This is a genomic window from Salinicola salarius, assembly GCF_003206135.1.
Classification (GTDB): Bacteria; Pseudomonadota; Gammaproteobacteria; order Pseudomonadales; family Halomonadaceae; genus Salinicola; species Salinicola salarius.
Map to the genome: position 1 here is coordinate 115,344 of NZ_PZJT01000001.1, position 43,459 is coordinate 158,802.

The 43,459-nt window shown below is 60.2% G+C and carries 36 protein-coding genes and 3 pseudogenes (1 of these 39 running past the window's edge); 13 read left to right on the forward strand and 26 right to left on the reverse strand.

Annotated elements, in window-relative coordinates; translation table 11 throughout:
• Nucleotides 1-297, forward strand: partial view of an MFS transporter gene (locus DOM32_RS00500; RefSeq protein ID WP_110630255.1) — the end only. The gene continues 918 nt to the left of window position 1, outside the view; the window shows 297 of its 1,215 coding nt (coding positions 919-1,215); the start codon falls outside the window, past its left edge; the stop codon is at nucleotides 295-297.
• A gap of 87 nt (nucleotides 298-384) precedes the next feature.
• On the opposite strand, the gene DOM32_RS00505 is transcribed toward DOM32_RS00500, so the two are convergent.
• A complete protein-coding gene (locus tag DOM32_RS00505; protein ID WP_110630257.1) occupies nucleotides 385-1,125 on the reverse strand; it encodes an SDR family oxidoreductase in 741 nt (246 codons plus the stop codon).
• A 167-nt stretch (nucleotides 1,126-1,292) separates the two neighbouring features.
• On the opposite strand from DOM32_RS00505, the gene DOM32_RS00510 reads away from it, so the two are divergent.
• Complete coding sequence (locus DOM32_RS00510) at nucleotides 1,293-2,213, forward strand: LysR family transcriptional regulator (RefSeq protein ID WP_110630259.1); 921 nt, start codon at nucleotides 1,293-1,295, stop codon at nucleotides 2,211-2,213.
• A gap of 3 nt (nucleotides 2,214-2,216) precedes the next feature.
• Here the strand turns inward: DOM32_RS00510 and DOM32_RS00515 are convergent, their stop codons facing one another.
• Nucleotides 2,217-3,164, reverse strand: coding sequence for a LysR family transcriptional regulator (locus tag DOM32_RS00515; RefSeq protein WP_110630261.1), 948 nt, complete (start codon nucleotides 3,162-3,164; stop codon nucleotides 2,217-2,219).
• A gap of 252 nt (nucleotides 3,165-3,416) precedes the next feature.
• Here DOM32_RS00515 and DOM32_RS00520 point away from each other — a divergent pair, with 252 nt between their 5' ends.
• Together DOM32_RS00520 and DOM32_RS00525 are read left to right on the forward strand one after the other, a co-directional pair.
• On the forward strand, nucleotides 3,417-4,916 hold the full coding sequence (locus DOM32_RS00520) for a CoA-acylating methylmalonate-semialdehyde dehydrogenase (protein ID WP_071229866.1): 1,500 nt from the start codon (nucleotides 3,417-3,419) through the stop codon (nucleotides 4,914-4,916).
• Between the two features lie 48 nt (nucleotides 4,917-4,964).
• Complete coding sequence (locus tag DOM32_RS00525; RefSeq protein WP_244179746.1) at nucleotides 4,965-6,254, forward strand: aspartate aminotransferase family protein; 1,290 nt, start codon at nucleotides 4,965-4,967, stop codon at nucleotides 6,252-6,254.
• Here the strand turns inward: DOM32_RS00525 and tmpT are convergent.
• The 3 genes from tmpT to DOM32_RS00540 all read right to left on the reverse strand — a co-directional run bounded on the left by tmpT (nucleotide 6,229) and on the right by DOM32_RS00540 (nucleotide 9,634).
• Complete coding sequence (tmpT, locus tag DOM32_RS00530; RefSeq protein WP_110630264.1) at nucleotides 6,229-6,927, reverse strand: thiopurine S-methyltransferase; 699 nt, start codon at nucleotides 6,925-6,927, stop codon at nucleotides 6,229-6,231. The two genes, DOM32_RS00525 and tmpT, sit on opposite strands and share 26 nt — an antisense overlap.
• A 243-nt stretch (nucleotides 6,928-7,170) precedes the next feature.
• Nucleotides 7,171-7,641: a hypothetical protein gene (locus tag DOM32_RS00535; protein WP_071229869.1), complete on the reverse strand. Its 471-nt coding sequence runs from the start codon at nucleotides 7,639-7,641 to the stop codon at nucleotides 7,171-7,173.
• Between the two features lie 289 nt (nucleotides 7,642-7,930).
• Nucleotides 7,931-9,634, reverse strand: a complete 1,704-nt coding sequence (locus tag DOM32_RS00540) for a mechanosensitive ion channel family protein (protein ID WP_110630266.1) — start codon at nucleotides 9,632-9,634, stop codon at nucleotides 7,931-7,933.
• Between the two features lie 460 nt (nucleotides 9,635-10,094).
• Here DOM32_RS00540 and DOM32_RS00545 point away from each other — a divergent pair, with 460 nt between their 5' ends.
• From DOM32_RS00545 to DOM32_RS18420, 3 genes and pseudogenes are all read left to right on the forward strand, one after another.
• Entirely contained in the window at nucleotides 10,095-10,529 is a 435-nt protein-coding gene (locus DOM32_RS00545) for a DUF2231 domain-containing protein (RefSeq protein ID WP_110630268.1), read from the forward strand.
• Nucleotides 10,526-11,824 (forward strand): annotated as a pseudogene (locus tag DOM32_RS00550) (PQQ-dependent sugar dehydrogenase); the annotation flags it as partial. The gene DOM32_RS00545 and the pseudogene DOM32_RS00550, both read left to right, overlap by 4 nt.
• Before the next feature lie 479 nt (nucleotides 11,825-12,303).
• Nucleotides 12,304-12,783: a con-10 family general stress protein gene (locus DOM32_RS18420; RefSeq protein ID WP_478012841.1), complete on the forward strand. Its 480-nt coding sequence runs from the start codon at nucleotides 12,304-12,306 to the stop codon at nucleotides 12,781-12,783.
• A 471-nt stretch (nucleotides 12,784-13,254) separates the two neighbouring features.
• Here the strand turns inward: DOM32_RS18420 and DOM32_RS00560 are convergent, their stop codons facing one another.
• From DOM32_RS00560 to DOM32_RS00585, 6 genes are all read right to left on the reverse strand, one after another.
• Complete coding sequence (locus tag DOM32_RS00560) at nucleotides 13,255-14,910, reverse strand: sensor domain-containing diguanylate cyclase (protein ID WP_110630274.1); 1,656 nt, start codon at nucleotides 14,908-14,910, stop codon at nucleotides 13,255-13,257.
• 361 nt (nucleotides 14,911-15,271) lie between these two features.
• Entirely contained in the window at nucleotides 15,272-15,748 is a 477-nt protein-coding gene (locus DOM32_RS00565; RefSeq protein ID WP_110630276.1) for a LabA-like NYN domain-containing protein, read from the reverse strand.
• A gap of 109 nt (nucleotides 15,749-15,857) precedes the next feature.
• Nucleotides 15,858-16,889: a methionine synthase gene (locus DOM32_RS00570; RefSeq protein WP_110630278.1), complete on the reverse strand. Its 1,032-nt coding sequence runs from the start codon at nucleotides 16,887-16,889 to the stop codon at nucleotides 15,858-15,860.
• A 99-nt stretch (nucleotides 16,890-16,988) separates the two neighbouring features.
• A complete protein-coding gene (locus DOM32_RS00575; protein ID WP_110630280.1) occupies nucleotides 16,989-17,972 on the reverse strand; it encodes a DUF1852 domain-containing protein in 984 nt (327 codons plus the stop codon).
• A gap of 276 nt (nucleotides 17,973-18,248) precedes the next feature.
• Nucleotides 18,249-19,253 (reverse strand): virulence RhuM family protein/type II toxin-antitoxin system death-on-curing family toxin, encoded by a 1,005-nt coding sequence (locus tag DOM32_RS00580; protein ID WP_110630282.1) that lies wholly within the window; start codon nucleotides 19,251-19,253, stop codon nucleotides 18,249-18,251.
• Nucleotides 19,254-19,394: 141 nt separating this feature from the next.
• A complete protein-coding gene (locus DOM32_RS00585) occupies nucleotides 19,395-20,204 on the reverse strand; it encodes a sulfite exporter TauE/SafE family protein (RefSeq protein WP_110630284.1) in 810 nt (269 codons plus the stop codon).
• A 106-nt stretch (nucleotides 20,205-20,310) separates the two neighbouring features.
• Here DOM32_RS00585 and DOM32_RS00590 point away from each other — a divergent pair, with 106 nt between their 5' ends.
• Nucleotides 20,311-21,111 carry an AraC family transcriptional regulator gene (locus tag DOM32_RS00590; RefSeq protein ID WP_110630482.1) on the forward strand — a complete coding sequence of 267 codons (801 nt, stop codon included), beginning with the start codon at nucleotides 20,311-20,313 and terminating at the stop codon, nucleotides 21,109-21,111.
• Between the two features lie 50 nt (nucleotides 21,112-21,161).
• On the opposite strand, the pseudogene DOM32_RS17990 reads toward DOM32_RS00590, so the two are convergent.
• A pseudogene (locus tag DOM32_RS17990) lies at nucleotides 21,162-21,284 on the reverse strand (NYN domain-containing protein); the annotation flags it as partial.
• Nucleotides 21,283-22,173 carry a LysR family transcriptional regulator gene (locus DOM32_RS00600; protein WP_110630287.1) on the reverse strand — a complete coding sequence of 297 codons (891 nt, stop codon included), beginning with the start codon at nucleotides 22,171-22,173 and terminating at the stop codon, nucleotides 21,283-21,285. The gene DOM32_RS00600 and the pseudogene DOM32_RS17990, both read right to left, overlap by 2 nt.
• 166 nt (nucleotides 22,174-22,339) lie before the next feature.
• Here DOM32_RS00600 and DOM32_RS00605 point away from each other — a divergent pair.
• Nucleotides 22,340-23,064 (forward strand): annotated as a pseudogene (locus tag DOM32_RS00605) (SDR family oxidoreductase).
• Nucleotides 23,065-23,201: 137 nt separating this feature from the next.
• On the opposite strand, the gene DOM32_RS17890 reads toward DOM32_RS00605, so the two are convergent.
• Nucleotides 23,202-23,573, reverse strand: a complete 372-nt coding sequence (locus tag DOM32_RS17890; protein WP_208625267.1) for a type II toxin-antitoxin system death-on-curing family toxin — start codon at nucleotides 23,571-23,573, stop codon at nucleotides 23,202-23,204.
• Nucleotides 23,536-24,054: a virulence RhuM family protein gene (locus DOM32_RS17895; protein ID WP_208625268.1), complete on the reverse strand. Its 519-nt coding sequence runs from the start codon at nucleotides 24,052-24,054 to the stop codon at nucleotides 23,536-23,538. Before DOM32_RS17895 ends, DOM32_RS17890 begins: the two co-directional genes overlap by 38 nt.
• A 305-nt stretch (nucleotides 24,055-24,359) precedes the next feature.
• On the opposite strand from DOM32_RS17895, the gene DOM32_RS00615 reads away from it, so the two are divergent.
• Both DOM32_RS00615 and DOM32_RS17660 read left to right on the forward strand, forming a co-directional pair.
• Nucleotides 24,360-25,442 carry a ParA family protein gene (locus DOM32_RS00615; RefSeq protein ID WP_110630289.1) on the forward strand — a complete coding sequence of 361 codons (1,083 nt, stop codon included), beginning with the start codon at nucleotides 24,360-24,362 and terminating at the stop codon, nucleotides 25,440-25,442.
• Entirely contained in the window at nucleotides 25,426-26,028 is a 603-nt protein-coding gene (locus DOM32_RS17660; protein ID WP_157956990.1) for a HEPN domain-containing protein, read from the forward strand. The genes DOM32_RS00615 and DOM32_RS17660 overlap by 17 nt, the downstream gene beginning before the upstream one ends.
• A gap of 619 nt (nucleotides 26,029-26,647) precedes the next feature.
• Here the strand turns inward: DOM32_RS17660 and DOM32_RS17665 are convergent.
• The 5 genes from DOM32_RS17665 to guaB all read right to left on the reverse strand — a co-directional run bounded on the left by DOM32_RS17665 (nucleotide 26,648) and on the right by guaB (nucleotide 32,596).
• Nucleotides 26,648-27,520: a DNA methylase gene (locus DOM32_RS17665; protein ID WP_157956991.1), complete on the reverse strand. Its 873-nt coding sequence runs from the start codon at nucleotides 27,518-27,520 to the stop codon at nucleotides 26,648-26,650.
• Between the two features lie 13 nt (nucleotides 27,521-27,533).
• Nucleotides 27,534-27,980, reverse strand: a complete 447-nt coding sequence (locus DOM32_RS00630; protein WP_110630295.1) for an EVE domain-containing protein — start codon at nucleotides 27,978-27,980, stop codon at nucleotides 27,534-27,536.
• Nucleotides 27,965-29,302 (reverse strand): site-specific DNA-methyltransferase, encoded by a 1,338-nt coding sequence (locus DOM32_RS00635; RefSeq protein ID WP_167400633.1) that lies wholly within the window; start codon nucleotides 29,300-29,302, stop codon nucleotides 27,965-27,967. Before DOM32_RS00635 ends, DOM32_RS00630 begins: the two co-directional genes overlap by 16 nt.
• A 4-nt stretch (nucleotides 29,303-29,306) precedes the next feature.
• Nucleotides 29,307-30,881, reverse strand: coding sequence for a glutamine-hydrolyzing GMP synthase (gene guaA / locus DOM32_RS00640; RefSeq protein WP_110630299.1), 1,575 nt, complete (start codon nucleotides 30,879-30,881; stop codon nucleotides 29,307-29,309).
• A 245-nt stretch (nucleotides 30,882-31,126) separates the two neighbouring features.
• Complete coding sequence (gene guaB / locus DOM32_RS00645) at nucleotides 31,127-32,596, reverse strand: IMP dehydrogenase (RefSeq protein WP_110630301.1); 1,470 nt, start codon at nucleotides 32,594-32,596, stop codon at nucleotides 31,127-31,129.
• 292 nt (nucleotides 32,597-32,888) lie between these two features.
• On the opposite strand from guaB, the gene xseA reads away from it, so the two are divergent.
• Complete coding sequence (xseA, locus tag DOM32_RS00650) at nucleotides 32,889-34,271, forward strand: exodeoxyribonuclease VII large subunit (protein ID WP_110630303.1); 1,383 nt, start codon at nucleotides 32,889-32,891, stop codon at nucleotides 34,269-34,271.
• A gap of 128 nt (nucleotides 34,272-34,399) precedes the next feature.
• Here xseA and glrR read toward each other — a convergent pair whose 3' ends face one another.
• The 6 genes from glrR to DOM32_RS00680 all read right to left on the reverse strand — a co-directional run bounded on the left by glrR (nucleotide 34,400) and on the right by DOM32_RS00680 (nucleotide 42,371).
• On the reverse strand, nucleotides 34,400-35,779 hold the full coding sequence (gene glrR, locus DOM32_RS00655) for a two-component system response regulator GlrR (RefSeq protein WP_110630484.1): 1,380 nt from the start codon (nucleotides 35,777-35,779) through the stop codon (nucleotides 34,400-34,402).
• 232 nt (nucleotides 35,780-36,011) lie between these two features.
• A complete protein-coding gene (locus DOM32_RS00660; RefSeq protein ID WP_110630305.1) occupies nucleotides 36,012-36,548 on the reverse strand; it encodes a hypothetical protein in 537 nt (178 codons plus the stop codon).
• Nucleotides 36,533-38,089 (reverse strand): sensor histidine kinase, encoded by a 1,557-nt coding sequence (locus tag DOM32_RS00665; protein WP_244179747.1) that lies wholly within the window; start codon nucleotides 38,087-38,089, stop codon nucleotides 36,533-36,535. Before DOM32_RS00665 ends, DOM32_RS00660 begins: the two co-directional genes overlap by 16 nt.
• Nucleotides 38,090-38,928: 839 nt before the next feature.
• Nucleotides 38,929-40,239, reverse strand: coding sequence for an amino-acid N-acetyltransferase (gene argA / locus DOM32_RS00670; protein ID WP_110630307.1), 1,311 nt, complete (start codon nucleotides 40,237-40,239; stop codon nucleotides 38,929-38,931).
• A gap of 127 nt (nucleotides 40,240-40,366) precedes the next feature.
• Nucleotides 40,367-41,635, reverse strand: coding sequence for an inorganic phosphate transporter (locus tag DOM32_RS00675; RefSeq protein WP_110630309.1), 1,269 nt, complete (start codon nucleotides 41,633-41,635; stop codon nucleotides 40,367-40,369).
• A 55-nt stretch (nucleotides 41,636-41,690) separates the two neighbouring features.
• Entirely contained in the window at nucleotides 41,691-42,371 is a 681-nt protein-coding gene (locus tag DOM32_RS00680) for a TIGR00153 family protein (RefSeq protein ID WP_110630311.1), read from the reverse strand.
• Between the two features lie 188 nt (nucleotides 42,372-42,559).
• Between DOM32_RS00680 and DOM32_RS00685 the strand changes: the two genes are divergently transcribed.
• Nucleotides 42,560-43,450 (forward strand): CYTH domain-containing protein, encoded by an 891-nt coding sequence (locus tag DOM32_RS00685; RefSeq protein WP_157956992.1) that lies wholly within the window; start codon nucleotides 42,560-42,562, stop codon nucleotides 43,448-43,450.
• The last annotated feature ends 9 nt before the right edge of the window (nucleotides 43,451-43,459 follow it).

Here is a 43,459-nt window from a genome sequence, read left to right on the forward strand (position 1 = left end):
CCGCTGGCCCTGGGGCTGATCGTGATCGGCGCGCTGGGGTTCGATTTCGGCATCCAGGCCACGCTCGTCTCCCACCAGACCCTGATCTACGGGCTCGACCCCGCCGCCCGCAGCCGTCTCAACGCGGTGATGTTCACGCTGATCTTCATCGGCATGGCGGCGGGTTCGGCACTGGGAAGCTTGCTGCTCGGCACGTGGGGCTGGCCGGGCGTGATCGCGCTGGCGACCCTGTCGGCGCTGGGCGCGTTCCTGATCCGCCTGCCCGACCGGACGCCGACGCTGGCCGCGCAGCGCTGACGCTCATCACTACACGGCAGCAGGCCACCGGCGCCGCCGGTTTCGTACCGGCGGCGTCTCGGCATCTCCTTTGCCGGGGGCCGGGCGTCACACCATGCCGCCATTGGCGCGCAGGATCTGACCATTGATCCAGCGGCCCTGCGGTCCGGCCAGGAACGAAACGACATCGGCGATCTCCTCCGGCTGGCCCAGGCGTTCGAACGGCGCCAGGTTGGCGATCGACTGGATCTGCTCCTCGCTCTTGCCCTCGAAGAACAGCTCCGTCCCCACCGGGCCGGGCGCCACGCCATTGACGGCGATATTGCGACCCCGAAGCTCGTTGGCGAGCACCTTGACCAGCCCTTCGACGCCCGCCTTGCTGGCGATATAGGCGCCGTAGCCGGGGAAGGACTTGCCCAGCACCGAGGAGGACAACGCGATGATGCGACCGCCTTCGCCCAGGGTCTCGGCGGCTTTCGTCATCACCAGCCAGCTGCCGCGCAGGTTGATCGCGAGCGTCCGGTCGAGAATCCCGACGTTGTCGCTGGTCATCCTCGCCATCTGCATCATGCCGGCGTTGTTGACCACGACATCGAGCCGGCCGAAGGCCGCCAGCGTCTGCTCGAACAGGCGCGCCACGGCGTCGGCATCGGCGATATCGGCCTGGACCGCCAGGGCGCGGCCCCCCTTGGCTTCGACGTCCGCCACGACCTCCTCGGCCAGCGCGGTGTTGCCGGCATAGTTGACCACCACGGCGAAACCGTCGGCGGCCAGTTGCAGAGCGATGGCGCGACCGATGCCGCGAGAGGCACCGGTAACCAGCGCGACTTTCTGTTCGGGACTCGTCATGAGTCGACTCCTTGTCTAGTTCGATGGATCGGCAGGTGCGAAGCGAGTGCCCGGCGAACAATGCCTTGTCGTCGCCTCCACCAGCCCAGCGAGAGGCAGTATTGGCGTTTCCATGAGCTGAATAAATCGACTAATCTGCCAACACTATTCATCCCAGGCGAACAATAATGGACCGGTTCGATTCGATGACGCTCTTCGTGCGGATCGTGGAAAGCGGCAGTTTCACGCGCGCGGCCAATGCGCTGGATATTCCCCGCGCCACGGCGACGCTGGCGATTCAGCAACTGGAAACTCGCCTCGGTGTGAGGCTGCTGGAGCGAACCACACGTCAGGTTCGGCCGACACCGGAGGGCGAAGCCTTTCACGAACGCTGTGTCCACCTGCTGGCGGAACTCGAGGATGCCGAATCCATCCTGCAGCCGGTTGCGGACAACCCACGAGGCGTATTGCGTGTCGAACTGCATGGCACGCACGCCAGTCGAATCGTTCTGCCCCGGCTCGATGCCTTCCATGCGCGCTATCCCGCGCTGGAGCTGATCATCACGACGGGAGATCGACGGGTCGACCTGGTCGGCGAAGGTATCGATTGCGCGTTGCGCAGCGGCGAACCCGAGGATTCCAGCCTGGTCGCACGGCGGCTGGCGACACTCGAGCAGGTCATCTGTGCGAGCCCGGCCTACCTGGAACGCATGGGTATACCGTGCACACCCGACTCGCTCCGCGACCATCACGGCGTTCACTTTGTCTCCGGGTTCAAGGCTCCGGACAGGACTCTCGATCTGATCGTCGATGGCGAAACGCAGGCCTTTACTACCGGTGGCTGGCTGACCGTCAACGATGCCGAAAGCTACGTGGCAGCAGCTCGGGCGGGCTTCGGGCTGATTCAACTCCCCCGCTTCAGCCTGGCGCCCCATCTGGCCAGCGGCGAGCTGGTGGAAATCCTGCCCGGGTGGGCAAAGCCGACGCTCCCGCTCTACGCGGTCTACCCGCAGCGACGCCAGCTTTCGCCAAGGGTGCGCGTCTTTCTGGACTGGATCGCCGGTATCTATTGGGAAGCCTTCGGCACGCCCGAAAATCCGAGCCCGTGAACCTCAGCCAGACGCCGGTCCGGCGCGGCGCCATTCGTCCATCAGGTCATCCAGCTCCTCGAAGAAGCTTTCCAGAACCAGGTTGGGCGGGCGACCCTTGCGGGTGATCAGGCAGTAGCTCGTCTCGTAGCCGAAATCGTCGGGGCAGAGCTGCTTCATCTCGCCCTGTTCTACCCAGCGTTGGGCGAAATGGGTCGGCAGGAAGCCGATGTAGCTCCCCGTCAGCACCAGAAAGGCGACGCCTTCCCGGTCGGTGGCCGACGCCATCGGCTTGAGGCTTTCGTACGCTTTCCGGATCTCCGGCGTCTGGGCGTAGGACGGCACGACGGCGTCGTATTCGGCGATCCGATCGGGCCCGGTGGTTCGATCCCGAAACAAAGGATGCCGGCTGCTGCAGTAGAGTGCCGACCGCTCCTCGTAGAGCGGCACGTAATCGAGGCCGGGGATCGCCTTGAGCCTGGGGACGGCCCCGGTATGCAGGCTGCCTTCGAGAACCGCCATCTCGATATCGCCGGGAGGCGCCATGCGGATGTTGATGTGCACCCTGTCGCCCCTGGCCTTGAGGGCTCTCAATGCTTCAGTGATATGCATGTTGGGCATGGTGACGAGGTTGTCGGTAATGCCGATATTGAGCTCGCCGGTCAATTGGGAATGCAGCCCGTTGACGCGGGTGCGGAAGTCCTCCACCGCCGCCAGCAGTTGCATGGTGGCGTCGAAGACCGCCTGCCCCTCGCTGGTCAGCTGGAAGCCGCTGCGGCCTCGCTGGCAGAGCCGCATGGAGAGCCGCGCCTCCAGGTCGCTCATCGCCATGCTGATGGCGGCCCGGCTGATGTTGAGATCGACCTCCGCCGAGGAGAAGCCGCCGCATTCGACCACCTTGCGAAAAATACGCAGCAGCCGCAGATCGACGTCTCCCAGCTGCCCCATCAGCGTTATCTTGCGTTGACTCATCAGACCCTGGCCCTCGTTACCACCCGCTCGTCACCACCTGCTCGTCACCGCCCGCCGCTCAGCACACAGCCCACGCCGCCGGGAACGGTCGATAAAGTTAAGCGTTCGCTTTAGTGAAATTAAGCATACCGGGATTGTTTGACGCTATCTCCCTGGCTCACTCTTGGCCGAAGGCCGGCCGGGCAATCGCTCGGCGTCGCGCCGCATCCGGGTTTTCCATCGTCGATTGACGAACAAGAGGATCGATGTCACATGTCCGAGCAGCTGACTCACTTCGTCGACGGCAAGCGTGCCGCGCTGGATTCGACGCGCACCAGCCCGATTTTCAATCCGTCCACCGGCCGACAGTCCGGCGAGGTTCTGCTGGCATCGAAAGCGGACACCGAGCGGGTCATCGCCTCGTCGCAGGCCGCGTTCGAGCAGTGGTCGGCTTTTTCCCCGCTCAAGCGCGCCCGGGTGCTGTTCAAGTACAAGGCGCTGCTGGAAACCCATGCCGACGAACTGGCCCGGCTGATTGCGAAGGAGCACGGCAAGGTGCTTTCCGACGCCAGGGGCGAGCTGACCCGCGGGCTCGAGGTGGTCGAGTTCGCGTGCGGCATGCCGCACCTGCAGAAAGGCGAGCATTCGCTCAACGTCGGCCCCGGCATCGATTCGTACTCGATGATGCAGCCGCTGGGCGTGTGTGCCGGCATCACGCCGTTCAACTTCCCCGCCATGGTGCCGCTATGGATGTTCCCGATCGCCATCGCGGCGGGTAACACCTTCGTGCTCAAGCCCTCGGAGAAGGACCCGTCGTCCACCCTGCGCATCGCGGAGCTGTTCAGCGAAGCCGGCCTGCCCGACGGCGTGCTCAACGTCGTCAACGGCGACAAGGAAGCCGTCGATACGCTGCTGACCGATCCGCGGGTCCAGGCCGTCAGCTTCGTCGGCTCCACCCCCATCGCCGAGTACGTCTACGCTACCGCCTCGGCCCACGGCAAGCGGGTACAGGCGCTCGGCGGGGCCAAGAACCACATGGTGATCATGCCGGATGCCGATCTCGATCAGGCCGCGGACGCGCTAATGGGCGCGGCCTACGGCAGTGCCGGCGAACGCTGCATGGCGATCTCGGTCGCCATGCCGGTGGGCGAAAAGACAGCGGAGGCGCTGCGCGAGAAGATCCTTTCCCGACTGGACGAGCTGCGGGTGGGCGAAAGCATCACCGACGGCCCGGATCACGACATGGGGCCGCTGGTCTCCCGCCAGCATCTGGAAAAGGTCAGCGGCTACATCGAACAGGGCATCAACGAAGGCGCCGAGCTGGTGCGGGACGGCCGTCGTCTCGATCACGGCACGGACGGCTTCTTCATCGGCGGCACCCTGTTCGACCACGTCAAGCCCGGCATGCGCATCTACGACGAGGAGATCTTCGGCCCGGTACTGGTCATCGCCCGCGCCGAGAGCTTCGATGCCGCGGTGAAGATGGTCAACGATCACGAGTTCGGCAACGGCACGGCCATCTTCACCCGGGACGGCGACAGCGCCCGCCAGTACTGCGAGCGGATTCAGGTCGGCATGGTCGGCGTCAACGTGCCGATCCCGGTGCCCATGGCGTTCCACAGCTTCGGCGGCTGGAAGCGCTCGCTGTTCGGCGCGCTGCATGTCCACGGCGCGGACGGCGTACGCTTCTATACCCGCATGAAGACCGTCACCGCCCGCTGGCCTTCAGGGCTGCGCGAGGCCACCAACCAGTACACCATGCCCACTCTCTGACACGGCGATCCGATCATGACAACCCGCGAAAGCTCGCAAACCGGAAACGTGAACAACGATCACGTCAGAGCGCTGGACCGCGCCGGCGTCTTCCACTCCTGGTCTGCCCAGGGCGCGCTCCAGCCGATGGTGTTCAAGGGTGGCGAGGGGTGCCGCCTGTGGGACTACGACGGTCGCGACTATCTCGACTTCTCGAGCCAGCTGGTCAATACCAACATCGGCCATCAGCACCCCCGCGTGATCGAGGCGATCAAGGCCCAGGCCGACGAGCTCGCCACGATCGCCCCCGCTCACGCCAACCTGGCCCGGGGCCGCGCCGCCCGGAAGATCCTCGACCTGGCGCCGACCGGTTTCAGCAAGGTGTTCTTCACCAACGCCGGCGCCGATGCCAACGAGAACGCCATCCGCATGGCACGCGCCGTGACCGGCCGAGAGAAGATCCTCTCCGCCTACCGCTCCTACCACGGCGGCACGGGGTCGGCGATCGCCGCGACCGGCGACTTCCGGCGCGTTCCCAACGAGTTCTCCCGCGGCCACGTCCGGTTCTTCAACCCGTTTCTCTACCGCAGCGAATTCTGGGCCGGTAACGAAGAGGAGGAATGCCAGCGCGCGCTGCACCATCTCCGGCGCGTCATCGAATGCGAGGGGGCGGCGAGCATCGCCGGCCTGCTGCTGGAAACCATCCCCGGCACTGCGGGCGTTCTGGTGCCGCCGCGAGGATATCTCGAGGGCGTCCGGGCGCTGGCCGACGAGTTCGGCATCGTGCTGATCCTGGACGAAGTGATGGCGGGCTTCGGCCGCACCGGCAAATGGCTGGCGCTGGAGCATTTCGGCGTGGTGCCGGACCTGATCACCTTCGCCAAGGGCGTCAACTCGGGATACGTCCCGGCCGGCGGCGTGATCATCAACGAGCGCATCGCCAGCCACTTCGACGAGGAGATGTTCTACGGCGGGCTGACCTATTCCGGGCATCCGCTGGCGATGGCCGCGATCTGCGCCACGCTCGAGGTGATGGAACAGGAAGACGTGGTGGGCAACGCAGCCAAGATCGGCGAAGCGGTACTGACGCCGGGGCTGGAGCGGCTTCGGGACAAGCACGACATCATCGGCGACGTGCGCGGCCTGGGCGTCTTTCACGCCATCGAACTCGTCGAAAGCAAGCAGAGCCGCGCCCCGCTGCCGGCCGCCGAAGTCGCCCGGCTCAAGCAGGGGATGATCGACCGCGGGCTGTTGCCGTTCGTGGTCGCCAATCGCATTCATGTGGTGCCGCCATGTATCGTCACCCCGGCCGAAGCCCGCCGGGGGCTCGAGATCATCGACGAGGCGCTGGCGGGATGAAACCCGCGGCCTGGCCAGTCCGTGCCGGCAGCAGTTTCCACGCGACCTCGACGAATCGGGTCACGCCGGCATCGCGGAAGTTGAGCGACGACTGGAGCACGTCCTTTCTCGATAGCATCTCGAGCGTGTAGCGATTGGCGTAGTGCCGTTCGATTTCTTCGGGCAGCACCGGAAACGGCGGGCCATCCTTCTCGGCCGGATCATATTCGAAGGTGATCAGCAGCTGCGGCGCACCACCGGCCAACGCCAGAATCTGCTCGGCGTAGCCGGGCCGCATGGCGGGCGGCAACGCCACCAGCGCGGCGCGGTCATAGATCATGTCGACCGGGCCCAGCTCGGCGGCGGTCAATTCGAAGATATCGCCCTGGAAGACGGTCAGCCCCGCATGCTGCCACCGCCGGCCACCGCGCCATTCATCGACCGACGGTTCGACGCCGAGCGCCTCGAACAGCTGCGACACCGCGATCTCGCTCAACTCTGCACCGACGACGCGATGCCCCTGTTCGAGCAGCCAGCCGATATCCAGCGTCTTGCCGCACAGCGGCAGAAAGATTCGCGCGTCGGCCGCCAGCCCGAAGCTCGCCAGATTGCGCTTGAGAATGGGGTGTACAAAGGCGAGATGAAAGCCGAGCTGGTCGTTCTCCCATCGCGCCCGCCAGAATTCGTGTTTCATGCCGTCATCCTCATCGCTCTAAACTATCGCCGCTCGAATCTATCTTCACTCGAATCTATCTTCACTCGAATGCATCGCCGCTCGAATTCATCGCCTGGGCTCGTTTCGTTTGCCCCGGTGTTCTTGCACCGTCTGCTCTTGCTCTCTTGTGCCGCTTGCGTCCTCGTGCCGTTCGTCCTCGTGCTTCGTTGCCCTGGCGGCGCCGCAGATTCGACGTCACCAGCGCCGCATCCGCTCGAAGGCTTACTTCTTCTCTTCTTCGTCGGAACCGAACTTCGCCAGCGCGATCTGCATCCCCTGCACCAGGCAGTAGGTCACCCCTGCCAGAAAGGGCGCCATAACCCAGGGCAGCCATCCTCCCAGCATGCTGGCCGCGAACACGACGCCGAGACCGGCGCCCACCGAGAGGAAATCGGTGGCCGTCCCGACCAGCACCACGTAGGAGCGCTCGGAGTCGTCCGGCCCCTCCGCCTTCAGCAGGGTAACCAGCACGTTCAACAGCGATATGCCGGCAACCGCCGACAGGGCGAAGCCGACCAGCTCGAGCGAAGACGGCTTGCCGGCCGCCCCCGAGACGATGCCGTAGCTCACGGTGATCAGGATCGAGAAGCCAAAGGCCTGCGCATTGTCGCGCACCGAAATGCCCAGCCCATGTAGATAGAGCTGCAGCCCCGATATCTCCTTATCGCCGCCGCGCTTTCCAGAGTTGCTCATGGCCGATACTCATGTGAGAGAGGCTTTATGTGAGAGAGGCTTTATGTGAGAGAAACTGTAGGTAAGAGACGCTGTGAGGGAGCCGGGTCACCGGGGAAACCGATGACCGGCCTCTTATCTTAAGCCTCCCATCTTAAGCCTCCCATCTTAAGCCTCCCATCTTAGGCCTCCCATCTCGAGGCGTCGAAACGAGGCCAATCCCTGTCGACGAAAGACGTCGTGATCGAACGAAACCGTCAACGAACGAAACCCTCAACGGGTTGAACCGACAGCGCACGAACCCCGCCGCTCACTGGGACGTTTCGCCGTCGTCTCCTGTCGCGTGGCCTCGGGCGACATCCCGGTGACTGATCACCACCACCTCCCTCGGCCACCATTCCGGGTGGTTGTCGCGAATGAACGTCAGCAGTTTTTCTCTGACACTCACTTCGGCGGCCCACCCCGAGAGCGGGTCGACGGTCATCAGGTAGCAGGTCACGGTCTGCGCCGGGCCGGTCTGGTCGGTCACGGCGCAGAGCAGCTTGTGGTGCTCGATGACGTTATCCTCTGCCTTGGCGAACTCGAGAAACTTCTCCCGCAGCAGCGAGATATCGGCGCTCAGGTGTAGCGTGAGCACCACGCTCCGATACTCCTTGGTGCTCTTGGCGGAGAGGTTCTCGAAGGCTTTCGAGGCGAAATAGGTAACCGGGACGATCAGGCGTCGCTCGTTCCAGATTCGCAGCCGGATATGGGTGTAGAAAATGCCTTCGACGTAACACCACTGCCCTTCGAACATCACCAGATCGCCGACCCGTATCGGCTTCGCCAGCGACAGCTGGAACGACGACAGGATGTTGCCCAGCACGGCCTGACCCGCCACGCCCACCAGCACCGCCAGCACGCTCGCCGATGCCAGAATCGACAGCCCCAGCGTCTCGAACAGTTGTATCTGTCCCAGCACGTAGATCGTGACCGCCGTCACCATGATCAGGATGATGATCCGACGCACCGCGTAGAGCGTGGTCAGCAGCTTGCGGTCGTCCTTGGGTTTGGAGTCGTCGATCTGCCCGGCGAGACGCCGCGTCATCTTCAGCATGATGGTATCGACCAGACGCAGCGCGACGGCGCCGGTCCCCCAGGCCAGGATGGCGATCAGCACCACTCGCAGCGTCGTGGTCGCGACTGCCGAGAAGGAGACGACGTAATCGAGCAGCGCCTGGGTCAACAGCGACATGACGATGAACGCCACGGGGCCGCGAATCTGGGTGGCGAAGATGCTCGGCGAGCCGGTAGGCAACCAGCGGGTCATGACCTCGATCAGCCGATAGACGCCCTTGCCGATCAGCCCCACCACCAGCAGCACCAGCGGAATGGCGATCCACTCCCAGACCCGCAACAGGCCGAAAGGCTTCTTGAGGCTATCGGGAATATGGCGCTCGAAAGCCGTCGGGCCGTACTCCCGGTAAAGCGCCGGAATCGCGGCCACGCTCTCCGGCATGATCAGCCAGATCGGCTCCTCTTCCCCGACCCGATATCGCCCGAGGCGGATATCGTAGGCATCTCCATTGGCCTCCAAGGAGGCCAGCTCGATATCTCGGCGGGGCTCGCCGGCATTAGGGTTCTCCCCTGTCGGATCCTCGATGGCCGCGTCCTGCCGCCCAGAGAGACGGGAAATCTGGATCGATTCGCCGCGCTGGAAGATCTCCGAAAGCTGGCGGGCCAGCTCGGCGCCCCGCTCGCGCTGCTCCGCCGGGGTCAGATCGGCGAGATTGAGGATATGTGCCGCCGCCTCGAAGTCGCTCCTGTCGGTCATATCCCGAAAGCTGCGCATCGATTCCCGAGGGGTTCTCAGGCTGACGGATTCCGGCGCCTGGCCAAGCCCGGTATTCAACGAGTCGAGGGGATACCAATCCTTCTCGCCCCCCTCTTCCTGCGCCTGCGCCAGACACAGGCTGGAAACCAGTCCTATCGTTGCGGCCAGCAACCATCGCCGCCATGAGTTCATGCTTTTCATCCGTGTTTCACCGGTCCGTGGTCGTCCTTGTATACCGCCCGGCGGATCATGCCGCCTTCGCCGGGGCGCGTCTTTCATTCGAGTCAAGACAGCGCATTCGAATCGAGACAGCTCATGCGAATCAAGACAGCAGACGGATATCGGAGTCGGCTATTCGGCCGAGGTTCCCCCTGCTCTCGCCGTCGTGATCGGCAAGTGCCGTTTGCCCCTTCTGGCTGCGGGACGGCTGCGCTATCTCGTCGCCAAACGATTTCGCCATTCATCATAGCCCGGCGGGGCAACGGCGGCCGCTGAAAGCCAGCCGTGTCATCGTTTGGGTGAAGACACTTCACGTCGTCTAGACTCCAGCCACGGGGACAGCATGTCCGCACCGGAATGACTTTCTCGTTACCGGGAGATCCTTCCGGTCGAGGACGATGCTGGTGCGAACCCCACGACTCAACCGCAAAAGGAGCTTGCCGTGACTGCCACTGACATTGCCGAACGACCGATCCGGAGCGGGCCGAACCCGCTTCATGGAATGTTGCTTGCCGGCGCCTTTCCGCTCTTCCTGGGTGCCGCGTTGAGCGATTACGCCTACTCCACGACCTTCAACATCCAGTGGACCCATTTCTCCTCCTGGCTGATTGCCGGCGGTCTCGTGTTCAGCGGCCTCGCCCTGATCTGCGCGCTCATCGGCATATTCCGCCCTGCCGATAGCCGGGGGTTGTCCATCTTCTACTTCGTGCTGCTGCTCGTGACCTGGATACTGGGCTTCATCAATGCCCTGATCCACGCCAGGGATGCCTGGGCCGCGATGCCCACGGGTTTTACGCTTTCGATCGTCGTTGCCGTACTCGCCTTCGCCGCGATCTGGATCGGATTCACCAGCCGCAAGACCGGAGGCCAGTCATGACATTGACTCGTATGCGCTACGCCGCGCCACTTTCGTTGCTCCTGCTCGCCGGTGGCGCCACCGCCGCCGAGCCGGACCAGTATGGTGCCAACCCGGAGTTGCCAGAGCCGCAGCGCGGCCTTTTGCCCAACATGGCCGTGCCCGAGCAGGCGCCGTGGGGCGATGCGAAACCCACGGTGCCCGATGGCTACACGATCACCGCCATCGCCACCGACCTGAAAGTGCCGCGCCAGACGCTGGTGCTGCCCAACGGCGATATCCTGGTAGCGGAAGGCAAAGGTGGCGGCAACGCCCCGAAGTCGCGGCCGAAGGATTTCATCGCCGGCATCATCAAGTCGAAAGGCACCACCTCGGTCAAGGGCGGCAATCGGCTGACCCTGCTGCGCGATGGCGACGGTGACGGCACGTTCGAGGAGCAGACGGTGTTCGCCGAGAACCTCAACGCGCCCTACGGCCTTGCCCTGGTGGATGACGATCTCTACGTCGCCAACCAGGATTCGCTCGTCCGCTTCGACTATCAGGAAGGCCAGACCGAAGCCAGCGGCCCGCCGGAACTGGTCACGCCGCTGCCTGCAGAGATCAATCACCACTGGACCAAGTCACTGACCGCCAGCGCGGATGGCGAATATCTCTACGTCGGGATCGGCTCCAACAGCAACATCACCGAGCGCGGCATGGCAGCGGAAGTGGATCGCGCCGAGATCTGGGAGATCGATGCCGAGACCGGCGCGCATCGCGCCTACGCCACCGGCGTGCGCAATCCCACCGCGCTGACCATCCAGCCGGAGACGGACCAGCTCTGGGCCGTGGTGAACGAACGCGACGAACTGGGGCCGAACCTGGTGCCCGACTACCTCACCTCGATTCAGGAGGGCGGCTTCTACGGCTGGCCCTACAGCTACTGGGGCCAGCACGTCGACCCGCGGGTGAAGCCGGAGAACCACGAGCGAGTGGAAGCGGCGATCTCCCCCGACTACAGCCTCGGCTCGCACCGCGCGCCGCTCGGCGTCGACTTCTCCAACGACGCCGTGGGCGGCGAGTTCACCAACGGCGTCTTCATCGGCGAGCACGGCAGCTGGAATCGTTCGGACCTCGCCGGTTACAAGGTCGTCTTCGTTCCGTTCGAGAACGGCCAGCCCGCCGGCGATCCGGTCGACTTCGTGTCCGGCTTCCTGACCGGCGACGGCAAGACCCGCGGCCGCCCCGTCGGCGTCACCGTCGCCCCGGATGGCTCGGTGATCATCGCCGACGACATGACCAACGCGGTATGGCGGGTGACACGGGACGGCGCCGACTCGCAGCAGGCCACGGGCATGGAGCAATCCGCTACCGCAGAGAATGGCGCAACCGGGCCTGAGGATGGCGCGACCCCGTCCGAAGACGATTCCTCGACGACCGGCGATGAATCCGCCACAGCCGAGGACGGCGCTGCCACGTCAGACGACAACGCCGCCACCTCCGGCGACGAACCGGCCGCAACCGAGGGTGAGACCAACACCTCATCCTGAACGTGATCGGCACGACATGGCGTCATGCCGCGATGACGCAACGCAATGCCCCGATGGATTTTTCCATCGGGGCATTTTTTCATCACTCGCGGGCGCCAGCGTCAAAAGGCCAGCCCGATGCTGGCCCACAGTAAAAAACGGAGTCTCTGTATCGCCGCCGCTCCTTTAACCTAGGAAAACGCCAACCTCATTGAGAGCTTGCTGACAACTATGGCCTGTCTATTCTGATCACTGTCTAGATCACATAGCGTGGTCAAGACGGTTACATGTTTATCACACGCTATATCCATGTAACGCAGATAAATTTTCTAAGATCATTGGATGATCTGGAGGCTTTTATGACTAGCAAGCGTAACGAAGACAAAGGTATGTCCGTCAACGAAGCGGGTCAGAAAGGCGGGCAATCCAACGCCGAAAGCCATGACCGTGAGCATTTCGAGAACATCGGCCATAAAGGTGGCCAAGCCAACGCCGAAACCCATGATCGTGAGCATTTCGAGAATATCGGCCAGAAAGGCGGTAAAGCGAACGCCGAAAGCCACGATCGCGAGCACTTCGAGGAAATTGGTCATAAAGGCGGACAAAACAGCGGCGGCAACTTCGCCAATGACCGCCAGAAAGCTTCCGAAGCTGGCCAGAAAGGCGGAGAGCATAGTGGTGGAAACTTCGCCAATGACCGCGAAAAAGCTTCTGAAGCCGGCAAGAAAGGTGGCCACAACAGTAACAGTGGCGGCCGAAATTCCTGAGCTCAATGAAAGGTCAAGAGACCTTCGAGCGTGACCAAGAGAGCTTCAAGCAAGTAAGGTGAATATTCACCGCGACATGCCAAGGGAAAAGTCCCCGTCGTCCCTTGGCATGTGTGCTTGGAAACGCCTTGTCTTCAATAGAAGGCACCTTTGACAAGGTGCTTTTTTTTATGGCTCCTATCTTTCTGAATTTACACACCATTCCCATGGGTAAACTCGGCGAATACCGCTCTTGATGATACGTTATTGATGCCAACTTCTATCGTCGTTTGCAATCATGTGCGGGCCGTATTCGAACGCCCATGTCGAATGCATCGGTGCGTCAGACAAGGGAAGCGTCGTTGACGAGACGCAGCGCAAGACGGCCATGAGTCAGCGATCACACAGGACATGCGGAGCCCACGGACGTCCGTCCGACCTTGGCGGCGCGCCGTAGCGCAGACTCCACTGATCGTGACGACCCCGCCGGTCTCATTCCGAGAAGGCCACCCGATTCCTACCCGCCTGCTTCGCCTGATAGAGCTGCCGGTCGGCGCGTTCGATCAGCGCTACGGCGTCGGGATCGGAGGCATACGCTATCGCCCCGCCAATGCTGACCGTGACCTTGCCGACCACGTCGAACGTAGCGGCGGCGATGCCTGCACGGATGTTCCTGGCGGCCTCCTGTGGGCCTCGGTCGTCTTCGCCGCAGGGCAGCACCACGGCAAACTCTTCGCCGCCGTAGCGGGCCACGAAATCCGTCGCGCGGGTGTTGCGCTTCAACAGTTGGGCAAGCCGGGTCAGGACATCGTCTCCCGTGGCGTGACCATAGTTGTCGTTGATGCTCTTGAAGTGATCGACGTCGATCAGCAGCAAGGCGAAGCTGCGGTTCGTTCGTCTGAAAAGCTGGCTGCACTCTTCCAGCTTTCCATCCAGACACCTGCGGTTATGCACGCCAGTGAGCGAATCGTGGGTCGCCAGTTGCAGCAGCTCGGCGTTGGCCTGCGTTAGGGCCTCGGTCCGTTGCGCGACGGTGGCTTCCAGCGACGCGTTGGCTTCCTGCAGCTCCCGTTCCTTGCCCAGCAGGGAGTCCGTCATGCGTTGCAGGGAGCGCCCCAACTGCGAGATTTCCCGCACGGGATGGTGCAACGGGAAAGAGACGCCGGTTCGTTGGTCCTGTACCTGCCTGGCGGCACGCGCCAACTGCTCGATCGGCTTGCTCAGGTTCCGCGCCAGGTAATAGGCCACCGCGGTAAAGAGAAACGCCGCCAGCACCCCCAATCCCAGCAGCTTGTAGAGCAGGTGATGCGCCGGTTGCAACGCGGTCTCCAGCGGCTGTCGGACCATGACCGACCAGGAGAGATCGGAACCGAGCGACATCGGCACCGGCGCGATGCTGCTCACGTACTCCTCGTCCGCTGACCAGGCCGGCTCCTCGGCGGCATTCTTGGGCAAAATCTGCTGCTGCCCCGCAAGCTTTTTGGGATACAGGACCAGACCGTCCTGGTTGACGATCAGCACTTGCGTGTCAGGGGTCGTGCCGGCCCGTAGTACGGCAGATTCAATGATCGAAGTCACCCAGCTCCAGTGGGCATGGGCGCCCAGGACACCGATGACCCGGCCCTTGTCATCGATGATCGGCGCAGCGAAATCAATGAAGCGCAGGGGCTCGCCATTGGCATTGGACGGCAGCATTTTGGCCAGCAGCAAGGCTTCGTGCGGGTCGCCCGTGTAAGGGCCGCGCAATCCGGCCTGAAACCAGGGGCGGGCTTCGACCGACTGACCAAGCAGCAAATCGTTCACTGCCTGGCGCACACGGCCATCGGTGTCGGCAACGCCCATCCAGGCATATTCGGCGCGGGACTGACTGCGCAGCTCCATCGACCGCAATATGTCGGGATCGTCCAGATCGCCCCGCACCAGAAGAGGGTCGTGTCCGAGCAGAGAGATTTCCTTCTGGTGTTCCCGCAACTGCATGCCCAACAGCGCAGCAGTCGACCCGGCAACGTTTGACAGCGCGCTGCCACTTGCGCGCTTCACCTGTTCGGTTGCGATATGGCCCACATAGACACCGACGATCAGCAGTGTGAGCAGGGACAGTCCAGCGAACCACAGAGTCAGATATCGACGAAGACTGGCTTTGAGCATGAGCAAGGGTTGGCGACTGAATTTGGCTCATGTTAACGACAATGTATCGTGACCTCCATAAACAGAGGCTGGATTCATGCCCAACCCGGCGGCGCCTCTCCGCCAGGATCGGCTCGCTCAAAGAAGCGGCCGCCCTTCGCATGTTGCTGGCCGCCGAGGACGATGCAGGCACCGCGATCACGCACGCTTCCGCGAGGATCACGCCCGGGCGCGTTCGAGCACCTGAACTGGACGCGTCGGCAAGCGCACAACATCGGCCCCGGTGGGGGGCTCAGGCTTCCAGTCGCGCCACGATGGCACGCACAGAAAGTCACGCACAGGAAGTCACGCACAGGGATTGCCTCGACGCCACACCCAGGCCTCAACCGAGCAGCAGATCGCCCTCGATCGGAATGAACTGGCTTGCGGCCTGGATAAGGGAGTTCGCGGTGAGCTTGGGCACGCCGTAGACCTCGACCCGCTTGCCATGCACCTCACGGATTTTCTTTGCCAGCAGATCGAAGTCGCCATCGCCGGAGACCAGCACGATCACATCCGCAAGTGCCGCGTACTCGATGGCATCCAGCGTGATGCCCACGTCCCAGTCGCCCTTGGCGGAACCATCCGCGCGCTGAATGAACGGCTTCAGCTTCACCTCGAAGCCGATCGTTCGCAGCGTGTTCTGAAAGCCGCGCTGCTTGGGATCATTCTTGTCGGTGGCGTAGCAGCGCGCGGTCACCACCTCCCGATTCGCCGTCACCCTCGCCCAGAAGCGGCGGTAATCGAACTGTTTGCCGTAGGCTTCGCGCACGGTGTAGTAGACGTTCTGGGTGTCGACGAAGATGGCGACGGTGGTCATGGCAGGTTTCTCGGGAACGCTGAAGGCCGGTGCCGGCAACGCGTTGCCAACCCACCGACCAGAGTATTCATGACGACCACCGTCGCGTCATTCGCAGGATAGAAAGCCGCTATCGAGCTGCGAGCTCTCTCCGTACGATCTCCGCGCCAGCGCTCAAAGCCTTCAGCTTGCCTTGCGCGACCTGGCGGGACAAGGGCGCCATGCCGCAGTTGGTGCAGGGGTAGAGCTTGTCGGCATCGACGAACTGAAGCGCCTTGCGCAGGGTATTGGCGACCTCTTCCGGCGTCTCGATGGTGTTGGTGGCTACATCGATCGCTCCGACCATCACCTTCTTGCCCCGGATCAGTTCGATCAGCTCCATCGGCACATGGGAGTTCTGGCACTCCAGCGAGACGATATCGATGTTCGACGCCTGCAGCTTGGGGAAGATCTCTTCGTACTGGCGCCACTCCGAGCCCAGGGTCTTCTTCCAGTCGGTGTTGGCCTTGATGCCGTAGCCGTAGCAGATATGCACGGCGGTCTCGCACTCGACCCCTTCGATGGCTTTTTCCAGCGCGGCGATGCCCCAGTCGTTCACCTCGTCGAAGAAGACGTTGAAGGCGGGTTCATCGAACTGAATGATATCCACGCCGGCCGCCGCCAGATCGCGGGCTTCCTGGTTGAGGATCCTGGCGAACTCCCAGGCCAGCTTTTCGCGGCTCTTGTAGTGGCCGTCATAGAGCGTATCGACCATGGTCATGGGGCCCGGCAGCGCCCACTTGATGGGCTGGTCGGTCTGCTGGCGCAGGAATTTGGCATCCTCCACGAAGACCGGCTTCTCGCGCGCCACAGGGCCGACCACCGAGGGTACGCTGGCGTCGTAGCGGTCGCGGATCTTGACGATCTCTCGCTTTTCGAAATCGACGCCGCTCAAATGCTCGATGAAGGTGGTGACGAAGTGCTGGCGGGTCTGCTCGCCGTCACTGACGATATCGATGCCCGCGCGCTGCTGATCGTGCAGAGACACCCGCAGTGCATCCTGCTTGCCCTCGGCCAGCTCCTCGTCCTGCAGTTTCCACGGTGACCAGAGCGTCTCGGGCTGGGCCAGCCAGGCGGGCTTGGGCAGGCTACCGGCCGTCGACGTGGGCAACAAAGTCTTCATGCAAAAGTGACCTTAATAATGGGTTGATCAAAGGGTGTCGTTGGAGCGAGTCGATCAAGTTGAAACAGGTTGACCAAAAGAGTCGTTGGAACGGGCTGATCAAAGGGAATAGTTGGCCGACCACTGCTCGAGCACCTGGCGGTAGGGCTTGATGAAGTGGCGCTCGGTGAACCTGCCCTGCTCGACGGCCAGTTGGCTGCGCTCTTCGCGGTCGTAGACGATGCGCGTCAGCGAGTAGTCCTGGTGCTTCAGGCTGGGCTGGTAGAGCTTGCCTGCCACCGAATTGGCATTGTAGATCTCGGGGCGATAGATCTTCTGGAACGTCTCCATGGTGCTGATGGCGCTGATCAGTTCGAGATCGGTGTAGTCGGAGAGCAGATCGCCGGAGAAATAGAACGCCAGCGGCGCGACGGCATGCGGCGGCATGAAGTAGCGCACCTGCAGGCCCATCTTGCCGAAGTAGAAATCCGTCAGCGAGGACGCGTCGTTTGCGTACTCCACGCCCAGCACCGGGTGGCGATTGTCGGTCTGGCAATAGACCTTGCTGCTGGAGACGCTGAGACAGATGACCGGCGCCTTGCGGAAGGAAGCCCGGTACGCATCGGAGTCGACAAAGCGCTTGAACAGCTTGCCGTGCAGATCGCCGAACCCTTCCGGGATGCCGAATTCGGCTCGATCCCGGTTGTGCTCCGACAGCCACACGCTGAAGTCGTAGTCGCGCACGTAGGAAGAGAAGTTGTTCCCCACCATGCCCGGGATGCGCTTGTCGGCGTGCTTGTCGATGATCGTCGTCTTGAGCATCTCGATCGCCGGGAAGGTGTCGTCCTCGTCCTCGGCCCCCACGCTCAGCTCACCGGTGATGATGTCGAGCTCGACGGCATAGCGATCCGCCGTCGGGTTATCCCAATGCGCCAGGGCATTGAAACGGTTTTCGATCATCGTCAGCGCATTGCGCAGGTTTTCCTCGCGGCGCTCCCCTCTTGCCAAGTTGGCGAAGTTGGTCGTGGTGCGCGTGTTCTCGGCCGGACGGTAATGCTCGTCGAACCGTACGCTCTTGATATCGAATGTGAAATCGTGACCCATCGCGAACAAGCACCCTGTTTGTCGAGAGAGGCGCTGGGGCTGTCAGAAGGCCCAGCGCCCCTCAATGCAATGTTTGCCAGCACGTGTTTGCCAATACCCTGTCTGGCGTATCGACCACAGGCGCCACAGCGCCTGTCGTCGAAGCGGATGCGCTCTTTATGCCAGAGCCTGTAGATGCATGAAAAGCGATATGATTTCAGCTCATCATGAAGAGGATTCATGATGCGACACTAGAGTGGACGAGCGACGGTTTTTTGGGATTGGCGCCGAGCATCGTCAGGTGGGCGAGAAGTCGTTGGCGAGCATGTTCATGATCAGGCGAATCATCGTCTCCTTGTTGGCCGGATCGGATTCCGCGACCAGCAGCGTCAACGCCGCCAGACCGACATCATTGATGACCGGCTCTCCCGTCGCCGATAACAAGCGCCCGTTGCGATGCAGGAAGTCAACGAACAGAAAGGCCGCACTGCGTTTGTTGCCGTCGGCGAACGGATGATTCTTGATCACGAAATAGAGCAGATGCGCCGCTTTCGACTCGATGCTCGGGTAAGCCGGCTCGCCGAAGACAGACTGGTCAAGATTGCCGAGCAGTGAGGCCAACCCATCGCTACGATCCCTCGCAAACAGCTCGGTTGCCTCTCCCCGCCCCATCAGTTCCGCTTTCAGCTCGTTCAGCGCCGATCTCGCCGTTTCCAATGAAGGGAGCCGGCCGCCCGCCTGCACCTCAGGGTCGCTCAATAGCCCTTCGTCATAGCGCTGCAACAGCAAAAACGTCTGCGCATAACGCGCCACGATATCCACCAACCCGCGACCGCCCGGCAGATCCAACGCCGGGCTGTGCGCCGCCTTGCGCACCAGCGCCATTGCCGCCTCCAGTTCCCGCGCATTGGCTTCGAAACGTTGCTGGTGCAACGTCCAGCCCTGAGTCAGATGTTCTCGGAGGACGCGAGTTGCCCATTGGCGAAAGCGGACCGCCCGCCGAGAATTGACGCGATAACCGACTGAGATGATGGCATCGAGGTTGTAGAGTTGAACAAGCCGCCTTACTTTCCTCTGGCCTTCTTGACGAACTATCGAGGATTCCTCGGTAGTTGCGCTCTCATCCAACTCGCCATCGGCATAAATATTCTTTAGGTGAAGACTGACGTTATCGACCGATGTCTCGAATACCTCACTCATCTGTCGCTGCGTCAGCCATACCGTCTCGCGGCCTTCGTCCAGACGCACGTCGACCGCCTTCTGGGCATCTTCGTAAATCAGAATTTGTGGTTGTTCGCTCATGTTGGCTTGATCCAGATGCGTTGGCGTCTAATGACCATATCACGCACTCTGCGACGAATCCGCCGCCAGAGACCAGGATCACCACGTTCCAGTCGCCTTTTGTGGAGCCAGCGTCAAGCGGGGAGAAATCGTTGGCGAGACTCAGCGCATGACGACCATCACCGCCAGAACGCCAGTCAGCAGCAGCAGGTAGACCCCGGCATGAACGCGATCGGGAATGCGCCCGATCCATCGCGACGCCAGGCGAATGCCGAGCCATGACCCCACCGCCAGCGCCAGCAAGGCGCGCAGATCCACATACCCCGCATACCAGGCGCCCAGCGGGGTATCGCCGGCCGATAACAGCACATAGGTCGCGGTGCCACTGATCGCCATCGGCAACGACAACGGATTGGCCATTGCCGTGGCGGCCGTCATGCTGGCCCCTCTGCGGCGCATCAGCGGCACGGTCATCACGCTGCCACCAACCCCCAGAAAGGCCGCAACGATACCGATGAACAAGCCTGTCATCGCCGTCACCAGACGGCCCATGGGACGCACGTCACCACTCGCTTGGTGCAGAAAACCGGGCCGCAGAATGGCATCCGCAATCGTGATCGCCAGATAGCCGATGAATAGCCAGCGCACCCACTCTCCACTCACCGACACCGCCGCCGCCGCACCGAGCACGGCACCGATGGCGATATAGCCCACCAGCGGACACACCAGATGCCATTGCACGGTCCGTCGCCGGTGGTGACGCCAGGACGATAGAGAGGCAGCGAAGATCATCAGCGCGGTCGAAGTGGCCACCGCGATATGCATGGCCGCCTGGCCGGCCACGCTATCCGCCCCGTGGACGGCAATCAGCCAGGTAACCATCAAGGGAACCACGACGAAACCGCCACCGAAACCGAACAGCACGGTCGTCACGCCGGCCAGCCCGCCGCAGAGAAGCAATACGCTATACACCGGAACTCTCCCGAGAAACCCAACGACAGGAACGATATTCCGATAAGGGGTGGCCGACATTCGCCCGTTGGCCAATAATCGTCGTGTTTCGGCCAGGTTGACGACGATGCGCAATATCCCGCTGGCGGACGTGGATCATGTCGCCCGGCCCGTCGTGGCCATCGGCACCGACTACAGCCCCGGCACCCTGCTCGACTTTCATACCCATCGCCGTGCCCAGTTTCTCTATGGCATGACAGGGTTGATGGAGGTCGACACCGATGACGGCACCTGGATGGTACCGCCCTACAGCGGTGTCTGGTTGCCGGCGGGCGAGCGGCACCGTGTGCGGATGAACGGCGTCAGTACTCGCAGCCTGTATATCGAACCGATTGCGGCGCCACGCCCCTCCTCCGGTTGCGAAGTGCTGGTCGTGTCGCCGCTGCTTCATCACCTGCTGCTGGCCTCCGCCAACCTGCCCGCGCTCTATGACGAGAGCGGTCGCGATGGCGCCCTCGCCCAACTCATGCTGCACGAGCTGCAACTGGCGCCATCGCTGCCGCTCTTTGCGCCTTTGCCCCGGAAGCCCGAACTGGCCAGCCTCTGCAGGGACTTCCTCGCCCAGCCGCATATTCGTAGCCTGCCCGAGGAGTGGGCGAATCAACTGCACCGCAGCCAACGCACCTTCAATCGCCTGTTCCGCCAGCAGACCGGCCTGTCGTTCGCCGTATGGCGTCAGCAGGCCTGCCTGATGGCTGCCGTTCCCAGACTGCTCTCCGGCAGCTCCGTTACCCGAACCGCGCTGGAACTCGGTTACGACAGCCCCGGCGCCTTTTCCAATATGTTTCGCAAGGTGCTTGGCCAATCCCCGACCGCCTTTGCCCGCGCGGCTACCCGGCAAAAAAAGGAGTTAGTCGACCGTTGCTGATACAGGATTAAAGACGGGAGCCAGGTGATCGCGGGCATGCTTAATCTAACGATGGCATCGAGCGTGATGCCCACGTCCCAGTCGCCTTTGGCGGAACCATCCGTGCGCTGGATGAACGGCTTGAGCTTCACCTCGAAGCCGATCGTGCGCAGCGTGTTCTGAAAGCCGCGCCTATCGATACTCGCGAACATGATCGATCAAGGCGCGAAGCTTGGAGGTGACGGTGCGGCGACTCGGGTAGTAGAGATAGAAGCCGGCGAAAGGCGGCAGCCATTCATCCAGGATCGTGATCAGCTCGCCGCGCTCGACATAGGGGCGAAACGTCTCTTCCATACCAAAGGTGATGCCGCCGCCGGCAAGCGATGTCCGGATCATCAACAGCATGTCGTTGGTGGTCACCTGCGGCTCGACCGCCACGTTGAATGCCCTGCCGTCACGTTCGAATTCCCATCGATACGGCGCCGTTTCGGGCAGAGGACGCCAGCCGATGCAACGGTGACGGGTCAACTCCTGAGGGTGTCCCGGCCGACCGTGGCGGGCCAGATAAGCCGGCGAGGCGACAGCGACCTGACGCTGCTCCCCGGTCAGCGGGATGGCGACCATGTCCTGCTCGATCACTTCTCCGAGTCTGATTCCCGCGTCGAACCCGCGCGCGACGATGTCGAACTCCTCGTCGGTCACCGTCACATCCAGCGTGACGTGAGGATACTTCTCGGCAAAGTCAGCGATCAGCGGCCCCGACAGAAACCGCTCCGCAATCGATGTCGCCGTGACCTTCAGCAGCCCGTGGGGCGATTCGGGGGAATCCAGCGTGGCCTCCAGCACGGCCGCTATTTCCTCCAGCGGAGTGGAAACCGCCTGCAGTAACCGCTCGCCCTCTTCCGTCAGCCGCACGCTACGCGTGGTCCGGTTGAAGAGCGGTCTTTCCAGCGCGCTCTCGAGGCGCCGGACACCCTGGCTCACGGCGGAGCGCGTCACACCCAGCCGATCGGCGGCAGCGCGGAAATTTCCCGCTTCTGCCACGGCGATGAACATCGTCAGAAGATTGAGATCACTGTTCATCGGTAAATTTCGCTAACCGATGAGTCCAGCGTTAAGCATATTCTGTTCGACAGTCTCGCGCCCTATCTTGTTGCTCACTGGAGCCGAACGAGAGTTCGCTTCCGAGTTCGATCCAGAGCTCATTCCAGAACTCATTTCAGAAACAACAGGAGAGAAGACCATGAGTATGAAAGACAAAATCGTCTTGATCACGGGTGCCAGCAGCGGCATCGGCGAAGGCATCGCACGAGAACTGGCCGCCGCCGGGGCCAGCGTTCTACTGGGTGCGCGCCGCGTCGACAAGCTCGAACAGATCGCAGCGGACATTCGCGCGAACGGCGGCACCGTCGAAGTACGTGCACTGGACGTCACGGATCGACACGCGATGGCCGCGTTCGCCCAAACTGCGCTGGATCACTGGGGCGTATCGACGTGCTGGTGAACAACGCTGGCATCATGCCGCTCTCGCCGCTTTCCGCCGGAAAGCTCGACGAATGGGAGCGCATGGTCGACGTCAACATCAAGGGCGTACTGTGGGGAATCGGCGCCGTGCTGCCGGTGATGGAGCGACAGAGCGAGGGGCAAATCATCAACATCGGCTCCATCGGCGCGCTGCAAGCCGTACCCACCGGCGCGGTCTACTGCGGCACCAAGTTCGCGGTCCGTGCGATCTCCGATGGATTGCGCCAGGAGAGTTCGACTATTCGCGTGACCTGCGTCAATCCCGGCGTCGTGGAGAGCGACCTCGCCGCGACCATTACCCACGACGAAACCGCCGCGTTCATGGATGAGTACCGTGCCATCGCGCTGCAACCGGTCGACATCGCCCGCGCGGTCCGGCAGCTCATCGAAGCGCCGGCCAGCGTCGATACCACCGAGATCACCATTCGCTCGACCGCCTCGCTCAACTGATGGGTTCGTGCCTGGTAAAACGATAAGGGGAGCCAAGCTGGCTCCCCTTTTTTGCCTCGTCAGCGCAACCGCCCACGTTTCGCGTTCTGGCTACAATTGATGGACGTTCGCCCATAAACCTCGACGTGCCTGCTATATCAGGTGGACGAGGACTCGCTGGCAAGCATGTTCATGATCAGGCGAATCATCGTCTCCTTGTTGGTCGGATCGGATTCCGCGACCAGCAGCGTCAGCGCCAGACCGACATCATTGATGACAGGCTCACCCGTCGCCGATAACAAACGCCCGTTGCGATGCAGGAAGTCGACGAACAGAAAGGCCGCACTGCGTTTGTTGCCGTCGGCGAACGGATGATTCTTGGTTACGAAATAGAGCAGATGCGCAGCTTTCGACTCGATGCTCGGATAGGCCGGCTCGCCGAACGCCGACTGATCGAAATTGCCCAGCAACGCCGCCAAGCCATCGTGGCGATCACGGGCGAACAGCTCGGTCGCCTCTCTCCGCCCCACCAGACCCTCGGCCACCAGAGCGGTTCAGCGCCGGACTATGGGGCGCCTTGCGCACCAGCGCCATTGCCGTCTCCAGCTCCCGCCCATTCGCCTCGAAACGTTGCTGGTGCACCGTCCAGCCCTGAGTGAGATGTTCTCGGAGAACGCGCGTCGCCCACTGGCGGAAGCGAGTTCCCGCCTGTGATTTGACGCGATAGCCGATTGAGATAATCACATCCAGGTTGTAGTGCTCGATGGAGCGCGCAACCTGACGCGAGCCCTCCTGGCGAACTATCCGGAATTTCCGGATAGTTGGTTCTCGCTCCAGTTCGCCTTCGTCAAAGACATTCAGAACGTGCTCATTGATCGTGCGAACATCCTTGTCAAAGAGTCCGGACATTTGCCGTTGTGTCAGCCAGACGGTTTCGCGCCCTTCATCCAGACGGACGTCGACCGCCTTCTCGGCATCTTTATAGATCAGGATTGGCGGTTGTTCGCTCATGTCAGTTTGATCCAGATGTGTCTAACATCAGTCGACCCTATCACGCACTCTCCGACGACGCGCCGTCGCTTTTACTCAGAACCGGCGGTAATCGGAGCGTTTACCTTAGTCGTCACGAACTTTTCCATAGTTGTTTTGACTCTAATGACAACGGGCCAGTCACTTAGCAGAGATTGTATTTTGACGCCTTCGCAAGCAATTCAGTTGCACTAAGGAGGAAATTTGTGCATTCTTTTCTGAAACAGAACGTAACTGTAAATCTACCAAAGCACTGGACATTTACTAACTAGTAACTGGGGCAAAGCATGTCGAAACGTATAACTATCTTCAATCATAAAGGCGGAACCGGCAAAACCGTTTCCGCTTACCATATTGGATGGAAACTAACTGAGCACGGCAAGAGAGTACTTCTAGTCGACGGAGACTCACAAGTAAATCTAACGGCATTGGCATTAGGATTCGAAAGATTTGATGAATACTACGAATCCGAAAACACCAGATATAAAAACATCAAAGACGGCATCGCTCCGGTATTAGAAGGAAAACCCACAGCATTAGAAAGTTTTGACTGTCCGTGCGCAGCTAACAATAGCCAACTATTTGTCCTTCCTGGTCATGCAGACTTATCTTCTTACGAGGGCCAAATCAGCTTAGCGCAGGAAACTGGCGGCTCATTGTCAGTAATGAAGAATCTTCCTGGAGCTATACCAGCTCTCATTTCCATGATTGAAGAACGGCACAACATAGATTTTACAATAATAGATTTGAACCCAGGACTAGGGGCAATTAACCAAAACTTTTTCATGGCGTCGGATTCATTTATTGTCCCAACAAACCCAGATCCCTTTTCGTTAATGGCCATAAACACTTTAGGAACCTACCTAGTTAAATGGCATGAATGGAAAAAAACAAATTTCCATAAGTTTGAAGATGCAGATTATCCACTGCATCCATCGACTCCTGTTTTTATTGGATCACTAAATTCAAGATTTAACAAACACGCCAGCAAAGCAGCCAAAAAGTTTGATCACCGTATTCAGCAGATAGATCATAGCGTATCTGAAAAATTAGTCCCGTTACTAAATAGCGCTCAGATGACTGTAAAAGAAGAATGCTATCGACGTGCTTTTGAAGAAAACAGATCACAATTAACACCCGATAACACTGGTTTATATGCTTTAGCCAGAATCCCTGACTTCCAAGCTCTGATTCATACAGCAACCCGTTCTGAGGTTCCAATATTTAAACTGACAGAAGAGCTACTTAAGAATGATGAAATAGTGGGAGTGATAAAAAACAAAGCCCAAACAAATATAAAACACTTCGACAGCATCTATTCTGCAATAGCATCAAAAATAGAGTTATTAAGCGATGACAAGTGCCGCTAAAACCAACTTTGACTCACATTTGACACAGTGTTACGAAGCCATAGAAATTTACTCCCACTTAAAACAAAGAGGGTATTCGGCTGACTTCGGGCTAAGATTTGTGTGGGTATCTTCAGTTTCAGCACTAGACCATTACGTATCAGAGCTGATTATTGAAAAAAGTACGGAACAATTTGCAAATCAAGGAATATTGAGCACAAAGCTTCTTAATGAGGGAGTTCCACTACAGGCATCAATGAGAATGAATTCCTCCAGCGCAACGCAAGCGATAGTCGAATTCCGCTCATTCATTGAGCAAGTTGTACGCTTCAGGACATTTCAAAAATCCAAAGATATTGCAGATGGCTTATCATACATCTGGAACGAGCAGCATAAATGGGAAAAAATTTCTGACAAGCTTGGACTTAAACCAAAGTCTGCGAAATATAAGTTAAACAGTATAGGGTATAGAAGAGATTTGATCGTTCACAATGCCGATTGTGATAGCTATACCGGAAAGCTAAAAGAATGCACAACAACAGAGGCATCTGAAGCACTAAATTACATTAAAGAAACTGTAGAAATAATAGAAGATTTAGTTCCTTAAAAGAGCAGTCTAAAACAGGCTGCGCAAAACACAGTCCAAATCGCTGACAACCCCATAAAATCGGCGGGGGAGTCAGCGACCTGTACTCTAGCGGCTGTCCTCATCTGTCATATACGAGCCGGAATTACTCCTACTCAATCTTCGCGGGGCTTGCTGCTGTAGACGAAAGAAAAAGGAACCCGAGAAAACGATAGAAAATACTGCTTAACTATAAGGGCGCTTACGAGGCATGTGTCAGGCGAATACCATCATTGTACAGACTGGTCGCGGTAATTCGGAGAAAACTAACCTAACCTTGAATAATTTTTGAAAGCACGTATTTAAAAAGAAGCATTGGAAATAAATTGATATTTTGCGAGTCGCACCCAGTTAATGCGCCACTATATTTAAATCCACCTTATCGCATCGCACACGTCATTCCGAAACCACATAGGCTTCCACAGGCTCTAGAGAGTCAAGCGAACATAAAGCCCAATTCCGCGACAGTTAGGTTGCACCATGCAATAACTTTTCGATGAGTTTCGACAGCGAACCCGCGATAACTAATACCATCTAGCTATCGAGGCGTTCGCCATAAAAAATGCGGAACTTGCCATTGAGACCGAACTATAAACGCAAATCAGCGTCGGCTCGCCACAAAATCGATAAAGCTAACCACATCTGCTTTTGAATAAAACTCACCATCTATTTTGTCACCATTCGAAAACTCCACCAACACCTTGTATCCCAACATTTCTCCTTGAATCGACTGATTGACATCATAAGAATATAAAAACTCCAAAGCGTCATCAATATTATCAAAAAAACGCTCTTTACCATGCAAAGGGATAATAAAAATTGACTTCATCTGTCTATCCAGCACATTCGAAAGCTCTCTTATAAAGTCATTTATATCTTCTCTTGCCTCTTCTATAAATTCCCTTATCAACTTTTGCCTGTCAAAATCAAGCATGCTTTCAATGAAGACATTAGCCTTTGCAAACTCGATATCTGAAGTTTTTTCATTAAAGTTAATATCCAACCCCATATCCAGAAAAGCTTTTGTTATCTTTTCATATGGAAAATATAGAACACTGAACCCATTTGATTTTAACTGCGCGAGCGCTCCTTCTGTAAAAACCCCCGCCAGAACAGCACCGACAAAAGGTTTTGACCGCCGATGTTTCTCAGCAACTGGCAGAATTGCACCTTGAATTTCCTGAACTTTATTACGGGAGTGTTTTGTATACCTACGCCAAGCCACCTCAATAAATGCAACTGGCTCTCCACAAGAGTGCTCAGTTCCATCACGCTCAATCACAAAATCCAAATCATGGGAATTGTCAAACAAATCAGAAAAAGTAATTTTTTTACCTTTTCTTGCAGCCCGATAACCTTGCCGATCTAAATATAAGCATCGTGAGCGGCAAAAGTCGCTAAGCCGCATCGCCACAATTTCTTCCAAAAGGTAGCCAATAGTTTGACCAAATTTATGCGCAGGAGAGTTTGCCATGTGACCACCAAATTTAGTTAGAATCTGCTAGCAGACATGAAATAACATCAGCCTGCTTTTCTGGTATCAGAAAAGTAGTTCTTTGAAAATTCAACTTAACGCATCGCAGCTGTCTTAACTTCATATTCTCTTTCAAAGCTTTGGCTGGAAGCGGCATTTTGTAAGTTTCCACAAGCTCTATTTCATAAAATTTCAGCGGAACTTTTTTAGATTCAAAGCTACACCCCACACACATATAAGAAGCATTTTCTATTTTCTCTACGCTTGTTTCCACAACTTGATATAGGCTATGAATACCGTGCCATCGACGACTTACAGCTCGCGGACAATAAAAATATACTTTATCCCCTACATTGCAAGACGCCGGCAGACACCACCAAGATTTGACCTTGGGACTACGGGCTCTAATAATAGCGCCGGATATTGCAAGCCAAACCTGAGCATTCACTTCTTCACCCATAGCCGTCCTTCATGAAGCGGCACCGTATGCTTTCGATTTTTCCACTTAACATTTCTATCTCTTAATTTTTCAAACTCCCAACTTTCAAACCCATGCGATAGAGCAATATCTCCGAGCCATTTTTCGACAGGAACATGCACTCCATACGGAGCAGAATCGCCTACCACAAAGCAAATTTCTGCACCTTCACGACAAACTTTGTATAGCTCACCCCAAACTCTAGCCAAATCCACAAAATAAGCAGCAACCATTGTATGGTATGTTTTCTTCCCTCCTTTCGTTAATCTGACTTTCTCAAGTTCCAAGCAGACCTTCGAAACCTCATCTTTGATTGGACTCAAGCACTCTGTTTCGAGAAGCCCCTCTAACTTAAGCTTTTCTGCAGCAGAATGCTGAGAGCAGGAGCGGATTAAGTCTTTTCTTATAGAACCTTGTAAATCTTTCCAGCCTTTTATGTATCCCCAGAACGTCATTTCCAAACGCGTTGCATCTGCATAATCGTAATTATTTGGATAGGGAGGAGAAGTAACCACCAAATCAATGGAATTTTCAGCCACTACGGTGCCTGAAAAACTTCTAGCGTCAGCTAATACACAGGAAGCTCGGGATGATGCAAGATGCAAACTTTTAGCTAGCTGCATATCTTCTGCCATATTTTGAATCGTATCTTTAAAAGCCTGATATGGCTCAGCGATTCTCTTTTTTGATTTTTTAGGCAACACATACTGCCATTGAGCAGTTCCAGCTGAACTAGTTTTTCTAATAATCGAAGTAATTGCCAACCAAATTAGCTCCGCTAGCTCTGCACTACTAAATGCGAAACTATTAAAAGCATCCCTCAAAGAACAGAGAGATTTTAGCGAAGTCTCAGAAAAGCATTTCAAAAGTAATGGGCTTTCCAAGTCAGCGCACTGACCTTTTAAAAGCTCTTTTGCAAAATCTAACAAGGCGTTTGATTCACTAACCAAAATCGCAGGATCAACATTCCATGAAAGCTTTGCGCTGGCAACTTTATTCACGAAAGAATGAGGTTCCAGCCCATAACTTTTAACACCCAGCATATCTGCTGAAATTAAAGTAGTACCTGATCCCGAAAATGGATCGAGAACCGTGAGATCTTCTATTTTTTCACATTTAGATGCAATTAATTGCTTAGCCCAGTCACCAGAGAAGCCTGCAGAATAGCGAAACCATCTATGTATAGGTAGCTTCATATTGTCAACAAAACTACCGGACCTGTTCCTTAGCACGTTTTCTCTCGCCGCAGCTAGCTCACTGCCCGTAAGTAAGTCAAGCTGCCCTACATCACTATTACTTTTCATTTAATCACTCCCACTCAATCGTCGCGGGCGGCTTGCTGCTGACGTCATACGTCACGCGGGAGACGCCGCTGATCTCGTTGATGATGCGGTTGGAAACCTTCTCGAGCAGCTCATACGGGAGATGCGCCCACCGTGCGGTCATGAAGTCGATGGTTTCGACGGCGCGCAGGGCGATGACCCATTCATAGCGGCGGCCGTCGCCGACGACGCCGACGGATTTGACCGGCAGGAACACGGCGAACGCCTGGCTGGTCTTGTGGTACCAGTCAGCGTTGTGCAGTTCTTCGATGAAGATGGCGTCGGCTTCGCGCAGGATGTCGGCGTACTCCTTCTTCACTTCGCCGAGGATGCGCACGCCGAGGCCCGGCCCCGGGAACGGGTGGCGGTAGACCATGTCGTAGGGCAGGCCGAGTTCGAGGCCGAGCTTGCGCACTTCGTCCTTGAACAGTTCACGCAGCGGTTCGACCAGCTTGAGCTTCATGGTCTCGGGCAGGCCGCCGACGTTGTGGTGCGACTTGATCACGTGGGCCTTGCCGGTCTTGCTGGCGGCGGATTCGATCACGTCCGGGTAGATGGTGCCCTGGGCGAGGAAGTCGACGCCATCGATCTTGGCGGCTTCACGGTCGAACACGTCGATGAAGGTGTTGCCGATGATCTTGCGCTTGGCTTCGGGGTCGTTCTCGCCACCCAGCTTGGTGAGGAATTCCTCTTCCGCGTCTACACGGATCACTTTGACGCCCATGTGGCTGGCGAAGGTGTCCATCACCTGGTCGCCTTCGTTCTTGCGCAACAGGCCGTTGTCGACGAAGACGCAGGTGAGCTGGTCGCCGATCGCCTTGTGCAGCAGCGCCGCGACCACCGAGGAGTCCACGCCGCCGGAGAGGCCGAGCAGCACGTGGCGGTCGCCGACCTGTTCGCGAACGCGCTCGGTCAGGTCTTCGATGATCTGCGCCGGAGTCCACAGGCGTTCGGCCTTGCAGATATCCAGCACGAAGCGCTCGAGAATGCGCTGGCCCTGTAGGGTGTGGGTCACTTCCGGGTGGAACTGCACGCCGTAGAAGCGCTTTTCCGGCCAGGTCATGGCGGCGATCGGGCAGCTCGGCGTGGAGGCAGTGACGGTGAATTCCGCCGGGGCGCGGGCGACCTTGTCGCCGTGGCTCATCCACACGTCCAGCAGCGCCCCGCCGTCGTGGCCGACATGATCCATGATCCCGCCGAGCAGGTCGTCTTCCGCCGCGACGCTGATCTGGGCGTAACCGAACTCGCGCTTGTTGGAGCCTTCAGTGGCGCCGCCGAGCTGCTCGGCCATGGTCTGCATGCCGTAGCAGATACCGAACACCGGCAGGCCCATCTCGAACACGCATGCCGGCGCCCGCGGCGAACCCAGCTCGGAGACCGATTCCGGCCCGCCGGAGAGGATGATGCCGTTGGGATTGTATTCGCGGATCTCTTCTTCGGTGATATCGAAGGCGCGGATCTCGGAGAACACGCCGATCTCGCGCACGCGGCGGGCGATCAGCTGCGTGTACTGGGAGCCGAAGTCGAGGATCAGGATCTTGTGCGAATGGATGTCGGTCATCGGATGAGCCCTGGAAGTGAACCTAAAACAAGCAACGGCGCTGTTAGGCGCCGCTGATGAAGCCGGAAATGGCTAGAAACTGATTCGATGGTCGAGCCCATGCAAGACGAACTCGACCATGAGAAGAAACCTTTCGAGCGATGCTCAGGGGAGGCGAACGGCGGCGAGATAGCGGAGTTTACGTGGTTGTAAATGAGCATATCGAGCCGCCGTTCAACAAAGCCTGAGCGAGCGCAGAGGGTTTCTTAAGCTCCGCGATAATTGGGAGCTTCTTTCGTAATCTGCACATCATGCACATGCGACTCGGTAATGCCGGCGCCGGTGATCTTGACGAACTCCGGCAGCGTGCGCATCTCGTCGATGTTATGGCAGCCGGTGTAGCCCATGGAGGCGCGCAGGCCGCCCATCATCTGGTGGACGATGGCGCTCATCTGGCCCTTGTAGGGCACGCGGCCTTCGATGCCTTCCGGCACGAGCTTCTCGACGCCTTCGTCCTTGCTCTGGAAGTAGCGATCCGAGGAGCCCTGGGTCTGGGACATCGCGCCCATGGAGCCCATGCCGCGATAGGCCTTGTAGGTCCGGCCCTGGAACAGTTCGACTTCGCCCGGCGCTTCCTCGGTGCCGGCGAGCATGCTGCCGAGCATCACGGTGCTGGCGCCGGCGACGATCGCCTTGGCGATGTCACCGGAGTAGCGCACGCCGCCATCGGCGATCAGCGGGATGTCGAACGGCTTGAGCGCTTCGGCGACGTTGGCGACGGCGGTGATCTGCAGCACGCCGACGCCGGTGACGACGCGGGTGGTACAGATGGAGCCGGGGCCGATGCCGACCTTGACCGCATCGGCGCCGGCTTCGGCCAGCGCCACGGCAGCTTCACCGGTAGCGATGTTGCCGCCGATCACCTGCAGGTCCGGGTAGTGCTCCTTCACCCAGCGCACTCGCTCGATGACGCCCTTGGAGTGGCCGTGGGCGGTATCGACGACCAGCACGTCGACGCCGGCTTCGACCAGTGCGGCGATGCGGTCCGGGGTTTCCGGGCCGGTGCCGACGGCGGCGCCGACCAGCAGACGGCCATCGGCATCCTTGGCAGCGTTCGGGTAGGTGCGGGCCTTTTCGATGTCACGCACGGTGACCAGGCCGCGCAGGTGGAAGTCCTTGTCGACGACCAGGATCTTCTCGATGCGGTTTTCCTGCAGCTTGGACTTGATCACGTCCAATGAGGTGCCTTCGAGCACGGTGACCAGCTTGTCGCGCGGGGTCATGATCGCTTCGACGCTGTCGCTGTGATCCGGCTGGAAGCGCATGTCACGCCCGGTGACGATGCCGACCAGGGTCTCGCCCTCGACCACCGGGAAGCCGGAATAGCCGTACTCGGAGGCCATCTCCAGCAGGTCCTGCAGCTTGGCGTTGGGACCGACGGTGACCGGGTCCTTGACGATGACGCTCTCGTGCTTCTTGACCTTGCGGACCTCGGCGGCCTGCTGGTTGATCGACATGCTCTTGTGAATGATGCCGATGCCGCCTTCCTGCGCCATCGCAATCGCCAGACGCGCTTCGGTCACGGTATCCATGGCCGAAGAGAGCAGCGGAATGTTCAGGGTCAGGTTGCGGGTCAGGCGGGATTTGAGGTCGACGTCTCTGGGCAGGACATCCGAGTAGCGGGGTACGAGTAATACGTCATCGAACGTAAGAGCTTCTTGCGCTATACGTAGCATGGTCGGAAACCCAATTTGGCAGGTGGTGGGGAGCCTGTGACAGCCTGCGGCACCGCGATGGTCCTTGAAGGTGAATGCCCTGGGACAAGCCTGTGGGGACCGTTCTTGCAGTGTGGACTCGGCAATGAACCGGGAGCCGCGAAAAGTTAATCGCGCATTATAGTCGCTTGGCCGACGCTGCTCAATGGCAGTCGCGGGTCGCGTCGTGTCGTCGAGTCGGGGCGATGCCGGGCGGCTTCGTGTTAGTCTGGCCGCCATTCGTCATTCACACGTTCTCTTTCCGGATCACGCCATGTCCGCGTTCACGACAACGCCGTCGCCGCAGGCGATCTCCGTCAGCGATCTCAACCGCCAGGCCCGCCAGATGCTGGAGCGCGGCTTCGGCGACTGCTGGGTCGAGGGGGAAATTTCCGGGCTGGCGCGGCCCGCTTCCGGCCACATCTACTTCACGCTGAAGGATGCCAAGGCGCAGCTCAGGTGCGCGTTCTTCCGCAACCGGGCGAGCCTTTCCCGCACGCCGTTGAAGGATGGCGACCGGATCAAGGTGCGCGGGCGGGTATCGATCTTCGAGCCGCGGGGCGATTACCAGTTGATCGTCGATGCCGTGCAGCCCAGCGGCGAAGGCGAGCTGATGGCGGCCTACGAGCGACTGAAGCGGCAGTTGACCGCCGAAGGCGTGTTCGCCAATGCCCGGCCGCTGCCCTACCCGCCCCGGCATCTGGCACTGATCACCTCCCCTACCGGCGCGGCGATTCGCGATGTGCTGGCGGTGCTGCGGGCGCGCTGGCCGATGGTCCGCGTCAGCGTATTTCCGTCGCCGGTGCAGGGCCGGGAGGCGCCGCCGGCGCTGATCCGGGCGCTGGCCCTGATTAATCGTCAGGTGAGAACCAATCGTCAGGCGCGGCGGGAAGACGCAAGCGACCCGTTCGACGCGATCCTGATCACCCGCGGTGGCGGCAGCCTGGAAGACCTGTGGGCGTTCAACAATGAGCATCTGGCGCGGGCGATCTTCCATTCGAAGTTGCCGGTGATGGCCGCCATCGGCCACGAGGTCGACGTGACGCTGGCCGAGTTCGCCGCCGATGTCCGCGCGCCGACGCCCTCCGCCGCCGCCGAGCGGCTGGTGCCGGATCGCCGCGATCTCGAGGCGACGCTGAATCAGCAGCGGAGAAGGCTTCATCAGGCCTGGCGCGGGCGCTTCAACGCCGAGTCCCAGCGGCTCGATCATCTGCGCGCGCGGCTGCGCCATCCCGGCGAACGCCTCGCTCAGCAGCGTCAGCATCTGGCGGGGCTGGATCGCCGGCTGCAACTGGCGATGCGCCAGCGCCTGCAACGCGATCACCAGCGGCTGGAGGCGGTCACTCGGCGCTTCACGCTGCATGACCCGAGCCGGACGCTGCGCCAGGCTCGCGAACGGGTCGAACAGCTCCGGCAGCGGCTGGAAGCCGGTCAGCGGCGGAAACTGCAGCAGGAGCGCCAGAACCTGCAGGGAATCGCCCGCGAGCTCAATGCGGTCAGCCCGCTGGCCGTGCTGGGCCGGGGCTATTCGATCCTGCAGGACGACCGCGGCCAGGTCGTCCGCGCCGCCAGCCAGACCCAGCCCGGCCAGACGCTGACGGCCCGTCTCGGCGAAGGCCGCCTGAAGCTGGAGGTGAAGCGGCGGCTGAAGCGCTGATACATCGAGAAGACAGAGCGGTTGCCGCTCGGTAATCGACGACAAGCCATCGGCAAAAAGCCACCGCCAGCAATTCGCTCATCGCCGGCGGTGGCTTTCGACTTTCCTGTACTCGATTGCGAGCGGCGTCAGCCAGTCGGATCCGGCATTGCGCTCGGCTTGAAAGAGCCGGGATCGAGGTCGTGACGCGCGAGCAGCTTGTAGAAGTCGGTGCGGTTGCGTCCGGCGATGCGCGCTGCCTGGGTGACGTTGCCTTCGGTGATCTTGAGCACCTTGATCAGGTAGCTGCGTTCGAACCCGGCGCGCGCCTCGCTGAACGAGGGCAGCGCGTTCTCCTCGGCGGCCAGCGCCTGCGACACCAGCGCTTCCGGAATCATCGGCGTGCTGGTCAGGGCGACGCACTGCTCGACCACGTTGACGAGCTGGCGCACGTTGCCGGGCCAGCCGCTGGAGGCGAGCAGGTTGAGCGCTTCCGGCGAGAAGCCTTTGACGAACGGTTTATGCCGCGCCGACACCTGGGAAACCATGTGCTTGGCCAGCAGCGGGATATCCTCGGCCCGCTCGCGCAGCGGCGGCAGCTTGAGATTGACCACGTTGAGGCGGTAGTAGAGATCCTCGCGGAAGTCGCCTTCGTGCATGGCGCGGTCGAGATCGCGGTGGGTGGCGGAGATGATCCGCACGTCGATCGGAAACGACTTGGTGCTGCCCAGCGGGCGAACCTGGCGCTCCTGCAATACGCGCAGCAGCTTGACCTGCAGCGGTAGCGGCATGTCGCCGATCTCGTCGAGGAACAGCGTGCCGCCGTCGGCAGCCAGGAACAGCCCTTCATGCTGGCTGACCGCGCCGGTGAAGGCGCCGCGGGCGTGACCGAACAGCTCGCTTTCCAGCAATTGCTCGGGCAGTGCGCCGCAGTTGATCGCCACGAACGGCTTGTCGGCACGCGAGCTGGCCTGATGCATGGCGTTGGCGAGAAGCTCCTTGCCTGTACCACTGGGGCCAGTCACCAGCACGCTGACATCGGAGGCGGCGACCATGTAGGCCTGTTCGAGCACGCGCTCCATCTGCGGGCTGCGGGTAATGATCTTCGAACGCCACGCTTCGCCGCCCTCGCCTCGCGTGGTCGGGGTCTGCTTGAGCGCTTCGTCGATCGCTTCGAACAATTCGTCGCGATCGACCGGTTTGGTCAGGAAGCTGAACACGCCCTGGCGAGTGGCGCTGACGGCATCCGGTATCGAACCGTGGGCAGTGAGGATGATCACCGGAATACCCGGCACCCGCCGCTGCAGCTCGTGGAACAGGGTCAGCCCATCCATTTCGTCCATGCGCAGATCGGAAAGCACCAGATCCGGCGAGGTCTCTTCGATGTGGGTCAGCGCTTCGCGACCGCTCTCCGCCGTGGTCACCCGGAAGCCGCGGCTTTCCAGACGCATGCCCAGCAGCTTGAGCAGGCTGGTGTCGTCGTCGACCAGGAGAATGTGGGCGGTGTTGCTGCTCTTGCCCGGCTGCATGGCCGGGGTTCTCACCGGTCGGGTCTTGGGTGTTTCGATATTCAATGACATGGGATGGGCACCTCCTGCCACCGCTTCACCCTATCGATGCCGATAAAGGCGTGTCACGCTCGATGTGACGCGGTCGTGCGACGCCGGTATTGCCTGGGTCGCACGGATGGCCTGGTTTTACGTGTGTGTTGATATTCGCGGGGATCTTGTCTTGAAGATCGGTCGCGAGCGTCCTCGGAGATCAATCGCGTGCGTTGATGGTCCGCTCGATGTCGGTCAATGCATCCAGCTTGTCCGACATCTCCTGGAGTTGTTGTTTTAGTTTCTCGTTTTCGTCTTTCAGTGCCTGCGTGTCGTCGCGCCGACCGCCCTGACTCCCACCCCGCTGCGCATAGAGCTGTCGCCGCGCTTCCAGACCGTTCAGCCATTGCCGAAGCAGCGGCTGCAATCGGGAAGGTGCGGCGTCGATGGAGGCCTTGTAGAGATCGGAGGCTTCCCGCCATTCGCCGGGGCCATCCCAGGAGAGCACCACGGCGCGCACGGCCTTCTGGTCCATTCGGCCCTGGCCGACCCTGGCCAGGGTCTCTTCGCGCCAGTCGTCATCCCCGCGCTGCGCTTGCAGGCCGAACTCGACCCAGGTATCGACCAGGCATACGTTGTCGGCGTAGGTCGGGATCTCGCCGCAACCGTAGGGCACGGGCTCACTGGTAAGGGACTGACAGCCTGCCAGCGCCATCACGCCGAACAGGGCAAGCGTCGTTCTCATTTGACTGACCATGTTTCCTTCCTTGAATCACCGCCCGGCAGCGTCTCGTCCGGTGCGGCGTCATTTTCGTATTGCGTTCCATGCATCGGGAAATCCGCCCACGGCAGGGTAAGACGGAAGCAGACCGGCAGCTCGGCATCGTCCACCAGCGCCAGTTGGCCATCCTGCAACTTGGCGCAGTCCGCGGCGACCGAAAGCCCGATGCCCGATCCCTTCAACGGGCCCTTGCGCCTCACGCTGCCCTGGTAGAAGGCTTCGAACAGATGCTCGCGATCGGCTTCGGCAATGGGCTCGCCGCTGTTGGCGACATCCAGTACCAACCAATCATGCTGGTTCGAGACACGAATCACCAATTGACCACCGTCGTCGCCATAGGCGATGGCATTCGAGATCAGGTTGTCCAGCACGCGCGCCGTTCGCTCACGGTCCGCCTGCCATTTCAGCGGATGATGCGGGCTCTTGACGCGCATCCCCTTGTTGTCGAGCGCCAGCCGGTGCTTGGACAGCACTTCCTGGATCACCGTCGCGACATCGAACGAGGTGACTTTCATTCGGCGGCTGTTCTGCAACAGATTGTAGTCCAGCAACTGCTCGATCAACGTCTGCAGTTCCTGCCCGTTCTCGTCGATCAGCCTGACGACTTCACTCTGGCGCTCGTTGAGCTCGCCGGCCACACCGTCGGACAGCAGCGAAGTCCCTTCCCGGACGCTGGTCAGCGGTGTTTTCAGCTCATGCGACATGTGGCGCAGAAACTGCTGTTTCTGGGCTTCCAGCTCCGAGAGCCGCCCGGACAGCCAGGTCAGCCGGTCACCCAGTTGGACCAGCTCCGCCGGCCCCTGGATACGGATCGGCGTGTCGCTGCATTCGCCGCTGCCCAAACCGAAGATACGCCGTTCGAGCTGGCGGATGGGACGCGTGATCAACCAGGTGAAAAACAGCATCAGCATCAGGCTGGCGGAAACCAGCGCCGCGGTCTGCATCCACAACCGCGCCTTGACCGCATCCGCCTGCTCGCGAATATTGGCGATGCGCGTGTCGATCAGATCGTTGGTGGCTTTCCTGACCGCATCGGACTCCGAGGCAAAACCGGAGAAGCGCTCCAGAAACGCGCTCATATCCTCCACCGAGGCCTGGGGCAGATAGCGCAACTGCTGGTAGCGCTCGGCCAGCGACTGAAAATCCGGGTTATTGCGCATCAACGACTCATGCTGTTGCAGCAGCTCGCCGAACTGTCGAACCTTCTGATCGTAGATGTCGCGCAGCCCTTCTTCCTCGATGACTGCGTACTGGCGGGCGCTGCGCTCCATTTGCAGCGCCAGCGTACTCAACATGCGTGCCCGGCGCGTCTCTTCGACGGCTTCCCGGGCGCTCTGGTCGGCAAGCGTCGACAGCTGCGATAACGCCTGCCCGGCCTGAAACATCAGCACCGCTATCGGCAACATGACGACGACGAAGGCCAGCAACACGAGTTGCAGTAGCGAGCGAGGACGCCAGCGTCGGGAGAGCTTGGTGGTCATGAAAATCGCTCTATGCAGGATGCCCATCGGGGTCATGGATCGTTCCGCAAGAATAGCATTATTATTGAACGCCCATTCGGGCCATACGTGGTGGGTTCGAGAAACCCGCACAAAAAAAGAAGGCCGGCAGAGCCGGCCCAAGGTACGCAGGGAACTGAAGGGTCGAGAACGACCTGGAAACACTGCCTGAATCAGTCATTCGAGATCGCTCCCCTGGCCCGAAGGGCCCGAGAGCCCCGAAGGGCTCGAGAGCCCCGTAGGCCCCGAAGCCGGTATTCGATTCGGCCATTCAGGGGCTATCGAATATCGTGGCGGCGAGCCGCTGCTTCGTGTCTGAACCGGTCGCCTGGCTTTCCGAAAGCGTGATTATGAAAAACGTTTCGAAAAACGCTGCGACCGGTCGCAATGGGTCCCCTCTTTCGAGGGGGAAGGCATCCTTGCCGGGGCATCCTTGCCCTAATGGTGCATCTCCTTGCCCGATGGGCCGCACCCGTCTCATCGCAACCTAAGTCACACATCGCGTGGAGCAGACGCTGTCGAATCTTGCCAGGCCCTGCACAGGGTAGTTGGGGGCCTGAGAAGATCCGCCGAGATGACTTCCGGAGAGATCATCTCGTCGCTCTCGGTGAACAGTATTGCGACAGCCGTGCCAGTTTTATAAAAAACTATTTAAATCAGTAACTTAAATACGTAGAATTATTCGACAACGGATTGCCGGCAGTCTCTGCCCCGAAGAAACGCAAAAACGGGCTCAAAAACGTCTCCATAAGCAGACACCTTTTCGCCCTATTCAGAATATAAGAAAAAAATCAAAAAGTTACAGCGTCTCCATTTGGATACGCCAAGGCGCAATCTACGCGGTCAGGGGTGTCGCTCTAGAGCGACTTCAGCAAGACCTTGGAGCGTCGGGCCTGGTTATAGGTCTCGCGCTTCAAAGCAGGGAGCGCTTCCGGCGTGGCCAGGGAGAAGCCGCGTTCGACGAACCAGTGCGTGGTATGCGTGGTCAGGGCGAACAGCTCAGTGAGCCCTTGTCGCCGGGCGCGACGCTCGATCTCGGCAAGCAGCGTCTCTCCCCGGGCACCACGCCGATAGTCGTCGTGCACGGCCAGACAGGCCAGTTCACCCATTCTGGCGTCGGCGTAACTGTGCAACGCCGCGCAGCCGATCGCCATGCCGTCGCGGTCGATCACGATGTAATCCTCGATCTCGTGCTCCAGCCGCTCCCGGGTCCGGGCCACCAGCATGCCGCTGGCCTCGAGCGGCTTGAGCAGCGCGAGCAGGCCGCCGACATCGTCCAGCACCGCCTGCCGCAACTGCTCGTAGCGGTTCTGGGTGATCATGGTGCCGACCCCGTCGCGGGTGAACAGCTCGCCAAGCAGGGCGTCGTGGTCGTGCCAGGAAAGCAGGTGGGTACGGCCGACACCGTGACGGGCCGCGCCGCAGGCCGCGCCCAGATGGCGGGCAAGCTCGCTGCCGGGTGTCGCCCGCTCGCGCAGGGTATCGGCTTCGTCAGGTGTCAGCTGGCGCTGCAACTGGCCGCTGTCGTCGTGCAGCCCGGCCGATTCACCCAGCAGGATCAATTTATCCGCCTTGAGCGACACCGCGACATGCTGGGCGATCTCCGAGGCGTCGAGATCGAAGACCTCGCCGGTGCGGGAGTATCCCAGCGGCGGCAGGATCACCAGATTGCCACCGGCGAGCAGGCTCTCGATCGCCTGGCTGCGCACGCGGCGGACTTCGCCGCTGTGATCGAAATCCACCCCGCCGCGCACGCCCAGCGGCTTCGCCGTCACCAGATTGCCGGAGACGGCAGTGAGTTCGACACCATGCAGCGGCGTATTGGGCAACCCCAGCGAGAGCTGGGCTTCGAGTTCGAGACGGTTTACCGCGGCAATGCGTTCGACGTGATCCATGACCTGGCGATCGGCGACCCAGCGCCCGCCGATGCGCACCGGCGTGATCCCGGCCGCTTCCAGCGCGGCGCCGACCTGCGGCCGGATGCCATAGACCAGCACGACCCGAACGCCGAGCGTATGCAGCAACGCCAGATCCTGCAGCAGCTGGCCACGTCGCGACGACGCCATCGCCTCGCCTTCGACCAGAATGACGAAGGTCTTGCCGCGGTGGGCGTTGATGTAAGGCGATGAATGACGAAACCAGTCGACGAAGGGAAAACGCGAGTCCAAGGATTAGACGCTCCGGCTGTGGGCTATGAGGCATGACCCGCGAGGGGTCTGCCTCGAACTATACCAGAGCGTCTTTGGGTCGGTAGACCAGCACCGACGGCTACGGGTCGGTAAATGCGAATCGGCTTTAGCCGAACATGCCCTTGAACATGAAAAAGAAGGCGATCGACAGCAGCGCGCCCGCCGGCAGCGTGATCAGCCAGGAGAGCACGATCGAGCCGAGCACGCGCAGGTTGAGTGCGGCCATGCCGCGCGCCAGGCCCACGCCGAGCACGGCGCCGACCAGGGTGTGCGTGGTCGAGATCGGCAGGCCGGTGCCGGAGGCCAGCACCACGGTCGACGCGGCGGAGAGCGTCGCGGCGAAACCGCGGCTCGGGGTCAGCTCGGTGATGCCGGTGCCGACGGTGGCGATGACCTTGTGGCCGTAGGTCACCAGGCCGACCACGATCCCGCCGCCGCCGAGCACCAGCACCCACCAGGGCATGGCGGCAGCGCCGGAAACACCGCCGCCGTTCTCGACCACGCTGATCACCGCCGCCAGCGGACCGACCGCGTTGGCGACGTCGTTCGAGCCGTGGGCGAAGGCCATGGCGCAGGCGGTGAACATCATCAGCACGCCAAAGATGCGCTCCACGCTGGAGAAGTCGTAGTTGCTGCGGGCACGGCGGTCACCGCGGTTGATCCGGTTTTCCAGCAGCAGGCCGAACATCATGATGATCACGCCGAACGCCACCGCCAGCAGCAGGCTCTCGCCAAAGGTCAGCTGCAGGCCAACGTGGGACAACCCCTTGACCAGGGTCACCATCGAGACGATGAAGCCGACCAGGAAGATATAGCCCGGCACATAGCGCTTGGCCGCCGCGAACGGATCGGGGTTGTCGAAGATCAGCACCTGCACCGAGCGGAACAGCATGAAGGAGAACACGCCAGCGATCAGCGGCGACGTTACCCAACTGAGCGCGATCGTTCCCACCGCGCCCCAACTGACCGATTGCACGCCCAGCCCGGCCACCGCGAAACCGACGATGGCGCCGACGATCGAGTGCGTGGTGGAAACCGGCCACCCCTTCAACGAGGCGATCAGCAACCAGGAGCCTGCAGCAAGCAGCGAAGCCAGCATGCCGTAGACCAGCATCTGCGGGTCATTCTCGAGCAGGGCCGGGTCGATGATGCCTTTGCGGATCGTTTCGGTGACCTGCCCGCCGGCCAACCAGGCGCCGAGGAACTCGAAGATCACCGCAATGACGATCGCCTGCTTGATGGTGATCGCCTTGGAGCCGACCGAGGTTCCCATGGCGTTGGCGACGTCGTTCGCTCCAACCCCCCATGCCATGAAGAAACCGAAGACACAGGCAAGAATGATGAAGACATCACCGTATTGCGCAATGATGGACATAGGCTTTTATTCGCTTGAGTGGCGTGACGAAGGCGTAGAATGACGAAGCCCGCGATCAGCGGGCCGTCAGTATCTGCAGGCGGCTGCCCACGCGCTCGGCGCGGTCGGACAGCTCGCCGATCCATTCGATGATTTTATAGAGAAAGATGACATCGACCGGCGGCAATTCCGCCTCGAGCTGGAACAGCTGGCGACGAATATCGATCTGCTGGTCATCGGCCTGGTGTTCGAGATCATGCAGCTCCTTGATCAGCTCGTGCATGACGTCGGAGACATTGCGGCCAAAGCCGGACTCGAGCAGGTCTTCGAGCTCCTCGAGCGCCTTGCGCGCCTGGTCGACGGTGGCCACGGCGGTACGCAGATAGCCGCGCATCGGCTCCGCCAGCGGCTCGGGAATGATCATGTTCCGGCCCAGCATGATTCCGGTGATATCCCGGGCCTTGTTGGCGATCTTGTCCTGGACGCTGATCAGTTCCAGCAGATCGGAGCGCGAGACAGGCAGAAACATGGTATTGGGCAGATTGAGGCGCAGCTGCGTCTTGAGCTCATCCGCATCGTGTTCGAGACGGGTGATCGCTTCGCGGTGCTTGCGCGCTTCTTCCCAATCACCACCCAGCGCGGCATCGAAGAATGGCAACAACTGGCCGGCGCACTCGCTGGTCTTGACGATATGAGCCAGAAGCGGCTGGAACGGCGATCGTCCAAACAGCGCCGAGAACGGATTGGTACTCACCATAACGTGGCCTGGATGCGTTGGAAGTGGCGGCGTCAGTATAATGATTGCATCTGGATGCGTCATGAAAAATTCATGTTGATACCGACGTCCTGTCTTGTATTCGAGACAGCGTTCGTCTTTTGTCCAGGACGGTCTTTCAATTCAGGATGGCCGTTCCTTCAAGAACAGACAATCACTGCGGAGCATGCATGAGCGACGAGATCGAACTCAAACTGGCACTGTCGCCCGAGGGTCCTGCCCGCCTGATCGATCACCCCCTGTTGAGGAAGATGGCCTCGCGCATGGTCTCTCTGGGCAATCAGTATTACGACACCGCCGAGGCGATATTGCAGTCGCGCCGGGTCGCGCTGCGGGTCCGTCGTCAGGGAGAGCAACGTCTGCAGACGCTCAAGAGCGCCGCTGAGAGCCATGGCGGCTTGTCGAGTCGCGGCGAATGGGAGTGGTCGCTGGACGGGGTCGAGTGCAATGCCGCGGGCCTCGATGTGAACGGGCTGCGCGCCCTCGAACACCCCGCCCTCGCCGATCTGGACCTGGCGACGCTGCGCCCGGTTTTCACCACCGATTTCGAGCGTCGGCTCTGGCGTTACCAGGCCGAAGGCAGCGATATCGAGATAGCGCTGGATCAGGGCACCATTCACGCGGGCGATGCCAGTTTGCCGATCTGCGAGCTCGAGCTCGAACTCAAGAGCGGCCACCCCGAGCAGCTCTGGGCATTGGCGCAGGCCCTGTGCGAACCGGCGACCCCGAGGGCAACGCCGCTACCGGCGCGCCCGGCCAACCACAGCAAGGCCAGCCGTGCCGCCTGCCTGGGCAGCGGATGGCCCGAACCTTCTTCGCATCGAGAGGTTTCCGTGGATACGCTGATCGACGCGATCGACAACTGGCAGGACAGCCAGCATGCTGCCTGGCTCGCCAGCGCCGAAGCACAGTGCGAACGGCTCGTTCGCCAGTGGCGGGAAGCCCCTCGTCGACATGACGACCGCCTTCCGGCGATCGAGCGGATTCACACCGCCCTGAACCAGGGGGTCGTACCCTGGGGCGGCCAGGACTGGCTGGCTCTCAGGCGTCAGGATCCCTAGGGTCTGTTG

Excerpts from the sequence above, each read along its gene's own strand:
- DOM32_RS00505 (WP_110630257.1), bottom strand. The coding sequence starts at position 1,125 with ATGACGAGTCCCGAACAGAAAGTCGCGCTGGTTACCGGTGCCTCTCGC.
- DOM32_RS00510 (WP_110630259.1), top strand. The coding sequence starts at position 1,293 with ATGGACCGGTTCGATTCGATGACGCTCTTCGTGCGGATCGTGGAAAGC.
- DOM32_RS00515 (WP_110630261.1), bottom strand. The coding sequence starts at position 3,164 with ATGAGTCAACGCAAGATAACGCTGATGGGGCAGCTGGGAGACGTCGAT.
- DOM32_RS00520 (WP_071229866.1), top strand. The coding sequence starts at position 3,417 with ATGTCCGAGCAGCTGACTCACTTCGTCGACGGCAAGCGTGCCGCGCTG.
- tmpT (WP_110630264.1), bottom strand. The coding sequence starts at position 6,927 with ATGAAACACGAATTCTGGCGGGCGCGATGGGAGAACGACCAGCTCGGC.
- DOM32_RS00535 (WP_071229869.1), bottom strand. The coding sequence starts at position 7,641 with ATGAGCAACTCTGGAAAGCGCGGCGGCGATAAGGAGATATCGGGGCTG.
- DOM32_RS00540 (WP_110630266.1), bottom strand. The coding sequence starts at position 9,634 with ATGAAAAGCATGAACTCATGGCGGCGATGGTTGCTGGCCGCAACGATA.
- DOM32_RS18420 (WP_478012841.1), top strand. The coding sequence starts at position 12,304 with ATGTTTATCACACGCTATATCCATGTAACGCAGATAAATTTTCTAAGA.
- DOM32_RS00560 (WP_110630274.1), bottom strand. The coding sequence starts at position 14,910 with ATGCTCAAAGCCAGTCTTCGTCGATATCTGACTCTGTGGTTCGCTGGA.
- DOM32_RS00565 (WP_110630276.1), bottom strand. The coding sequence starts at position 15,748 with ATGACCACCGTCGCCATCTTCGTCGACACCCAGAACGTCTACTACACC.
- DOM32_RS00570 (WP_110630278.1), bottom strand. The coding sequence starts at position 16,889 with ATGAAGACTTTGTTGCCCACGTCGACGGCCGGTAGCCTGCCCAAGCCC.
- DOM32_RS00575 (WP_110630280.1), bottom strand. The coding sequence starts at position 17,972 with ATGGGTCACGATTTCACATTCGATATCAAGAGCGTACGGTTCGACGAG.
- DOM32_RS00580 (WP_110630282.1), bottom strand. The coding sequence starts at position 19,253 with ATGAGCGAACAACCACAAATTCTGATTTACGAAGATGCCCAGAAGGCG.
- DOM32_RS00590 (WP_110630482.1), top strand. The coding sequence starts at position 20,311 with ATGCGCAATATCCCGCTGGCGGACGTGGATCATGTCGCCCGGCCCGTC.
- DOM32_RS00600 (WP_110630287.1), bottom strand. The coding sequence starts at position 22,173 with ATGAACAGTGATCTCAATCTTCTGACGATGTTCATCGCCGTGGCAGAA.
- DOM32_RS17895 (WP_208625268.1), bottom strand. The coding sequence starts at position 24,054 with ATGAGCGAACAACCGCCAATCCTGATCTATAAAGATGCCGAGAAGGCG.
- DOM32_RS00615 (WP_110630289.1), top strand. The coding sequence starts at position 24,360 with ATGTCGAAACGTATAACTATCTTCAATCATAAAGGCGGAACCGGCAAA.
- DOM32_RS17660 (WP_157956990.1), top strand. The coding sequence starts at position 25,426 with ATGACAAGTGCCGCTAAAACCAACTTTGACTCACATTTGACACAGTGT.
- DOM32_RS17665 (WP_157956991.1), bottom strand. The coding sequence starts at position 27,520 with ATGGCAAACTCTCCTGCGCATAAATTTGGTCAAACTATTGGCTACCTT.
- DOM32_RS00630 (WP_110630295.1), bottom strand. The coding sequence starts at position 27,980 with ATGGGTGAAGAAGTGAATGCTCAGGTTTGGCTTGCAATATCCGGCGCT.
- DOM32_RS00635 (WP_167400633.1), bottom strand. The coding sequence starts at position 29,302 with ATGAAAAGTAATAGTGATGTAGGGCAGCTTGACTTACTTACGGGCAGT.
- guaA (WP_110630299.1), bottom strand. The coding sequence starts at position 30,881 with ATGACCGACATCCATTCGCACAAGATCCTGATCCTCGACTTCGGCTCC.
- guaB (WP_110630301.1), bottom strand. The coding sequence starts at position 32,596 with ATGCTACGTATAGCGCAAGAAGCTCTTACGTTCGATGACGTATTACTC.
- xseA (WP_110630303.1), top strand. The coding sequence starts at position 32,889 with ATGTCCGCGTTCACGACAACGCCGTCGCCGCAGGCGATCTCCGTCAGC.
- glrR (WP_110630484.1), bottom strand. The coding sequence starts at position 35,779 with ATGCAGCCGGGCAAGAGCAGCAACACCGCCCACATTCTCCTGGTCGAC.
- DOM32_RS00660 (WP_110630305.1), bottom strand. The coding sequence starts at position 36,548 with ATGGTCAGTCAAATGAGAACGACGCTTGCCCTGTTCGGCGTGATGGCG.
- DOM32_RS00665 (WP_244179747.1), bottom strand. The coding sequence starts at position 38,089 with ATGACCCCGATGGGCATCCTGCATAGAGCGATTTTCATGACCACCAAG.
- DOM32_RS00675 (WP_110630309.1), bottom strand. The coding sequence starts at position 41,635 with ATGTCCATCATTGCGCAATACGGTGATGTCTTCATCATTCTTGCCTGT.
- DOM32_RS00680 (WP_110630311.1), bottom strand. The coding sequence starts at position 42,371 with ATGGTGAGTACCAATCCGTTCTCGGCGCTGTTTGGACGATCGCCGTTC.
- DOM32_RS00685 (WP_157956992.1), top strand. The coding sequence starts at position 42,560 with ATGAGCGACGAGATCGAACTCAAACTGGCACTGTCGCCCGAGGGTCCT.